Genomic DNA, 57,030 nt, shown 5'->3' on the forward strand with positions numbered 1-57,030 from the left:
GCGGGTATGAAGGCGGCGACGGAGATCGGTTCGGCGATGGTCGACACGGTCGTGCCGTTGCGCGCTTCCGACAAGGCCGCTCAGGCAGCGGCGGAAGTCGCGGTCGCAAGCGACGCACTGGCGAAGCCTGCCGCGATGAAAAAGCCCGAGATTGCCGACAATCTCAAGGCGATAGCGGGCGTCGGCCCGAAGCTCGAGAAGGTCTTGAACGGCCTCGGCATCTGGAGCTACGCACAGATTGCGGAGTTCACCGAGGCCGAGATCCGCTGGCTAGACGAGGAACTTGGCTTCAGAGGCCGGATCGCGCGGGACGAATGGTTGAAGCAGGCGGCCCGGCTGGCCGGCAAGGCCTGACCGAGCATGCGGATCGAGGCGCGTACCGAATCGCTGGAAGTTGCCGGCGCCGATCTTTCCGGATCGGTTTTTGACGATGTTGCCATGGCGCGCACAAAGGTATCGAACGCGGACCTCTCCATGCTGCTCGTCAGCAACGTCAATGCGCGCGGAGCGGTTTTTGAAGATGTCGATCTCTCGGGGGCTGTCTTTAGAAACACGAGGCTGGCAGACGTCGAGGTGACCGAGTCCTGCATTGCCGGGATGCGGATCAACGGCGTCCTTGTCACCGAACTCCTGAAAGCATACGAAGCGGCGCAATCCGCCGGGGGCGAATAATGGCTAAACTCAAGGTCGACGGCAAAGAGATCGAGGTACCCGACCACTTCACGCTGCTGCAGGCGGCGGAAGAGGCTGGTGCGGAGATTCCGCGTTTCTGTTTTCACGAGCGCCTGTCGATCGCCGGCAACTGCCGCATGTGCCTTGTCGAGGTTAAGGGCGGCCCGCCGAAGCCGGCTGCCTCCTGCGCCATGGGCGTGCGCGATCTGCGCCCCGGCCCGAACGGCGAGCCGCCGGAAGTCTTCACCAACACGCCGATGGTCAAGAAGGCCCGCGAGGGTGTGATGGAGTTCCTGCTCATCAACCATCCGCTCGATTGCCCTATCTGCGACCAGGGCGGCGAATGCGACCTGCAGGACCAGGCGATGGCCTTCGGCGTCGACGCCTCGCGCTACCACGAGAACAAGCGCGCGGTGGAGGACAAGTACATCGGCCCGCTGGTCAAAACCATCATGACGCGCTGCATCCACTGCACGCGCTGCGTGAGGTTCACGACGGAAGTGGCTGGAATTTCGGAGCTCGGGCTGATCGGCCGCGGCGAGGACGCCGAGATCACGACATATCTCGAGCAGGCGATGACCTCTGAGTTGCAGGGCAACGTCATCGATCTGTGCCCCGTCGGTGCGCTGACGTCGAAGCCCTATGCCTTCCAGGCGCGGCCCTGGGAGCTGACCAAGACCGAATCGATCGACGTCATGGACGCCGTGGGCTCCGCGATCCGCGTCGACACGCGCGGCCGCGAGGTCATGCGCATCCTTCCGCGCGTCAACGATGCCGTGAACGAGGAGTGGATCTCCGACAAGACGCGCTTCATCTGGGACGGCCTGCGCTCGCAGCGTCTGGACCGGCCCTACGTGCGGCGCGACGGCCGCCTGGTGCCCGCTTCGTGGAACGATGCATTCGCGGCGATCCGCGACCGGGTCTCGGCTGCATCACCCGACCGGATAGGTGCGATCGCCGGCGATCTGGCGACGGTCGAGGAGATGTACGCCCTGAAGCTCCTGATGGAGGCGCTAGGCTCCAAGAACATCGACTGCCGGCAGGACGGGGCGGCGCTCGATCCCGCGCTGGGCCGCTCGAGCTATCTTTTCAATCCGACCATCGAGGGCATCGAGAACGCCGACGCCCTGCTGGTCATCGGTGCCAATCCGCGCTTCGAGGCGCCGGTTCTCAACGCGCGCATTCGCAAGCGCTGGCGTGCCGGCAATTTCCCGATTGGCGTGATCGGCGACGTCGGGGACCTGCGCTACGACTACGAGATGCTCGGCGCCGGTGCCGACACGCTTAGGGAACTGTCCGACGACGGGATCGCGTTCCTCTCCGAGCTGAAGAAGGCCGAGCGTCCGATGATCTTGGTCGGGCAGGGGGCGCTGATGAACGGCGACGGCGCGGCGATCCTCGGGCTCGCGGCCAAGATCGCAGGCGATGTCGGGGCGGTATCTGATGGCTGGAACGGCTTCGCGGTGCTTCACACCGCGGCCTCGCGCGTCGGCGGGCTCGATCTCGGCTTCGTGCCGGGCGAGGGCGGCAAGACGGTCGCCGGTATGATAGGGGCGCTCGACGTCCTGTTCCTGTTGGGGGCAGACGAGATCGACATGAATGCGATCGGCGATGCCTTCACCGTCTATATCGGCAGCCACGGCGATGCCGGCGCGCATCGCGCCGACGTCATCCTGCCGGGCGCCACCTACACCGAGAAGTCCGGCACCTACGTCAACACCGAAGGCCGCGTGCAGATGACGACTCGCGCCGGCTTCGCACCGGGCGAGGCGAAGGAGGACTGGGCGATCCTGCGCGCGCTGTCGGACGTATTGGGCAAGAAACTGCCGTTCGATTCGCTTGCGCAGCTACGCGCCAAGCTCTATGCGGACCATCCGCATTTCGCCGAGATCGACGCGATCGCGGCCGGCGATCCGGCCGACATCGCGAAGATGGCAGGCAGCGGCGGACAGCCCGGAAAGGTGTCTTTCGTGTCCGCGGTCGACGACTTTTATCTGACCAACCCCATCGCACGCGCCTCCGCCGTCATGGCCGAGTGCTCCGCGCTCGCGCGGGACGGGTTCAGACAGGCGGCGGAATAGGGCAGGGCCGATGGAAGCTTTCTTCGATATCTACGTCCTGCCGGCGCTGATCATCCTTCTGAAGTCGGTCGTGCTTCTGGTGGCGCTGTTGATCTTCGTCGCATACATCCTTTATGCCGACCGCAAGATCTGGGCCGCCGTCCAGCGCCGGCGCGGCCCGAACGTCGTGGGCCCGTGGGGCCTCTTCCAGGCCTTTGCCGACCTCCTGAAGTTCGTCTTCAAGGAACCGGTGATCCCGTCCGGCGCCAACAAGGGCGTGTTCCTGCTGGCGCCACTGGTGACGGCGGTGCTCGCGATGACCGCGTGGGCCGTCATCCCGATTGCACCGGGCTGGGCGATTGCCGACATCAACGTCGGCATCCTCTTCGTCTTCGCCATTGCCTCGCTGGAAGTCTACGGCGTCATCATGGGCGGATGGGCGTCGAACTCGAAGTATCCGTTCCTCGGCGCGCTGCGCTCGGCCGCCCAGATGGTGTCCTACGAGGTCTCGATCGGCTTCGTCATCATCACCGTGCTGCTCTGCGTCGGGTCACTCAACCTGTCGGCGATCGTGCTGTCGCAGATCGACGGTGTCGGCACCATGATGGGGCTGCCGCCGACCTTCCTCGACTGGCACTGGCTGCCGCTGTTCCCGATGTTCATCATCTTCTTCATCTCGGCGCTGGCCGAGACAAACCGGCCGCCCTTCGATCTGGTCGAAGCCGAGTCGGAACTCGTCGCCGGTCACATGATCGAATACTCCTCGACGCCGTTCCTGCTGTTCTTCCTGGGCGAATATGTCGCGATCGTCCTGATGTGCGCGCTCACCACCGTACTTTTCCTGGGAGGATGGCTGCCGCCCTTCGATTTCGCGCCGTTCACCTGGGTGCCGGGCGCGGTCTGGTTCATCCTCAAGGTCTGCTTCGTGTTCTTCATGATCGCGCTGGTGAAGGCCTTCGTGCCGCGCTTCCGCTACGACCAGCTGATGCGGCTCGGCTGGAAGGTCTTCCTGCCGATCTCGCTGGCCATGGTCGTCATCACCGCCGCGTTCCTGAAATTCACGGGGCTGGTGGCGTGAGTGCCGCTTTGATCGGCGCCCTTGTCGGGCTCGTCATCGCCGCGGCGGACTATGTCCTGCTGCGCCTGTTGGCAACCCGCGTGGACCTGCCCGAGACCAAGCGCGTCCTTCGTATAACCGGCTTGAGCCAATTCGTGCTCCTGCCGCTCGTGGGCTGGTTCGTCGGCCCACTCTTTGCTGGAGAATGACAATGTCGGCGTTGGCCCAAGCCGCGAAATCTCTGCTGCTGAAGGAGTTCTTCGGCGCCGTCGTTCTGTCCATGCGGCAGTTCTTCGCGCCGAAATACACCATCAACTATCCGCACGAGAAAAACCCGCAGAGCCCGCGCTTCCGCGGCGAACACGCGCTGCGCCGTTATCCGAACGGCGAGGAGCGCTGCATCGCGTGCAAGCTGTGCGAAGCGATCTGCCCGGCGCAGGCGATCACCATCGAGGCCGGGCCGCGCCGCAACGACGGCACGCGGCGCACGGTGCGTTATGACATCGACATGGTGAAGTGCATCTATTGCGGCTTCTGCCAGGAGGCCTGCCCGGTCGACGCCATCGTCGAGGGCCCGAACTTCGAGTTCTCGACGGAGACCCGCGAGGAACTCTACTACGACAAGGACAGGCTGCTGGCGAACGGGGATCGCTGGGAGCGCGAGATCGCACGCAACATCGCACTGGATTCGCCCTACAGGTGATCCTTCCAACGATGGACGAGCGCGGCATGCTCGTCTAAGGACAACGCGGTTTCGGCCTTGGGGGCCGGGCCGCAGACAGGCGGCGCGAGAGCGGCGCCGCGCAACCGGGGGAACCCATGCTGCTGACAGGACTAGGGGCGATCTTCTTCTACGTGTTCGCCTTCATAGGGGTCGCGAGCGCCTTCATGGTGATTGCGGCGCGCAATCCCGTCCATTCCGTGCTCTATCTGATCCTGACGTTCTTCAACGCCGCGGGGCTTTTCCTCCTGACGGGCGCCGAGTTCCTGGCGATGATCCTGCTCGTCGTCTATGTCGGCGCTGTGGCGGTGCTTTTCCTCTTCGTCGTCATGATGCTGGACGTCGATTTCGCGGAGCTGAAGCAGGGCGCGCTGCAATACGCGCCGATCGGTGGGCTGGTCGGCCTCATCCTGGCGGCCGAACTGATCATCGTCGTCGGCGGCTACACCCTGACGCCGGAATTCGCGGGCGTGATAACAAGGCCGATTCCGCCGCTGGCGGTGCGCTCCAACACGGCAGCGCTCGGCGACCTCCTCTACACGGATTACATCTTCTTCTTCCAGATCGCGGGAATGATTCTGCTGGTGGCCATGGTCGGCGCGATCGTCCTGACGCTGCGCCACAAGGAAGGCGTGAGGCGTCAGTCGATCTCCGCCCAGGTGGCCCGCACCCCGGCGACCGCCATCGAGGTGGTGGAAGTCGAAACGGGCAAGGGAATCTGACAGGAAAACTCATGGAAGTCGGTATCGCGCATTTCCTGACCGTCTCGGCGATCCTGTTCACGCTCGGCGTGTTCGGGATCTTCCTGAACAGGAAGAACATCATCATCATCCTGATGTCGGTCGAGCTCATCCTGCTCGCCGTGAACATCAACTTCGTCGCCTTCTCCGCCGAGCTCGGCGACATGGTCGGCCAGGTGTTCGCGCTGTTCGTTCTGACGGTCGCGGCCGCAGAAGCCGCGATCGGGCTCGCCATCCTCGTCGTCTTCTTCCGCAACCGCGGCTCGATCGACGTCGAAGACGTCAACATGATGAAGGGCTGAGATGTACCACGCCATCGTCTTCCTTCCGCTTCTCGGCTTCCTGATCGCTGGGCTGTTCGGCAGTTCGCTCGGGGCCAAGGCGTGCGAATACATCACCTCCGGCTTCCTCGTGGTGGCGGCGGTCCTGTCCTGGATCGCCTTCATCACCTACGGGCTTGGCGAGGGCGAGGCCTTCACCGTACCGGTGCTGCGCTTCATCCAGGCGGGCGCGCTCGATGTCGATTGGGCGTTCCGCATCGACACGCTGACGGTCGTCATGCTGGTCGTCGTGAACACCGTCTCGGCGCTCGTGCACATCTATTCCATCGGCTACATGCATCACGACCCGAACCGGCCGCGATTCTTCGCCTACCTGTCGCTCTTCACCTTCGCCATGCTGATGCTGGTGACGTCGGACAACCTCGTCCAGATGTTCTTCGGCTGGGAGGGCGTGGGCCTGGCGTCCTACCTGCTGATCGGTTTCTGGTACAAGAAGCCTTCTGCCAATGCCGCGGCAATCAAGGCCTTCGTCGTCAACCGCGTCGGCGACTTCGGCTTCGCGCTCGGCATCTTCGGCGTTTTCGTGCTCTTCGGCTCCATCAATTTCAGCACCATCTTCGCCAACACGGCCTCCTTCATCCCGGTCGAGGGCGGTGCGGAAGCTGCCGAGCAGGGTGCGGCGGTGCTGAACTTCCTCGGCTACGAGCTGGAGCGGCACGCGGCGCTCACCGTCGTCTGCCTGCTGCTCTTCATGGGTGCCATGGGCAAGTCGGCGCAGGTTCCTCTGCACACCTGGCTGCCGGACGCGATGGAAGGCCCGACACCGGTCTCCGCGCTCATCCATGCCGCCACCATGGTCACCGCCGGCGTCTTCATGGTCGCGCGCCTCTCGCCCATCTTCGAACTGTCGCACACGGCACTTCTGTTCGTTACCGTGATCGGCGCCTTCACCGCCTTCTTCGCGGCAACGGTCGGCCTGGTACAGAACGACATCAAGCGCGTCATCGCCTACTCGACCTGTTCGCAGCTCGGCTACATGTTCGTGGCGATAGGCCTCGGCTTCTATTCGGCTGCGATCTTCCACCTGTTCACGCACGCCTTCTTCAAGGCGCTGCTGTTCCTGGGCTCGGGCTCGGTCATCCATTCCGTCTCGGACGAGCAGGACATGCGCCGCATGGGCGGCCTGCGGAAACTCATCCCCTACACCTACTGGATGATGATCATCGGAACGCTGGCGCTGACCGGCGTCGGCATTCCCGCGACGATCATCGGCACCGCCGGCTTCTTCTCCAAGGACGCTATCATCGAGGGATCCTTCGCCGCCCACAGCGCCGCCGCTCCCTTCGCCTTCACGCTGCTCGTCGTAGCGGCCATGTTCACCAGCTTTTATTCCTGGCGACTGATCTTCATGACCTTCCACGGCAAGCCGCGCGCCACCGCGGATGTCATGCACCACGTGCACGAATCGCCGATGGTCATGCTCGTGCCGCTGTTCATCCTTGCCGCAGGAGCGCTGTTCGCCGGCGTGATCTTCCACGACTTCTTCATCGGCGAGGCCTATGCGGAATTCTGGCGCGCCGCGCTGTTCACGCTCCCCGAGAACCACGTCCTGCACGACTTCCACTACGTGCCTCTGTGGGTGAAGCTCGCGCCCTTCGTCGCAATGCTCCTTGGGTTCGCCATCGCGTATCAGTTCTACATCCGCTCGCCGGAGACGCCGAAGCGGCTGGCGGCCCAGCACCGCGGCCTCTACGCCTTCCTCCTGAACAAGTGGTACTTCGACGAACTCTACGACTTCCTCTTCGTCAGGCCGGCGATGCGGGTCGGCCGCTTCCTGTGGAAGACCGGCGACGGCAGGATCATCGACGGATTCGGCCCTGATGGCGTCTCGGCGCGCGTCACCGACGTGACCGCCCGCGTCGTCAAGCTGCAGAGCGGCTATCTCTACCACTACGCATTCGCAATGCTCATCGGCGTGGCAGCGCTCGTGACATGGATGATGCTCGGGAGCTCGTTCTAGACCATGAGTGAATGGCCAATCCTTTCCACGGTCACCTTCCTGCCCCTGGTCGGCGCGTTCCTGATTCTGCTGATCAAGGACGAAGGACAGGCTGCGCGGCGCAACATCCGCAACGTCGCGCTGTTCACCACCGCGTTCACCTTCGTACTTTCGCTGTTCGTGTGGGCCGCGTTCGACTATTCGAATCCCGGCTTCCAGCTGGTCGAGAAGATGGAGTGGCTGGACTCCGGCATCTCCTACCACATGGGCGTCGACGGCATCTCCATGCTGTTCGTGATCCTGACGACCTTCCTGATGCCACTGTGCATCCTTGCTTCGTGGGTCTCGGTGGAGAAGCGTGTCAAGGAGTACATGATCGCGTTCCTGATCCTGGAAACGCTGATGATCGGCGTCTTCTGCGCGCTCGACATCGTGTTGTTCTATGTCTTCTTCGAAGCCGGCCTGATCCCGATGTTCATCATCATCGGCGTGTGGGGCGGCAAGCGGCGTGTCTATGCGAGCTTCAAGTTCTTCCTATACACGCTGCTGGGATCGGTACTGATGATGCTGGCTATCATGGCCATGTTCTGGCAGGCCGGCACGACCGACATCCCGACGCTTCTGGCGCATGACTTCCCGGCCAACATGCAGACCTGGCTGTGGCTCGCCTTCTTCGCCTCCTTCGCGGTGAAGATGCCGATGTGGCCGGTCCATACCTGGCTGCCGGACGCGCACGTGGAGGCGCCGACGGCGGGCTCGGTGATCCTGGCCGGTATCCTCCTGAAGATGGGCGGCTACGGTTTCCTGCGCTTCTCGCTACCGATGTTCCCGCTCGCCTCCGCCGACTTCGCGCCGTTGGTCTACACGCTCTCGGTCGTGGCCATCATCTACACCTCGCTGGTGGCGCTGATGCAGGAGGACATCAAGAAGCTGATCGCCTACTCATCCGTCGCGCATATGGGCTTCGTGACCATGGGCATCTTCACCATGAACGAGATCGGCATCCAGGGCGCGATCTTCCAGATGCTGTCGCACGGCTTGGTCTCCGGTGCACTGTTCCTGTGCGTCGGCGTCATTTACGACCGCATGCATACCCGCGAGATCGCCGCTTATGGCGGGCTTGTGAACAACATGCCCAAGTACGCCGTGGTCTTCCTGATATTCACCATGGCCAATGTCGGCCTGCCCGGCACGAGCGGCTTCGTGGGCGAGTTCCTGACCCTGATGGGCGCCTTCCAGGCCAACACCTGGGTGGCCTTCTTCGCCACCACCGGCGTCGTGCTCTCGGCGGCCTACGCGCTGTGGCTTTATCGCAGGGTGGTCTTTGGGGCGCTGACCAAGGACAGTCTCAAGGGGCTGCTGGACCTGTCGACGCGCGAGAAGGCGGTGATCTATCCGCTGGTGGTGCTGACGATCTTCTTCGGCGTCTATCCGGCGCCCATCCTCGACGCCACCGCGGCCTCCGTGGACGCGCTCGTCGGCCAAGTGACAGCCTCGATCGAAGCCGGGCGCGCGACCGCCGCGGCTGCTCTGGCGCAGTAAGGGTCCCTAGAGATGACGCCTGACCTTTCCATGAGCCTGACGCTCGCCGCACCGGAGCTGATCCTCGCGATCGGCGCGATGGCGCTCCTGATGATCGGCGTTTTTGGCGACGAGCGGTCCAACACGCTGGTCACGGGGCTGGCTGTCGCGATCCTGATCGGCGCAGGCGCGTGGATGCTGTTTTTCGGTGAGTATGGAGAAGGCTTTCAGGGCGCCTTCATCAACGACCCGTTCTCGCGTTTCATGAAGTTCCTGACGCTCGGCGGCTCGATCGTGACACTCGTCATGTCTGTCGGCTTCGCCAAGGCGGAGCGCTTCGACAAGTTCGAGTTCCCGGTTCTCATCATGCTGTCGACGCTCGGGATGCTCTTGATGGTCTCGGCGAACGACATGATCACGCTCTATCTCGGCCTCGAACTCCAGTCGCTGGCAGCGTACGTGATCGCCGCGATCAACCGCGACTCCGTGCGGTCCACCGAGGCGGGCCTGAAGTACTTCGTACTCGGCGCACTCTCCTCGGGCATGCTGCTCTACGGCATCAGCCTCGTCTACGGCTACACGGGCAACACGGGGTTCGACGCCATCACGCTGGCGCTTTCCGGCGGCGAGCGGCAGCTCGGCCTGGTCTTCGGCCTGGTCTTCGTCCTGGCCGGCCTGTCGTTCAAGATCTCCGCCGTGCCGTTCCACATGTGGACGCCAGACGTCTACGAGGGCGCGCCGACGCCGGTCACCGCCTTCTTCGCCGCCGCGCCCAAGATGGCGGCGATGGCGCTGATCGTGCGGGTCACCATGGGCGCCTTCGAGCCCATAGCCTTCGACTGGCAGCAGATCATCGTCTTCATCTCGGTCGCCTCCATGCTGCTCGGCGCCTTCGCGGCGATCGGCCAGCGTAACATAAAGCGCCTGATGGCCTATTCCTCGATCGGCCACATGGGCTTCGCGCTCGTTGGCTTGGCCGCGAATTCGTCGGCCGGTGTGCGCGGCATCGCGATCTACATGCTGATCTACCTGGTCATGACGCTCGGCACCTTCGCCTTCATCCTCGCCATGCGTCGGAAGGAAGGCAATGTGGAGCAGATCGACAGCTTGGCGGGGCTCTCCAGTACCAACCCGATGATGGCCACGATCCTGACCATCCTGATGTTCTCGCTCGCCGGCATTCCGCCGCTCGCCGGCTTCTGGGCCAAGTGGTACGTGTTCCTGGCCGCCATTGATGCCGAACTCTACGCGCTGGCGGTGATCGGCGTGCTCGCCTCGGTGGTCGGCGCGTTCTACTATCTGCGCATTATCAAGATCATGTGGTTCGACGAGCCGGTCGGCGGTTTCCAGCCGATGGCGGGCGAACTGCGGCTGGTGCTCGGCGCGTCGGGTGCCTTCGTGCTGTTCTACGTGCTGATCGGCGGGCCGATCGGAACGATGGCGGAAGCCGCTTCCCGGACCTTCTTCTGAGCCGATGGCGTTTGCGCTCGCGCCCACCGCTCAGCAGGACGGATATCGACTGGAAGCCTTCGAGACGATCGGTTCGACCAACGCCCATGCTCTGGAGCAGGCGAGGGCGGGCGATCCGGGACGGCTGTGGGTGGTCTCGCGTAGACAGGAGAGCGGCCGCGGTCGCCGTGGACGCGCCTGGGAGACGCCGGCGGGCAACCTCGCTGCGACCCTCCTCCTAGTGGATTGCTGCCCGCTGTCGCTGGCAGCGACCCTCGGCTTCGTCGCCGGTCTGGCGCTGTCGGACGCGCTGAAGGCCGTCGCGCCGGTGTTGATCGGCGCCGACGCAAGCGAAGACCGCAATTCGCGCACGAGTTTCCAGCTTAAATGGCCGAACGACGTTCTCGCCGACGGGTCGAAGCTTGCCGGCATCCTGCTGGAATCGGCCATGCTGTCGGAGCGACGCTTTGCCGTCGCAATCGGCATCGGCGTCAACGTCGTCGCTCATCCGACGGACGTTCCCTATCCGGCCACATCGCTTGCAGCACTTGGATCGGACGCGACGGCCGAGACGCTGTTTTTGGCCCTGTCCGACGCATGGATGCAGGCTGAACGGGCATGGAACGGCGGCCGGGGCCTCGAAAGCATCCGCCGCGCATGGCTGACACGTGCGGCCGGCCTCGGTTCGGAAGTGGCGGTGAAGGTCGAAGGAGAGGTCGTACGGGGCATATTCGAAACGATCGACGAGGATTGCCGGTTCGTCGTGCGTGACATACACGGCGGCACGAGGCGTATCGCGGCGGGTGACGTGCATTTCGGCGCGGTCGCTTCGGCGGCTGCGGTCTAGGCGAGGTAAAGGCATGGCTAAGAGCAACGGCGAGGAACTGGTCTTCGCGCCTCTCGGAGGCGTCGGCGAGATCGGTATGAACTTCGCCCTCTACGGCTTCGGCCGCCCCGAGGCGCGGCAATGGATCATCGTCGACTGCGGCGTGACCTTCCCCGGCCCGGATCTGCCGGGCGTCGACCTGGTGCTGCCCGACATCCGCTTCATCGTCGAGGAGAAGAAGAACCTTCGCGGGATGATCATCACGCACGCGCACGAGGACCACTATGGCGCGCTGCTGGAACTGTGGCCGCAGCTCGGCGTGCCGGTCTGGATGACGCCCTTCGCGGCCGGGCTGCTCGAAGCCAAGCGCGCTTCCGAACCGGGCTCCAAGCCGAAGATTCCGGTCGAGATCTACCAGCCCGGTGACCGTTTCTCCGTCGGCCCGTTCGACATCGAGGCCGTGGCGGTCACCCACTCGATCCCCGAGCCGGTTTCGCTGGCGATGACCACGCCGCTCGGGACGATCATCCACACCGGCGACTGGAAGATCGATCCCGCGCCGGAGATTGGCCCGATGACCGACGAGGCGCGCTTCCGTGCGTTGGGCGATGCCGGGGTCGTGGCGCTGATCTGCGATTCCACCAATGCAATGCGCGAGGGCGAATCGCCGTCTGAACAGGCAGTGGGGCAGGGCTTGCGCCAGGTGATCGAGGCCGCACCCGGCCGGGTCGCCGTCACGACCTTCTCCTCGAATGTCGGGCGTATTCGCTCGGTGGTGGAAGCCGCGCGGGACGCCGGCCGCCAAGTCCTCGTGCTCGGCCGCTCGCTCAAGCGCGTGATCGATGTCGCTACCGAGCTCGGCTACCTGGAGGGCCTCCCGCCGTTCATCTCGGAGGAGGAGTACGGCTACATCCCGCGCGAGAACCTCGTCGTGCTGTGCACCGGCAGCCAGGGCGAGCCGCGCGCCGCGCTGGCGAAGCTCGCCCGCGACGAGATGAAGAACCTTGCGCTGACTGCCGGCGACACGGTCGTGTTTTCCTCGCGCACCATTCCCGGAAATGAGAAGGCTATCCTGGAGATCAAGAACGGCCTGATCGAACAGGGCATCCGCATCATCGAGGACGGCGAGGCGCTGGTTCACGTATCGGGCCACCCGCGACGCAGCGAGCTGAAGAAGATGTACGAATGGGTGCGGCCGCAGGTTCTGGTGCCGGTGCACGGCGAGGCCGCGCATCTGGTGGCGCACGGTTCGCTGGGCGCGATGTCCGGCATTCCCCACGTGGTGCAGGCGCGCAACGGCGACGTCGTGAAGCTGGCGCCCGGCGAGGCCGGCGTCGTCGACCAGGTGCCCTATGGCCGCATCTTCAAGGACGGCCTGATCGTCGGCGGCGAGGACGCGGTCGGCGTGCGCGAGAGGCGCAAGCTCTCCTATGTCGGCCATGTCGCGGTGAACGTGGTGCTGGACGAGAAGTACGAGATGGCCGGGGATCCCGACCTCGTGGCGATCGGCCTGCCGGAGGCGGACCGAAACGGCGAGAATTTCGAGGACCTGATGCTCGATGCGGCGATCGGCGCGGTTGAAAGCATACCGCGCGCCAGGCGAAAGGACCTGGACATGGTGCTGGAAGCGGTGCGGCGCTCGGTGCGCAATGCCGCGAACCAGGCCTGGGGCAAGAAACCCATGGTCACGGTCTTCGTCACGCGCTGAGGAACGCCGCCGCCGACCCGGAGGAAGAAGTATGCTCGGCCGTCTCAATCACGTCGCCATCGCCGTCCCCGATCTCGCCGCCGCGAGCGCCGTCTACCGCAACACGCTCGGCGCTACGGTGACCGATCCGCAGGCCCTGCCGGAGCACGGCGTCACGGTGGTTTTCATCGAGCTCGGCAATACCAAGGTCGAGCTTCTCGAACCCCTGGGGGAGGGCTCGCCAATCGCCGCCTTCCTGGCCAAGAACCCGTCCGGCGGCATGCACCACGTCTGCTACGAGGTCGCCGACATCGTCGAGGCGCGCGACCGCCTGAAAGCTTCGGGCGCGCGCGTGCTCGGGGACGGCGAGCCGAAGACCGGCGCACACGGCAAGCCGGTGCTGTTCCTGCATCCGAAGGATTTCGCCGGAACCCTCGTCGAGCTGGAACAGGTCTGATTCGTGACCTGGATCTCCTATCTCGCGCTCTTCTTCATCATCTGGTGGCTGGTGCTTTTCGCCACCCTTCCATTCGGCCTGCGCACCCAGGACGACGAAGGCGACGTGACGCTGGGCACCACCTCGAGCGCCCCGCGCGGGCCACATGTCCGCCGCGCGATGCTGCGAACGACCATCGTCGCGGTCGTCATCTGCGGGCTGCTCTGGTACGTGACGAACCAGCTCGGTTGGAGCTTCGACGACATCCCGATCTTCATGCCAGATTTCTACGGGCCGGCTTCGCGCGGCGGCTGAATTTCCGGTCACAACGGACTGATTGCCCAAAAAAAATGCAAGGCCGAAGCCTTGCAATTTGTAACGCGTCCGATCCGTTTCCGGTGTCCGGCGGCAGCGAGTAACCGCGCCTGGATCGCATCCTCCCAAGACTTTGACCGCGTAGGGAAAACGGATTGATTTTCCGTCTTCTCGTTTATGGCGGGGACACTAGACCAAGGGTCCCTGAAATGTCACGAGTTTTTTTGCTTGCCGAGCCTCAATGATGTGCTGCACTGCACAATGATAAGGCAGCCGATGTTTAATGTTATACCACTGAACTAAGTCGCTTGTGGCCGCCGGGTCGGGTTCCCTTGATGCCATGAAATGGCTATGAAGCGCGTGCAGTGAGACCGCTGCCGAACCCATCGATTCTGCGGCCTCTTCATCCCTTTCGACGGAAACCTTCATGCGGCTGTCGCGCTACTTCCTGCCCATCCTGAAAGAAAATCCCCGCGAGGCGGAGATCGTGTCGCATCGCCTCATGCTGCGGGCGGGCATGGTGCGTCAGCAGGCGGCCGGCAGCTTCTCCTGGCTACCACTCGGAAAGCGCGTGCTCGACAAGGTCTGCCGCATCATCCGCGAGGAGCAGGACAGGGCGGGAGCGCTGGAAATCATGATGCCGACGATCCAGTCGGCCGAACTGTGGCGCGAGAGCGGCCGCTACGATGCTTACGGCCCCGAGATGCTGCGGCTGCGGGACCGGCACGAGCGCGACATGTTGTACGGACCCACCAACGAAGAGATGGTGACCGACATCTTCCGCAGCTACGTGCGGTCCTACAAGGACCTTCCGCTCAATCTCTATCACATCCAGTGGAAGTTTCGCGACGAGGTTCGGCCGCGCTTCGGCGTCATGCGCTCGCGCGAGTTCCTGATGAAGGACGCCTATTCCTTCGATCTCGATTTCGAGGGCGCGAAGGCGGCTTACAACCGGATGTTCGTGTCGTACCTTCGCACATTCACCCGCATGGGCCTGCAGGCGATCCCCATGCGCGCCGATACCGGCCCCATCGGCGGTGATCTGAGCCACGAGTTCATCATCCTGGCCGAGACGGGCGAGAGCCAGGTCTACTGCCACCGCGACTTTCTTTCCCTTCCGGTCCCCGGCGCCGATACGAACTTCGGCGACGACGCCGAAATCGGCGGCATCGTGAAGGCCTGGACGACGCCCTACGCAGCGACCGACGAGATGCACGAGGAGGACGTCTGGTCCGGCATCGGCGAGAACGAGCGCCTGTCTGCGCGCGGCATCGAGGTCGGCCACATCTTCCACTTCGGCCAGAAGTATTCCAAGCCCATGGGCGCGAGCGTGACCGGGCCTGACGGCAAGGAACACTTCGTCTCCATGGGCTCCTACGGCATCGGCCCGAGCCGGCTTATCGCGGCGATCATCGAGGCGTTCCACGACGACAACGGCATCATCTGGCCTGAAAGCGTTGCGCCGTTCGATATGGCGCTGATCAACATGAAGCCGGGCGATGCCGAATGCGACCGCGTCTGTGAAGAGTTCTACGCGCAGCTCTCCGCGGCAGGCAAGGATGTGCTCTACGACGACACAGACCAGCGCGCCGGCGGCAAGTTCGCCACCGCCGACCTGATCGGCCTTCCCTGGCAGGTGATCGTCGGCCCGCGCGGCGTGGCGGCCGGCGAGGTGGAAATCAAGAACCGCAGGACTGGCGAACGCGAAACGATGGCGATCGCCGCGGCCGCGCAGAAGCTCGGCGCCAGCTGATGACGCAAACCGCCGCAACGCCGCGCGGGGCCGGCCCCTTCTCCGCCTTCGAGCGGATGGTGGCGTGGCGCTACCTTCGTTCGCGCCGCAAGGAGGCGTTCATCTCGGTGATCGCGTCGATTTCCTTCGTCGGCATCATGCTCGGCGTCGCGACGCTAATCATCGTCATGGCCGTCATGAACGGTTTCAGGGCCGAACTGCTGACCCGGATTCTAGGCATCAACGGGCACCTCATCCTGCAGCCCATGGATCGGCCGCTGGACGATTATGCTGAGGCAGCGGCGCGCCTCAATGGCGTCGAGGGCGTGCGGTACGCCATTCCGCTGGTCGAGGGGCAGGTGCTTGCTTCCGGTAATGTCGGCGGGGGCACCGGCGCTTTGGTTCGCGGTATCCGCGAGGAGGATCTGGACAGGATCGAACTGGTCGCCGGCAACATAAGGCAAGGCACGCTCGAGGGTTTCGAGGCGGGGGAGGGTGTTGCCGTCGGCGTGCGGATGGCCGAGACGCTCGGTCTGGCATTGGGCGACCTCGTCACGCTGACCTCTCCCGAGGGAGACGTGACACCTTTCGGCATGACCGCGCGGCAGAAGGCCTATCCGGTCACCGCCATCTTCCAGGTCGGCATGTCGGAATACGACGCCTCGATCATCTTCATGGCTCTGCCCGAGGCGCAGCTCTACTTCAACTCGGAAGGGGTGGCGCAGTCGATCGAGGTCTTCGTCGACGATCCGGACTCCATCGACGACCTCAAGCCCGTGATCGAGACGGCGGCGCAACGGCCGTTCTTCATGGTCGACTGGCGCCAGCGCAATCACACCTTCTTCTCCGCGCTCGAGGTGGAGCGCAACGTCATGTTCATGATCCTGACGCTGATCGTGCTCGTCGCGGCGCTCAACATCATCTCCGGCCTCTTCATGCTGGTGAAGGACAAAGGCCGCGACATCGCCATCCTGCGCACCATGGGGGCGACGCGTGGTTCGGTGCTTCGCATCTTCGTCATGACGGGCGCCGCGATCGGCGTCGTGGGGACGCTCGCCGGCGTTCTCCTGGGCGTCGTGGTCTGCCTCAACGTGGAATCGATCCGCCAGTTCTTCTCCTGGCTCTCCGGCACGACGCTGTTCAACCCGGAACTCTACTTCCTGAGCCAGTTGCCGGCCAAGATGGAAGTGAACGAAACGGTCTCGGTGGTTCTGATGGCGCTTGTGCTGTCGTTCCTCGCGACTCTGTTTCCGGCATGGCGCGCCGCGCGCCTCGATCCGGTGGAAGCCCTGAGGTACGAATGATGGCCGAGGACGCGGCACTCGCGCTGGTCGGCGTCAGCAGGCGCTACCACGAGGGGACGAAACCGCTCGTCATCCTGGACGAGGCCGACTTCACTCTGCGCCGCGGCGAGATGGTGGCGCTCGTAGCCCCCTCCGGCGCGGGAAAGTCAACGCTGCTGCACACCGCCGGCCTGCTCGAGCGCCCGGACGCTGGCGAGGTGATTGTCAACGGCAAGTCCTGCGGCAAACTCTCCGACGACGACCGCACCGCCATCCGCCGCAACGAGGTCGGCTTCGTCTACCAGTTCCACCATCTCCTGCCGGAGTTCTCGGCGCTGGAGAATGTCGTCATTCCGCAGCTCGTACGAGGGCTCTCGCAAAAGGAAGCCCAGGACCGGGCCATGCAGCTGCTCGACTACATGAAGATCGGACCGCGCGCCGAGCATCGTCCGGCGGAGCTGTCGGGCGGCGAACAGCAGCGCGTGGCGATCGCGCGCGCGGTGGCGAACGCGCCACTGGTCCTTCTCGCCGACGAGCCGACCGGCAACCTGGACCCGCACACGGCAGGCTACGTCTTCGATGCTATGGAAGCGCTGGTGCGACACTCAGGGCTCTCGGCCCTGATCGCAACCCACAATCACGACCTCGCCGCGCGCATGGATCGCCGCGTCACGCTCGCGGAAGGCAAGGTCGTCGACTTCTGACCCCTTGGCGCCTTTAACGCCTCATTAACCGGACTTGGCAGGAGGAGTCCGGAAGGATGACGCTTGCACTTGCAAAACGGAACAGAAAGAGAACATTATGGGGACATAAGCGAAACCGGGAGAACGAACATGACTGACATTATCCAGGACGTCGCCTCGCTCGTGTCTGTGAGCCTTTTCATCATCACCATGGCCATGTGGATCGGCGCTTACTGACGGCGCGGGCTCAGTCCCCGACGGCCACGCCCTCGCGGCGCGGATCGGCACCGCCTTCCAGGGTCCCGTCGGGCAGGAAGGCAACGCCGTGCAGGCCCGAGTTCAAGTCGGTGGTCCGCACCTCGTATCCAAGTGCTTCGAGATCGTCCGCCATCTCCGCCGCCGCTGTTCCGGCTTCGAGATCGTATCGCCCGAACCGGTTGGAGAAATGCGGCATCGCGAAAGCTTGGCTGATGTTCATGTTCCAGTCGATCAGGCCGATCAGCGCCTGGGCGACATAAGGAATGATGTTGCTGCCGCCGGGCGAGCCCAAGGCGAAGATCGGCTTCCCTTCGCGCAGGACGATGGTCGGCGACATGGAGGAGCGCGGGCGCTTGCCGGGCTCCACGCGGTTGGCGACCGCTTCGGAGTTCTGCTGTGGAACGAAGGAGAAATCGGTGAGCTGGTTGTTGAGCAGGAAGCCGCCCGTCATCAGCCGTGCGCCGAAACCGTTTTCGATCGAACTCGTCATCGACGCGAGGTTTCCCTCGGCGTCGACGATGACGAAATGCGAGGTGGAGGGGACTTCGAGCGAGACCCCGTCGAGGCGCAGCTCGGCCTTGTCCCATGGCGGGTCGCCGGCTTTCGCTGCCTCGGCGGGCAGGGCATCCGGGCGCTTCAGGAGCGCCGCGCGAGATTTCAGGTAGTCCGGGTTCAGCAATCCCTTCGGTATGTCGACGAAATCGCCGTCGGCCACGTATCGGCCACGGTCGGCGAAGGCGAGCCGGGTCGCGTCGCCGATGAGCCGCCAGCCTTGCGGATCCTCGGGGCCGAGCCCGGCAAGATCGAATTCCGACAGGATGCCGAGAATCTGCCCGATGGCCAGCGCGCCGGAGGAGGGCGGTCCCATGCCGCAGACGTCGACACCGCGATAGGACGCGCAGACGGCGTCACGCTCCTTGGCCTCGTAGTTTGCGAGGTCCTCGAGCGACAGCTTGCCGGGATTGTCGGGATGGCCCTGCACGGCAGCGACGATCTCCTCGGCGATCGGCCCCTCGTAAAAAGCATCCGCGCCCTCGGCGCCGATGGTGCGCAGGGTTGCGGCGTAGGTAGGGTTCCGCAGCACCGCGCCCTGCTGGAGGGGTGTGCCCGACGCGTCGAAAAAATAGGCGCGCGTCGATGTCTGAGCCGACAGCAGCGGCGCATCCTCGTCGACGAGTGCGGCCAGTCGCGGCGAGACCGTGAAGCCGGTCTCCGCCATGCGCGCCGCCGGCTCGAACAGTGCGGACCATTCTTTCGTGCCGTGCAGGTCGTGGATATTCTCCATCAGGCGCACCACGCCCGGCGTGCCGACTGAGCGACCGCCCACGACCGCATCGAAGAATTCCATCGGCTTGCCGTTGTCGCCGATGAAGAGTTCGGGCGTGGCCGCCATAGGCGCGGTTTCTCGTCCGTCGATCGTCGTCACCTTGCCCGTTCCCGCGTCGTACCAGACGAGGAAGGCCCCGCCGCCGATACCCGAGGACTGGGGCTCCACCAGTCCCAGCACGGTCTGCACCACGACCAGCGCATCGGCCGCGCTGCCGCCGTCGCGCAGCACTGCGAGACCCGCTTCCGCAGCCAGCGGATTGGCAGCGACGACGATGGACTGCCTTGCTCGGACCGACGTCTTCGCCTGCTGACCGGTCGCCGCCTCAGGCGCCAGCGCATCGGTGGCCTGCTGCGACAAGACCGGTTGCGACCACGCCAGGACGGCGATGGCCGAAAACGCGACGACCCTTGCGAGAACCTTCTTCATGGTCTGTCGCTCCTCTCGCCGGTGACCCTAGCGGACGATGCCGCCCCGAACACCTCCTCGAAGGCCTGCATGAGTGCGACATCGAGGTCGCCCATCGTGATCGGAAGGCCGAGGTCGACCAAGCTGGTGACGCCGTAGCCGGAGATGCCGCACGGCACGATGCCGGAAAAATGCGACAGGTCCGGCTCGACGTTGATCGCGATGCCGTGGAAACTGACCCACTTGCGCAGCCGGATGCCGATCGCAGCGATCTTGTCCTCGGCGGGGACGTCGGGGGCGAGCGGCGGCCGGTCGGGCCGGACCACCCAGACCCCGACGCGGTCCTCGCGCCGTTCGCCCCTGACGTTGAAGCGGGCGAGCGTGCGGATGATCCATTCCTCGAGCGCGCCGACGAGGACGCGCACGTCCTCGCGCCGGCGCTTCAGGTCGAGCATCACGTAGGCCACCCGCTGCCCGGGGCCATGATAGGTGTATTCGCCGCCGCGGCCCGCCTGGTGGACGGGAAAACGGTCGGGCTGGATGAGGTCGCTCGCCTTGGCGCTGGTGCCCGCCGTATAGAGCGGCGGATGCTCGACAAGCCAGACCAGCTCCCCAGCGCTGCTCTCACGGATCGCCGCCGCCCGCGCCTCCATGAAGGCCAGCGCCTCCGCGTATCCGGTCAGCCCGTCCTCCACCCGCCACTCGACCGGCGCGCTGCCGGGCCGGGGCCGGAAATCGAAGCCGAGATGGTTGCGCTGAAGCATGGGAGACGTCCTTCCGGACCACATATGGCGGCAAAGGGAGGAAAGGTCCAGCCGCCGCACTGACACCGTGCCATCCGGGCCGAAATCACACCGATTATTGCGATGGCTGCTCTTGTTTCCCGATAGGCGATTTGCTAAGTGCGCCGGGCCGGCAAGCTCCGGCTCCTACCACGTGCGGTCGTGGCGGAATTGGTAGACGCGCAGCGTTGAGGTCGCTGTGGGGCAACCCGTGGAAGTTCGAGTCTTCTCGACCGCACCATCATATCTGTGAGAATCGCTCGTCGCCGGCTTCCGGTCACCTCCCGCCGATTCGCGGGGGACCCGGGCCAATTTTCTAGACGGTTCAGGAAGTTGCGGCGGAACCCGTGGTTCCCATCTTCGTAGCAATCTCATCCAGTAGTTCTGCACCATCATTCCGCACATCGTTTGCCACGGCGTGGCAACGCGTGCGATCGATGGATTTTATCGGCTTGTTCCGTGTGTCTTGCTCTGATTTACTTCCTTGAAAATATTAAGCATCCAGCTACCGTATGTTAGGGATGAATAAAAAGATCACTGGGAGCGCAGAGCGCTGATCTGCTGTGAATTGCCGTATGCCATTGCGAGGCATTGTGGAGCGACGGGGTACGATTCGGGCCGAGGTGGGGGATGTAATGGTAAATGATCGTAGTCGCGGCATCTCGCCGGCAGCTTTCTTCGGCATCGTCCTAATGAGCATATGCTGCATTCTGCTGTTCGCGGATCGCTCGCGGGCCCAGGAAAACCGGCTCTTTTCCTATGCCGCGGGTGAGATGGCACCGGCTTTGACGGCCGATCAGGAGAGCCGCGCGGCGGCGATCAGCAGCGACGCGACGCAAACCGACCTCAAATACGTCGATGCCGAGAGCGCGGTACTTCGCGGCGATATCGTCGCTGTGCCGTTGGCCGAGGGCACGCTGGTGCTTGGTCTCACGCACCGGATCGAACGCGCTGCGGACGATTTCACCTGGATCGGGCAGGGCGATGGCGAGGGCGGACAGACGGTGCTCGTCGTGCGCGACGGCCAGATCACCGGTGTGATCTATGACGGGTTTGTTCAATACAGCCTCACGCCGCTTGGAGGGCGTCTGCACGCCCTTACGAAAATCGACCACAAGGCGTTTCCCCCGGACCATCCGCCCGGGCGGCTGCCGGTCTCGCCACGGGATTCCAGCAATCGGGCCGGCGATCCCAGCGGCACCGCAGCCGCGGTGCAGATCGACATCCTGGGCGCCTATACGCCTGAAGCACTTGCCGCCAACGCCAACATCAAGAACACGATCCAGCTCGGCGTGGACCTCGCCAACGCGGCCTACATCGCCAGCAATGCGGAGGTCAGTCTCAGGTTGGTTGGCACCGTGCAGGTGGCCGGCTACAGCGAGACGGGCAAGACCTACAACGACCTGCTTTACGATTTGACCGACGGCACCGGGGGCATGGCCGCGGTGCATGCGCAGCGCGAAACCCTGGGCGCCGATCTCGTGGCGTTACTCGTCAATCACACGGAGTACTGTGGCATTGCCTGGGTCAACTCGAGCGCCGCCTATGCCTTTTCCGTAACGACGCATACCTGCGTCAAAAGCCATACGCTCTCACATGAACTCGGCCACAATTTTGGCGCGCTGCACGATGTCGCCAACAGCGGATCCAACCCGCCCTACAATTACGGCTACGGGTACATCCATCCGCAGAACCTGTTCCGGACGATCCAGTCCTACGGCGCGCCCTGCGGCTACTGCACCCGGATCGGCAACTTCTCCAATCCCGACGTCACATATAACGGGCACGTGACCGGCACCGTGACTACGCACAACGTGGCGCGCGTGCATCGTGAAAGAAAAAGCACGGTCGCCGCGTTCAGGGCGGACAAGACGCCGGCCAAAGCGGTCATGACATCTCCGGCGCCGGGTTCCACGCTGGGGTCCTCGGCGACGTTTCAGTGGACCACGGGTACTGGCGTTACGCATTACTGGCTCTATGTCGGCTCCACCGGCGTGGGCTCGTACAACGTCTATCAGGGCAGCCAGGGAACCAATACGTCCCGGACGGTATCGACCCTCCCGTCCTCCGGCACCATCTACGTTCGGCTCCATTCGCTGATTGGCGGGGCGTGGCAGTTCAACGACTACACGTACAAGGCGAGCGGGTTCGCGAAGGCCGTCATGACGTCTCCGACGCCGGGTTCCGTCCTCGGTTCCGCGGTGACGTTCGAGTGGACGAAGGGCACGGGTGTTACCCAATACTGGCTCAATGTCGGCTCGACCGGCGCGGGTTCTTACAATGTCTATCAGGGCAGCCAGGGCACCAATACGTCTCGGGCGGTGTCGGCCCTCCCGGCCACGGGCACCATCTATGTGCGGCTCTATTCGCTGATTGGCGGGGCGTGGCAGTTCAACGACTATACCTATACCGCGGGTGTGGCCGCCAAGGCCGTCATGACCTCTCCGGCGCCGGGCTCGACGCTTAGTGCGTCGGCGACGTTCCAGTGGACGACCGGATCGGGTGTGTTGCAGTACTGGCTCAATGTCGGTTCCACCGGCGCGGGCTCGTACAACATCTATCAGGCCAGCCAGGGCACGAGTAAATCCAAGACGGTGACGGCTCTGCCGTCCTCGGGCACGATATACGTGCGCCTGTGGTCGCGGTTCTCCACTGGCTGGCAATACAACGACTACACCTATAAGGCCGCCAGTGCCGTCAAGGCCGTCATGACGTCACCGACGCCGGGCTCCACGCTCGGCTCCTCGGCGACGTTCACATGGACCGCCGGAAGTGGGGTGACGCAGTATTATCTCTATGTCGGTTCTACCGGCCCAGGTTCGAGCGACATCTATGACGACAGCCCGGGCACCGACAGGTCCACGACCGTGTCGGGTCTGCCTTCCACGGGCACGATCTACGTGCGCCTGTGGTCGCTGTTCTCATCCGGCTACCGGTGGAACGACTACACCTACAAGGCCGGGGGTACCGCGAAGGCGGTCATGACGTCCCCGACGCCGGGCTCGACTCTCGGTTCCTCGGCGACGTTCGTGTGGAGTGCCGGGAGCGGGGTGTCTCAGTATTGGCTCTATGTCGGCTCGACCGGCGCAGGCTCGGCGAACATCTACCAAGCCAGCCAGGGCACGAGTAAATCCAGGACCGTGTCGGGTCTGCCCTCCACGGGTACGATCTACGTGCGCCTGTGGTCGCTGTTTAGCGGCACGGGCTGGCAATACAACGACTACGCCTACAAGGCCGGCGGCACTTCGAAGGCTGTCATGACGTCTCCGACGCCGGGCTCCACGCTTGGTGCCTCTGCGACGTTCGTGTGGAGCCCCGGCATCAATGTGACACAGTACTACCTCTATGTCGGATCGACCGGAGCCGGTTCGTACAACATCTACCAGGCCAGCCAGGGCACCAGCAAGACCAGGACCGTGACGGGTCTGCCGTCCACGGGCACGATCTACGTGCGGCTGTGGTCGCTGATTTCCGGTGCCTGGCAGTTCAACGACTACACCTACAAGGCTGGCGGCGCGGCGAAGGCCGTCATGACGTCCCCGACCCCGGGCTCGACGCTCGGTTCTTCGGCGACGTTCGTGTGGACCGCCGGTACCGGCGTTTCGCAGTACTATCTCTACGTCGGTTCCACCAGCGCTGGGTCGTACAACATCTACCAAGCCAGCCAGGGGACCAGCAAAACCAGGACCGTGACGGGACTGCCCTCCACGGGCACGATCTACGTGCGGCTGTGGTCGCTGATTTCCGGTGCCTGGCAGTACAACGACTACACCTACAAAGCCGGCGGCACTGCGAAGGCCGTCATGACGTCTCCGACGCCGGGATCCACCCTCGGCTCGTCGGCGACGTTCCAGTGGACGACTGGTAGCGGCGTTACCTCGTACTACCTGTATGTCGGCTCGACCGGCGCCGGGTCGTACAACATCTACAATGCCAACCAGGGCACCGGCACTTCCCGGACCGTGGCTAAACTACCCACGAGCGGCACGATCTACGTGCGGCTGTGGTCGCTGATCGGCGGAAGCTATCAGTACAACGACTACACCTACCAGGCCGGCACTGGCGCCTCCGCGACAATTGGCTTGGTAGGCGAACTGACTCCGCAGAGCGTTTTCGATTGAGAACGACAGACCGCGATTGGTCGGCCGCCAAGCTAGTGGACGCGCCTATCACACGGCACGCGCGCACTCCCTGTCCACTGGTTCCTAGAAGGCTGTTGAAGAAGTCAGTCGCACTCGCAACAGACGCCTAAATCGTCAAGTTCCCGTGCGCGTCCGCGTCGGGAGAGACTTCGATGCGCAGAAGTGGTCTGCTTTGGCTGATCGGAATTCCGCTTCCGATCATCATCCTTTGGCTGCTCGGATATGTTTAGCCGATCCTGACCGTCTTCGGTTCCGCTTCGGGAACTGTGCGCCATCTGCGCGGTTGTGCCCGCAGCAACACAGGAGACGAAGCGATGGCCGGCCAACATCCCGAGAAGGACGATCCAGAGACCCGGACGGACGAGACGCGGAAGCTGCCGGACTCCGAGGTGGAACGCGAGGCCTTGCGCCTGGCGGAGACGACCGATGTCTCCCAGAACCAGGCGAAGGAACTGATCCGCAAGCACGGCAAAAACAGTGCCGAAGCCGAGAAGGAAGCCCGCAACTTCAAAGCCGAGGGCTGACGCAGCGATATTGCCGGTTCGGACGGATCGGCCGGGTATCAGGCCTGGTAGAAGATGTGCCGTCCCACTTTGGACAGACGACGCATCTTCGGGGCCCAGTATGGGCTGACGTAATCGGCGTGGTAGTGCGTTGCCGACTTTATTCCGGCGATCAGGTCGCGTCCGTCCAGCACGTTGGAGCCCACTTCCTTGGCGCGCGTCCATGCCCTGGTGTCCCGCGGCACGTCCGGCTTCCCGTCGCAGGCGAAGGAGAACTGGCAGGCGTTCCGCTTCTCCCGGTTCTGGTACACGACTTCGCAGATCGTGTCGGGATAGGCCTGCGCCTCGACGCGGTTGAGGATGACCTGGGCGACGGCAGCCTGCCCGGATTTGGGTTCCCCCCGCGCCTCGAAGTAGATGGCAGTTGCGAGGCACTTCTTTTCCTCGTCGGGAATGGTGGTGGTCTTCGCTTGTCCCATCTGCACCGACAGCACGAGGAAGGGCAGGGCTAGGGCGACGCGGAAAGGGGAACGGGACGGGCCGGAAGCTGGGCGCACGAGTTTTCTGAGCAATGGAGGAACCATTTCCTGTTTCTGTCGTTTCGGATGGTTGCACCGGCCAGGTGCGGCGCGGGCGCTTAAGACAGCTTGAAATTGGAAGCGAAGAGACGTTCGCGCGGCGTTCAGCGGGAATTTCTGCGGCGGAATCGGGGCAGCAACAAACCTTCCGTTGCGGCACAACGCCTTCTATTGCGGGCCTGCGCGGCGGTTTCATGCGCTTTCCAAGGGACGAGGCCACACCACGGCCCAGGGGAGTGCCAAGCCTCGCGGCGACGCTTTCTTTAGGCTTTGAGTTCACGTAAGCGGCGCGCTAGACCGGGGCACATCTAACGATCCAGCGGGCAATCGGGGAGTTTACGATTTGGCGGAGGTTGAGGAAGAAGCGACCGCCGGCGAGGAAACTCAGCAGGAAGGCGCCGACATCTACAACGAGGAGGGCGTCGTCCGGGCCTCCTTCCTCGCGCATATCGGCGCGACCATCGCGGACCGCGACACGATCACGCTCAAGCGGGACGTGGCCGACCTCCACCAGTCCGAACTCGGCGACCTTCTCGAAGCCCTGATGCCCGATCAGCGCCGGGCGCTGGTCGACCTCATGGGCGCCGATTTCGATTTCGGAGCGTTGACCGAGATCGACGAGGCGATCCGCATGGAGATCGTCGACAGCCTGCCCAACGAACAGATCGCACAGGCCGTCCAGGAACTCGATTCGGACGACGCGGTCTACATTCTGGAGGATCTCGACGAGGAGGACCAGGAAGAGATCCTGGCACAGCTCCCGTTCACCGAACGCATCCGGCTGCGCCGTTCGCTCGACTATCCCGAAGAAACGGCCGGCCGGCGCATGCAGACGGAATTCGTCGCCGTGCCGCCGTTCTGGACCATCGGCCAGACGATCGACTACATGCGCGAGGACCAGAACCTCCCGGACAATTTCTACCAGATCTTCGTCATCGACCCGACCTTCAAGTTGCTCGGCGCCGTGGACCTCGACCGCATCCTGCGCACCAAGCGCGCTGTGAAGATCGAGGAGGTGATGCACGAGACGCGCCACGCGATCCCCGCGACCATGGACCAGGAGGAGGCGGCGCGGGAATTCGAGCAGTACGATCTCCTGTCCGCCGCCGTCGTGGACGAGAACGACCGTCTCGTCGGCGTTCTCACCATCGACGACGTCGTCGACGTGATCCAGCAGGAGGCCGAGGAGGATCTCCTGCGCATGGGCGGCGTCGGCGACGAGGAACTTTCCGATACGATCCTCGCAACGTCCCGCTCGCGCACGCCTTGGCTGATGGTGAACCTTGCGACCGCCATTCTCGCATCGCTGGTTATCGGCCTGTTCGACGCCACGATCGAGCAGATGGTCGCTCTCGCCGTCCTGATGCCAATCGTCGCTTCCATGGGGGGAAATGCCGCCACCCAGACGATGACGGTGACGGTCCGCGCCCTCGCCACGCGGGACATCGACATCTACAATGCGGGCCGCATCATTCGCCGCGAAACGGTGGTGGGCATCCTCAACGGCGTCATCTTCGCCGTGGTGATCGGCGTTGTCGCGGGTGGGTGGTTCGAGAGTTTCGGGCTCGGCGGCGTGATCGCGACGGCGATGATCATCAACATGCTGGCCGCCGCGCTCGCAGGAATCCTCATTCCGCTGCTCCTCGACCGGCTCGGTGCCGATCCGGCGATCGCTTCATCGGTTTTCGTCACGACGGTGACGGACGTCGTGGGCTTCTTCGCCTTTCTTGGGCTGGCTAGCCTCTGGTTCGGACTCGGCTGACCGCAACCCGGAGCGGCCGCTCAGGCGAAGGTCTCGAACGTACCTGCATTCGGGCAGAACACGGGCGCGTTCTCGCGCGCCGTTCCCGCTTCGAGTTCGTGGGCGCAGCGGCCTTTCGCGGCGCAGCGCGAGCAAAGGATCGCAAGGTCGCGTAAGACGCCCGGCACCTCGGCTTCGAGCCGCTGTTCGTGGATCCCGTAGGCGGCCATCATCCGGTGCATCAGCCCGTCGGCGCCCGACCCGTGTTCGATGACGTCCCGAAGGTCCGCGACGGAAAGTCCCACTTCCGCGGCTATCTCGGATGCCAGCTCGGGGTCCAGCGAATTGATCTCCCGCAGGCCGGTGATGGCGTCCCGGTGGCGTCGCCATCTCTCGGCGATGCCCTCCACGATGTATCTTACCCCGTTCATGGTTCCCTCCGTTTCTCAGCCAAGTCTAGGAGCCCGAGCGGGGTCTTCCTTGACCAGGATCAAGTGCTGGGGCGGCGAGAATTGACTTTTACGTAAATGCCATGACAATCCCAAGGAGCAGTGAATCGTCAGGTCAGGAAGTGCGCATGCGGGAATACTACACGATCACCGAACTGACCCGCGAGTTCGACATTTCCACCCGCACCTTGCGCTTCTACGAGGACGAAGGGCTGATCCACCCCGTCCGGCGTGGCCGCACGCGGCTCTTCCGTCCGTCCGACCGCCATCTCGTCCGGCAGATCATGCGGGGCAAGCGGCTGGGATTTTCGATCAACGAGATCCGTGAAATCATCCAGATGTATCGCGAGCCGCCGGGCGAGGTCGGCCAGCTCAAGCTGATGATCAAGCGCATCGAAGAGAAACGCGGCGATCTGCGGCAGAAGCGGCGGGACCTCGAGGAAACGCTGGCCGAGCTCGACCACGCGGAGGAATCCTGCGTCGAGCGTCTGGTCGAACTCGGCGTCACGACCTGAGGTCCGAGCTCAGATCCAGCGACGGACCTTCTTGCGATAGTCGCGATATCTCTTGCCGAACCTCAGGTCCAGATGCCGTTCTTCGCGCTCAATCGCGAGTTTCTGCGTCAGGAAGGCGGCGACAACACCCAGGACGATGAACCAGACGCTGCCTGCGAGCAGGCCGACACCGATCATCAGGAGCGTGTTGGCGAGATAGATCGGGTTGCGCGAGAACGAGAAGGGCCCGTTCGTGACGAGATGATCGGAGCCGCGATGCGGCATGATGGTCGTCTTCGCCTTGGACAGCGTGCGCATCGCCGAGACGTCGATGGCGACCACGCCGAAGATGGATACGATGCCGATCGCGAACAGCAGATCGGACATCGGGCTCGGCACCCAGGGCAGGGGAACCTGCCACATCAGGATGATTGCCGCGGCAATGGCCGCGAGATAGATCATCGGCGGCCATGGCAGCCGGTTGGGCCGGGTCTCTGCTTCGCTCACTGACTTCCTCCCTCGTCGAGCCTCTGCATCGTGTCCACGGTGCAAATGTCGGCCATCTCCGTCAGCCGTCCTCGCGTCGTTCCATTCTGGTCTGACGAGAACACCGCGTCGAGCATGTTTTCACGTTCGACCGCATCGAGCACGCATACGCAGTAGAACGAACAGAATTCCTCGCTCCGTTCGGCGGAACAGGTCGCCTCGCAGGCCTGCCGGAACTGCACCTGCGGCGTCTCCCGCGCGGGCGGGAAAACCTGCGCGAAGAGGAAGACGCAGCCGATGAGCACCGGCTGGTGCAGAAGATAGAAGGCCAGGCTGTGCCTGCCGGCGAAGTCGAGGAGACCGGTCCAGCGCGGAAACTCCAGCCGCGCCAGGCGATCGAGAATGCCTGCCTGCCGCGCGGCGCCCGCAACCGCGATCCCGCACAGCACCGCGCCGAACCAGGGAAACAGCGGAACGTAGTCGTTCGATCGCGGCCGGTATTCCGATAGTCCGGTCCACCACCAGAGCGGGGCATCCAGCGCCGGGGTCGCGAACCAGAACGGCAAGGCGATCACGGCGACCGCGATGACGAGGACAAGCGGCCACGGCAGGCCGACGAACAGGAGCCCGAGCAGGCTCGCGAGCGCGATCTGGTGGAGAATCCCGAAGAAGATGAAGTTGTCCGGCGTCGCGATCCAGGTGACCAGCGTGATCGCCGCCGCCGCACCCGCGACGAGCAGGAGGCGCCGCCAGAATCCGGTCCAGCGCACCCCGTTCGCATGCGCGAGGAAAAGGCTAACCCCGACGAGAAACAGGAACGACGACGCGATCGACCGGGCGAAGAACTTCCAGCCCCCCACGGCCGTCATCCCCGGTTCGGCGTAGCCGAAGAACTCCAGATCCCAGGCGAAATGGTAGACGGCCATCGCGATGAGGGCCAGCCCGCGGGCGAGATCGATCGCCTGGATGCGACGGGCGGGGGCGGGTTGATGCATGGGAATGGCGATATCCGAAAGACAAGCTAGGGTCGGTCACGCGCGACCGAATGGCGGCCGGCGAACGTTGGCAGACGCCTCGAAACGCTACGGCGGGCTACATCCGGAGCAGCGAGCGGCACGGCGCCGGACTGTGATTGACACATGCACGGCCCTTCGAAAAGATGCCGTCGCTGACGAAGCGGTTTGGCGCCGGCGCTTCGATGCGAGGAGAGCAGATGAGCGTGACCATTCCCGACATCGGGCCCGATCCGATCGCTGTCCCGCGTGTCTACACGCTGCACTGGGTGAACATCATCGGGATCGGCTTCTACCATCTCGTCGCCGCTCTCGCCTTTCTGCCGTACTTTTTCTCGTGGACCGGCGTGATCCTTGTCTTCGTCGGGATGCAACTGTTCGGCACGGTCGGCATCAACGTGTTCTATCACCGCTATCTCACTCACAAGGGATTCCAGTGCCCGAAATGGCTGGAATACACGATGGCGGTCATGGCGGTCTGCTCTTTCCAGGATACGCCGGCGCACTGGGTCGCCGTGCATCGCCGGCATCACGAATTCGCCGATGACGAACCCGATCCGCATACGCCGGTGCGCAGCTTCCTGTGGGCGCATGTCGGCTGGATCCTGGTGAAGTCGCCCGACATGTCACGCTACGAGATCTACTCGCGCTACGCCAAGGACGTTCTGCGCGACCCGTTCTACAAACTCCTCGAAAAGCGGTCCGTCTATCTCGGCATCATCGTCGCGCACTGGTTCGTCTTCTTCCTCGGCGGCTTCGGCGCGACCCTGCTTGCCGGCGGCACCGGTGCGCAAGCGCTGCAGTTCGGTCTCAGCATCCTGGTCTGGGGTGTTTTCGTGCGGACGGTCTTCAACTGGCACAACACATGGGCGGTCAATTCCGTGAGCCACTTGTGGGGCTACCGGAACTACGAGACCGGGGAGCACAGCCGCAACAACATCGTCCTTGGGCTGACCGCGATGGGCGAAGGCTGGCACAACAACCATCATGCCGACCCGCGCTCGGCGCGCCACGGACACCGCCCGTGGGAGATCGACGGAACCTATCTGATCATCCGGCTGTTCGCCCTGTGCGGGTTAGCCTGGAAGATCCGTGAACCACAGGTTCCCGGCATGGCCGGCTTGCCCGAATAGTCCTCGTCAAATCAGGAAATACGGGATCATGATCCATACAATCGACGCCAACGGCGCCTCCATCCCCGCCATCGGGCTCGGAACCTGGACGCTTCGAGGAGCCGAATGTACCGGTCTGGTCGAGCATGCGCTGGACGTCGGCTACCGGCATCTCGACACTGCTGCGAGCTATGAAAACGAAACCGAAATCGGAGCCGCGGTCCGTGCCTCCGGGCTCGCGCGATCCGAACTCTTCGTCACGACCAAGGTCTGGTACACCGACATCGCGCCCGGCGACTTCGAGCGCTCGGCGGAGGCAAGCCTCAAGCGCCTCGGCCTCGACCATGTCGATCTTCTCCTGATCCACTGGCCGAGCAAGACGATTCCGCTGGAGGGTCCGATCCAGTCGCTGAACGGGGCGCTGGAGAGGGGTTATACGAAGAACATCGGCGTTTCCAACTTCCCGACCGACCTTCTCACAAGAGCGATCGAGCTCTCGGAGCACGATCTCGCCTGCAATCAGGTCGAGTATCATCCGATGCTTTCGCAGGACAAGGTCCACGCCTTGTGCCGGAAGGCCGGCATGGCGATGGTTTCCTATTGTCCGCTCCATCGCGGCGGCGGACTGTTCGAGGAACCCGCCGTGCGTTCCGCGGCGCAGAACCATGGACGCACACCCGCCCAGATCGTGCTCCGCTGGCATGTGCAGCAGGAGGGTGTCGCCGCCATCCCGCGGACGACCAAGAAGGAGCGGCTGGCCGAGAACATCGCCATCTTCGACTTCGCCCTTTCCGAAGAGGAAATGAGGGCGATCTCCGCGCTGCGATCGGCAAGCAGCCGCATCTGCGACTACGCCTTTTCCCCCGACTGGGATCGCGCCTGACGCCTTTTTCCGCGCGACGTTCGCTGCTTCGCTTTTGCGACGCTGGAGCGTCGGTTTCCTGCTAACGGCCGATCGCGCGGCGCTGCAACTGTCGCTTCGGAATTCTCCGGCAGGCAGGAATGGCGACTCAGGTCCGGCACCCGATCTGGCTACCAGCGGTGCGCGCGCCGGGCGCGAGCACCTTTGCCATCCTCTATGCGCTGGAATCCTTCGCGCGCGCCTCGGTTTCGAGCGTCATCCCGATCCAGATCTACGAGGTGCTGCGCGACAAGCAGGCGGTGTCGCTCGTCTATACCGGGGTAGCTCTGGCCGGAATATCGGTTACGCTGTTCATGCCGTTGCTGATCGCGCGGTTCGCCCGCCGGTGGGTCTACACGGCCGGCGTGGTCGCCCTCGTCCTGGGTGCTCTGCTGTTCCTGACCCAGTCGCTTCCCACCCAGATGCTTGGCATGCTGTGCCGGGTGATGGGCGCCAGCGCGCTCTCGATCACGCTCAACCTCTACATCATGGAGCACATCCGCAAGACGAAGTTCATCGAGGCCGAATCGATGCGTCTCGCCTGGTCGACCTTCGCCTGGACGGGCGGGCCGGCGCTCGGCGTCTTCCTCTACACGCGATACGGCATCGTGGCCGCGCATGGGGTGGTGATCCTGTTTTCGGTGATCCTGCTTTGCCTGTTCTGGTACTTCAGGCTCGGCGACAATCCCTTGATCCGGCCGGGCAAGATCCGGCCCGCCAATCCGCTCGCCAACATCGGACGCTTCGTCAGCCAGCCGCGTCTGAGGCTGGCATGGCTTATCGCCTTCGGACGCTCCTGCTTCTGGACGACCTTCTTCGTCTACGGCCCGATCCTCATGGTGTCCTCCGGCCAAGGCGAGATGGCCGGCGGGCTGCTCGTCTCGGGCGGAAATGCGCTGCTGTTCTCGGCGCTGATCTGGGGCTGGGCCGGCAAGCGATTCGGCGCGCGCAACACGATGGCCTTTGCCTTTGCCGCGACCGGCACGATGCTGCTTGGAGCGGGCTATGTCGGCGAGGCCGCTCCGGTAACCGCTGCGGTGTTCCTGCTGGCGGCGGCATTCTTCTGCATCGCGCTCGACGCGCTCGGCTCGACCGCCTACATGCGCAGCGTGCATGCCTGGGAGCGGCCGCAGATGACGGCGGTCTACCGCACCTATCTCGACCTCTCGGAACTCCTCCCGCCGCTGGTTTATTCGGTGGCGCTGGCCTTCTTCGGCCTCGGTTCCGTCTTCGCCACCCTCGGCATCTTCGTCCTTCTGTGCGGCGTGGTCACCTTCGTCTACCTGCCGCGGCGCATGTGAGGGTCATTTCGGGCAGCCTCGTTCGCCTTCGACCTGCACGATGCTGCCGACGTTCTGCCTTTCGATGAGCGAGAGCTTCACCTGCGCCTGGTCGGATACCCAGCAGCCGGCGTTGTCGAAATAGGATTGCGCTCGCTTCGTCCTGAAGCAGTAGCCGTTTTCGGCAAAGATCGAATTGCGCACGTACCACAGGTTCTCGCAGGAAAGTTGCCGCAGGTTGGCCTTCGTGAACTGGTTCACGTCGGTGCACCCAACTCCTTCATAGCAGCCAGCAGTGGCTCCACCGGTCAGCGCGAGGCCCGTCAGGATGGCGAGAAAGAGACGCATGAAGTTCTCCCGAGTTTGCGGTCTCATAGCGTTCAGCGGCTCTGCGCGCGCACCCAGTCGTGAAACCGTGCGATCTCGTATTCCTCCGGCATCAGCACGCCGCGTTGGTGGCGATTGGAGGCGAGGCCCCGCTGGTTCACCTCGCAGATGGCCGCATCCTGCCCGAGCACCAGGCGGCCGAAGGATACGATGTTGTCCAGTTCCTCGGCGGTCGGGGGCAGGGTGTCGGGCGTGAAGAACCATTCCGCCGTCAGTTCCGTCTGCGTCGGCGACAGAGGCCTCAGGCTGACCGCGCGGACGTAGTCGACATGGCCGACGACGAAGAGCGAGGGCAGGTGGGTCACGTATGTCTGGCCCGCTGCGCGCTCGCGGTCGCCGAGACCCTGAAAGGCGCGGCCATGCGCGCTGCCGTCGCTCGACCAGGTTTCCGCGCCGTTTCGCAGCGTGCCGGAGAATTCCGGCGCGGGATCGTCCGCGTGTGCCGCCCAGTCCGGGTCGTCGTGCCGGTCCATCAGACCGCGTCCGTAGATCGGGACGAGCGCCGAAAGCTCGGGATGGACGCCCGGGCAGTGCAGGCACTCGTTGTAGTTTTCCCAGAAGATTTTCCAGTTGCAGTTCATCGTCTTGCGGAAGACGTGCGCGCTGGTCATCGTGTCGAGCGGCCAGTCCGCTAGCACCCGCGGATCGACATCGAAACTTCCGTCCAGCGAAGCGCCCGGTTCCGCGCCGAGGTTGACGAAGACGAAGCCGCGCCATTCGGCGACGGCCACGCGGTAGAGCGGATGGTCGCCCTTCTCGAAACCGGCGGGACAGGACTTGGAAGGCACGCGCACCAGATCGCCGTTCAGCGAATAGGACCAGGCGTGATAGGGGCACACGATCAGCCGCGACTTCAGCCGCCCGCTGTCCTCCGATTTCAGCGCCGAACCGCGATGCCGGCAGGTGTTGTGAAAGGCGCGCAGGTCTCCGTCCTCGCCGCGCAGCAGGAGGATTTCCTGGTCGCCGAGCCGGAACAGCCGGAAATCGCGCGGCTCGGCCAACTCGCTCGACCGGCAGGCGTAGACCCAGTTCCGATACCAGATATCCCTGAGGTCGCGGTCATATTCCTCGGTGCCGTAATAGGCCCGGCTGTCGAGCGTCGGCCGGCTCTCGGCAAGGCCGTTCCAGGAAGGCTCGGCAGAGGGATGGACGTTCATCGAGACCTCCATGGAATTGCTCCCGCGAGTTTACGAAAGCGGAGGCACGGCGTCGATAGCTGCCTTTCAGCAAACGCTTTGCCGAATACCCACCCGGACGTGTGTCGCCGCCGATGTTTGAATCCGATCCAGAATCAGTCTCCTCGGCGACTCTTGCGCCGGCTGACGAATCAGCGAAGGATGAGGGCTGCCGAAGGCAGGGACGGTCGGTAGCCGGAGCAGGGCTCGTGAACCGTGGACCGTCTCGCCCGAGCGGGCCGGAAATGTTCGAGGACGGGCAAGCGAAGAGCTGAAGCCCGGAGCCGAACATGCATCAAGGTCGAGAACATCCGCACAGTTGGCGCTTCATGCGCCGCGCGAGCCGCCAGGCAAAGCCCCTCGCGCTTCTTCGAACAATGGCCCTTGCCGCGTTTGCCTCGGGTATCTTCGGCGGCGCCCACGCCCATGACGCCCCGTCGGGCTGGAACTATCCCTTCGCCTGTTGCTCGGGGTTCGACTGTCGCCCGGTCGAAGCGAGGGTGATCAGCGAAAGGCCGGAAGGCTACGTGATCGCCTCGACCGGAGAAGTGGTCGCCTACAGCGACCGGAGGGTGCGGAACTCGCCGGACGGCGAGTTCCACTGGTGCTCTGTCGCCGGCAGGAACGACGGCAGGACCATCTGCCTGTTCGTCCCGCCGCGGGCCTTCTGAAAACCGCTAGCGTCCGACCACCGTCTGACGCTGTTCGCCGAGGCCGTCGATGCCGAGGTGCATGGTGTCGCCGACCTTGAGGAATATCGGCGGCTTCTTGCCGAGGCCGACGCCGGGCGGGGTGCCCGTGGTGATGACGTCGCCGGGTTCCAGCACCATGAACTCGGAGAGATAGGATATGATCTCTGCGACCGGGAAGATCATCGTCGAAGTGGTGCCGGTCTGCATGCGCTCGCCGTTCACATCGAGGAACATGGAAAGGTTCTGCGGGTCGGCAACCTCGTCGGCTGTGACCAGCCAGGGGCCCAGTGGGCCGAAGGTCGGCGCGCTCTTGCCCTTGATCCACTGGCCGCCGCGCTCGGCCTGGTAGGCGCGCTCGGAGACGTCGTTGCAGAGCGCGTACCCGAACACCTTCGACAGTGCCTCCTCCTCGGTGACGTAGTCGCAGCGTTCGCCGATTACGATGGCGAGTTCGACCTCCCAGTCGAGCTTCTGCGAGCCCTTCGGCATCAGGATGTCGTCGTTCGGGCCGCACAGGCAACTCGGCGCCTTCGAGAACACGATCGGCTCGTTGGGGATCGCGGCGCCGGTTTCGGCGGCGTGGTCGGCGTAGTTGAGGCCGATCGCGATGAAGTGCCCGATGCGCTTCACCGGCGAGCCGATGCGCGCGCCTTCCGGCGCCTTCGGGAGCGACGCGGGATCTACCGCCGAAAGCTTTTCCTTCAGCGCGGGCGACAGCGTCTCGGGCCCATAGTCGTCGATGACGCCCGAGGCATCGCGCAAAACGCCGTCGGCGTCGACCAGTCCGGGTTTTTCGTTGCCCGGTTCACCAAAACGCACCAGTTTCACTTTTCTGTCCCTCCCGATGAATGCAGCGGATGAAGCGGATCGACGGCTCAAAAGGCGCTGTTGAACAGCCCGCCGTCGAGAACGAGGTTCTGCCCGGTGATGTACCCCGAATTCTGCGAACACAGGAACGCGCAGGCCTGGCCGAACTCCTCGGGCCGGCCGAGCCGGCCAGCAGGGATTTCGTTCGCCGTGCGCTCGGCCTGTTCGGTCTCGCTGACTCCGGATTTCTCAGCCGCGAAGACGATGGTCTTGCGGATGCGGTCGGTATCGAACTTGCCGGGCAGGACGTTGTTGATGGTGACGTTCTTGCCGGCGACCGTGCGCGCCACGCCGGCGAGGAAGGCCGTCAGGCCGGCCCGCGCGCCGGACGAGAGATCGAGGCCTGGGATCGGCTGGTAGACCGACAGCGAGGTGATGTTGACGATCCGGCCGAAGCCACGCTCGGCCATGCCGTCGATGACCGCCTGGATCAGCTCGATCGGGGTAACCATGTTCTGGGCGACGCCTTCCAGCATCGCCGCGCGGTCGAGCTGGCGGAAATCCTTCAGCGGAGGACCGCCATTGTTGTTGACGAGGATGTCGGGCGCGGGACAGGCGGTGAGCAGCGCCTTCTGGCCTTCCGGCGTCGAAACGTCCGCCGCGACCTCCTCGACCGTCACGCCAAACCGCTCGCGGATCTCCGCCGCGGTCCGGGCGAGCACCTCGGTGTTGCGGCCGTTGACCACGACGTCGCATCCGGCCTCCGCGAGCGCCATGGCGCAGGCGCGTCCGAGCCCCTTGCTCGACGCGCACACGATCGCCCTGCGTCCCCTGATGCCGAGATCCATCGCCGTTCCTCCCACCCGTTTCCGCGAAACGGTCTAGCGGGCGGAGTGGGAATCCACAACCGTCATAAGCCTGTGACATGAATCGTGTCTTGCCTTCCTCCAAGAGAAAGGCCGGGGCGATCCGATGAAAGACGAGCCGATCCGCAATTTCCGCACGCTCTTCATATCGGACGTGCATCTCGGCTCGAAGCCCGCCAAGGCCGAGTTCCTGATCGATTTCCTGCGCTTTCACGAAGCGCAGAAGATATTTCTCGTTGGCGACATCGTCGACGGCTGGCGGCTGCGCCGCTCCTGGCACTGGCCGCAGGCCCACAACGACGTCGTCCAGAAGCTGCTGCGCAAGGCGCGCAAGGGTGCGGAGATCGTCTACATCGCCGGCAACCACGACGAGTTCCTGCGCGGCTTCCAGGGCGTGCATTTCGGCGGCATCGTCGTCGCGGATCGCGTGGTGCACGAGACCGCCGACGGGCGGCGCTTTCTCGTGATTCACGGCGACCAGTTCGACAGCGTCGTCCACAACGTGCGCTGGCTCGCTTATCTGGGCGACAAGGCCTACGACGCCGCGATCGTGGTCAACCGGGCGATCGGTCTATTCCGGCGCGCGTTCGGCATGCCCTATTGGTCGTTCTCGTCGTGGGCGAAGGTCAAGGTGAAGCGTGCCGTAAACTTCATCGGCTCGTTCCAGAACGTCGTGGCGGAAGAGGCGCGGCGGTCTGGCGTAGACGGCATCATCTGCGGCCACATTCACCACGCCACGATCGAGACCATCTCCGGCGTCGAATACATCAACACCGGCGACTGGGTGGAAAGCTGCACGGCGGTGGCCGAGCGCCTGGACGGCACGTTTGAGATCCTGACCTGGGCGAAGGTCGTCCATGCCGAGCCGGAGCCTGCTTCCGAGCCCGTCCTCGGGCTGGTTCGCGACAGGGCGGTGGAAGCGGCTTAGCCCGGCCGGGACTGATGGCGGCCTGACGGCCAAGTCCGATCGGACACCGGCGTTTCACGATGCCGGCTTTGGTGGTATCGGGGGCCTATTGCTCGGGACCCGCATGGCGCGCCTCCCGAAGTCGCCGGAATTCCGCTTTCGCATGTCCCTTCCTCCGCTGACGCCCGAACAATCGGTCAAGCCGCCGCATTTCGAGGCGCGCATGTCGCTGCTGTTCGCCGCGATCTTCGTGCCGATGGGATTCCACCTTCCGTACTTTCCGCTGTGGTTGGAGGAGCGCGGCTTCGATGCGGCGCAGGTGGGACTGATCCTGTCGGCGCCCATCTTCGTGCGCCTCATGGCGGTGCCGGCGATCACCGCATTCGCCGACCGCGCGCCCGACCGTGCCTATGTGCTGATCGCGCTCGCAGCTGCCGCCCTGGTGGCCTCGCTCGGCTATTTCCTGCCGGTAGGTCCGGTATTCGTACTGTCGATCTCGTTGATCCTCTCTGTCGTGTGGTCGCCGCATTCTCCGCTTGCCGATTCGCTCGCACTTTCGGGCGTGCGCCGCTACGGGTCCGATTATTCCCGCCTGCGCATCTGGGGCACGGCCTCCTTCCTGGCGGCCAATCTCGCGGGCGGCGCGGTGCTGGCGCGCTTTGACGCCGGCGTCTTCCCGTGGCTCTTCAGCGGCGGTCTCGCCGGGATCGTCGTGGCCGCGCTCTTCGCGCCCCGGCTGGGTCGTCCGCGGCGGCCGTCGCAACTCCCCACCGATCTGCCGGATGCCCGGCGCGTACTCTCCGATCCGTATTTCCTGACCATCGCTTTCGGTTGCGGCTCTGTCATCGCCAGTCACGGCTTCTTCTACGCTTTCGGTTCGATCTACTGGAAATCCCTGGGGATCGCGTCCGACACCGTCGGGTTCCTGTGGGCGTTGATGGTGCTCGCGGAGATGTTCCTATTTTTCGTCTTCCGCCGGCTCTTTTCGGGGTTCGGCGTGCCTGCGATCCTCGCCGTCTGCGCCGGTGCCGCGGTGGTCAGATGGGTGGCGATGCCTCTGGTGTGGCCGCTCGGTCTCGGCCTTGCCGGGTTCGGCGTCGTGCAGGCCCTCCACGCGTTCTCGACCGGCCTGACGATGCTGGGGCTCCAGAAGATGATCGCCGAGACGATACCCGAGGAGCGTACCGGAGCCGCGCAAGGCATTGCGTTCGCAGCCAACAGCGGCGGCATGGCCGTGGTCACCCTCGCGTCGGGACCGCTCTATGCATATGCCGGCGCCGTCGGCTTCCTGGCGATGGCGGCGCTCTCGTCGGTCGGGCTTGTCTTGGCTTTGGCCGCTTACCGGCTAACCCCAGAGGGCGGGCGAGGGCGGTGACACCAGCGAACCGGAATAGGAAAGCGCGGGCGAGCGGTCGCGCGCGAGAAGCAGCGGCCCGTCGAGATCGACGTAGTCCGCGTCCTGCGCCAGGAGCACGGCAGGCGCCATCGACAGGGACGTGCCGACCATGCAGCCCACCATGATACCGAAGCCGGCCTGTCGCGCCCGGTCGCGCAGCTGCATGGCGGCGGTCAGGCCGCCGGTCTTGTCCAGCTTGATGTTGACGAAATCGTAGAGCCCGGTGAGTTCCGGGATGCTGTCGGCGGTATGCACACTCTCGTCAGCGCAGATCGGCACAGGATGGGGGATGTCGCGCAAAATCGCGTCCTTTCCGGCCGGGAGCGGCTGCTCGACCAGCGCGATGTGGAACTGCGCGGCGGCCATGAGATTCTCGCGGATATTGTCCTCGGTCCAGCCCTCGTTCGCATCCAGGATAATGCGGCTGTTCGGCGCCGCACTTGCGACCGCGTGGATGCGGGCGGCGTCGTTCGCCGCGCCGACCTTGACCTTGAGCAGCGGGCGTTCGGCTGCCGCGCGGGCTTGGCCCGCCATCTCTTCGGGATCGCCGAGGGAGATCGTGTAGGCAGTGACCACCGGCCGCGGCAGCACCCGGCACACGCGCATGTGCGCATTGTGGCCCAGGCTTTTTGCTTCCAGGTCCCACAGCGCGCAGTCGACGGCGTTGCGGGCTGCGCCCGGGCGCATGGCCGACAGGAGTTCCTCGCGCGACAGGCCGCGTTCGATGTCGCCGCGCACCGCCTCGACCGCGTCGAGCACGTTCGCCACCGTCTCGCCGTAGCGCCCGTAGGGAACGCACTCGCCGCGTCCGGAATGATCGCCCTGGCGGATCGTGCAAATGACGACTTCCGCCTCGGTCTTGGAACCGCGCGAGATTCTAAAGCTTCCCGCTATCGGGAACCGTTCGGTTTCGAGCTGCAGAGAATTAGTCATGGTACTTCCGATGCCGGAACTGTTGCGACGCATCCGACAAATCGACACGACCGCATCCAAGGGTTAATAGTCCTTCCCATGTTGGACAAGCACCAGGCAGACGAAAGTCCGCAAGATCGATCCGAACCGCCCCGCCGGCCGACCGTCGAACGACGCGCGGAAGGCGGGCAGCTCAGCGTTTCGCTGGGCGGCCCGTGGCTCACGCGCACGGTGGCAAGCGTCGAGCCCGAATTGCGCGAGCTGGAAGGGGAGACTGGCGCCAAGTCGCTCGTCATCGACCTGTCCTCCGTGACCCGGATGGACACGGCCGGCGCTTGGGTCATCAAGCGGCTGGCGGCGGCGCACGAGAAAGCCGGGCACGACGTCGAGATTCGCGAGGCCGGACCTACGGAGACGATCCTGCTCGCCGCCGTCGACGACGCGATCCAGCAGGACATCCCACCGGAGGAGACCCGTCGGTTTGGACCGGTCGCGATGCTCGAGGGAATCGGGCGCGTCGTTGTCCAGGGCGGCGAGGAATTCCTGATGGCGATGCACATTCTCGGCGCCACGGTCCGCGGCTCCCAGATGAAGCGCGGACGCGGGCACGGCGTGAACATAGCCGCCATCGCCACCCAGATCGACCGGATGGGCATCGGTGCCATCCCGGTTGTCCTGTTGATGTCGACTATCGTCGGCGCCATCGTGGCGCAGCAGGGCGCCTTCCAGTTGCGCTATTTCGGTGCAGAGATCTTCGTCGTCGACCTGGTCGGCATCCTCGTCTTGCGCGAGATGGGCGTGCTCCTGACCGCGATCATGATCGCCGGTCGCACCGGCAGCGCCATCACCGCCGAGATCGGCTCGATGAAGATGCGCGAGGAAGTCGACGCCCTCACCGTGATCGGTCTAAACCCCATCGGGGTGCTTGTCTTTCCGCGGCTTGTCGCGCTCGTCATCGTCCTGCCGTGCCTCACGGTGGCGTCGAACGTCGCTGCGATCATCGGCGCCATGGGCGTGGGCTGGGTCTATTCCGGCATCACGCCGGAGGCCTTCTTCGACCGCATGAGTGCGGCGGTCGATTATACGAGTGTTCTGTCGGGCCTCATCAAAGCCCCATTCATGGCTTTGATCATCGGCATCATCGGATCGGTCGAGGGCATGAAGGTTGGCGGTAGCGCGGAATCCCTCGGACGACACGTTACCGCTTCGGTCGTGAAGTCCATCTTCGTCGTCATCGTCGTGGACGGGTTCTTCGCAATCTTCTACGCGGCGATCGATTTCTAGTTCCCGGGCAGTGGCGGCAATGGCAACCAGCATGGACACAGGCGCGCCTGACGGCACGGACCACGACATCGTCCTTTCGGTACGCGGCGTCAAAGTAGCCTTCGGAGAGCAGGTAGTGCTCGACGGACTGGACCTCGACGTCTATCGCGGCGAGATCCTCGGCTTCGTCGGCGCGTCGGGAGCCGGCAAGTCGGTGCTGCTGCGCACGGTCCTCGGGCTGAACAAGAAGCAGGCCGGGACGATACGCCTCTTCGGCGTCGACCTCGACAACGTCACCGATCAGGAGCGGGTCAGCCTCGACATGCGCATGGGCATGCTGTTCCAGCACGGAGCGCTGTTTTCCGGCCTCACCGTCATCGAGAACATCCAGGTTCCGATGCGCGAATATCTCGACCTGCCGAAGCCACTGATGAACGAACTGGCGCGCCTGAAGATCGAGCTCGTCGGACTGCCGGCGAATGCGGCGTCGAAGTATCCCTCGCAGCTGTCTGGCGGCATGATCAAGCGCGCGGCACTCGCCCGTGCGCTTTCGCTCGATCCCGCCATCGTCTTCCTCGACGAACCGACCTCCGGCCTCGACCCGATCGGCGCGGCTGAGTTCGACGAACTCGTCGCCAAGCTGCGCGACACGATGGGCCTCACCGTCTACATGGTGACCCACGACCTCGACAGCCTGTTCTCGGTCTGCGACCGCGTCGCGGTGCTGGGCCAGAAGCGGGTCCTTGTCGAAGGGCCGGTGAGCTATATGCTCACAGTCGAGGAACCGTGGGTCAAATCCTACTTCCGGGGCAAGAGAGCGCGGCAGATCGATCCGGCCGCCCATACGAAGAATCACACGGCCGGAGCGGCAAGCTGATGGATACCAAAGCCAACTACGTCTCGGTCGGCCTCTTCACGCTGGTGCTGGTCTCCGCCCTGTTCGCGATGATCTACTGGAGCTTCGGCATCAACTCGAGCGGCGACACGACGTTGCTGCGGGTGCGCATCCCGGGATCTGCCGCCGGCCTCGGCCGCGGCAGCGCGGTGCTGTTCAACGGCATCAAGGTCGGCGACGTGCGCCGCGTGTACATCGACGTCAACAACCCGACCGTCGCGATCGCCGACACCGAGGTAGACCGCCTGACGCCGATCACCGCGTCCACCCGCGCCGACATCGGTCTGGCGGGCCTGACCGGCCAGGCGAGCATCGAGCTGAAGGGCGGCAATCCGGACGAGCCGAACCTGCTCGTCACCGCCGAGGCGGAGAACACCATCCCCGAGATCGAGGCCAACCCGTCCGCGGTCACCAACCTTCTGCAGACCGCGCAGGATATCTTCAAGCGCGCGGACTCCGTGCTCAACACTCTCGAAGGCTTCACCACGGACGTGCGCGGCCCCATGACCAGCACGGCCCAGAACATCGAGGTGTTCTCGCAGGCTCTGAGCCGCAACGCCGAAGGCGTCGACAAATTCCTCGCCAACTTCGGAGAACTCTCCGAGACGATCGGCAACGTCTCGGGGCGACTCGATTCGACGCTCGCTGCTGCCGAGAACCTGTTGAATTCCGTCGACCGCGACAAGGTGGGCGAGATCGTCACCAATCTCGAAACCTTCACCGGACGCCTCCAGACCGCCTCGGCCGATCTCGAAGGCATCATGCAGAACGTCGACCAGACCATGGTCTCGGTGAGGGGGCTGGCAGAGAACGCCGGCGGGGTCGTCGAGAAGGCGAGCGGCATCCTCGACGATGTGCAGGCGGGGGTGCAGACCGCAGCCGGTTCGATCGAGCGCCTTTCGACCAGCGCGGCGGGAACCCTGACGCGCGCCGACGACGTGCTCACCTCAGCAAAGACTGGCATCGATACCGCCGTCGCATCGGTGGAGCGCCTCTCCACCGACGCCTCGAACACGCTGAAAGGCGTTGACGAAGTCCTCGTGACGGCCCGCTCGGGCGTCGATACGGCGGTCACGTCGTTCAATCGCCTGTCGACCGATGCATCGAGCACGCTCGGCAAGGTGAACGGTCTTCTCGATACCGCCCAGTCGAGCATCGATACTGCGGCGGGTTCCGTCGAGCAGGTGGCGCGGGATGCCTCCAATTCTCTAACCAGGGTCGACGAAATCCTGGCGGGCGTCGATCCGGCCAAGGTGGACAACGTGTTGACCGCATTCGAGGGCGCCGCCACCAACGCGCGCTCCGCGACCCAGGACATCGCCGCCCTGGCGCAGAAGTTCAGCGAACGCTCCGGAGACATCGAGCAGATCATCGCCAACACGCGCGGCATCACCGACAATCTCGGCAATGCCTCAGCGCGCGTCGGCGGGGTGATCGACAAGGCCGATTCGCTGCTCGCCGGTATCGACTCGCAGGCCGTCAGCACGGCCGTGACCGACTTCCAGGGCGCGGCGGCGAGCGCGCGCAAGGCTGCGAACGACGTTGCGGCGCTGACCGAGCGGTTCTCGACGCGCGGCGACGACATCGAGCAGATCATTACCGCCGCGCGCGGCATGGCCGACAATCTGAACCAGGCCTCCACCCGCGTCGACGGCGTGCTGGCCAAGGTGGACGCGCTGCTCCAAAGCGTCGATGCCGCGAAAGTGAACAATGCGCTGACGAGCTTCGAGACGGCGGCCGGCGATGCCCAGCGCGCCGCAAACGACGTCGCCGAATTCACCGACCGCTTCACCGCGCGCTCCGACGACGTCGACGCCATCGTCACCGACGCCAAGGTGATTGCCGAGAACCTGCGCCAGGCGTCTACGCGCGTGGAAGGCGTCCTCGTGCAGGCCGAGCAACTGCTCGGCTCGGGCGAGGCTGAGGGCCTGATGGCCGACGCGGGCGCGACATTGCAGTCCTTCCGCCAGGTCGCCGACACGCTGAATTCCAGGCTGGGAACCATTCTGGACGGGCTCGGGCGATTCAGCGGCCAGGGATTGCGCGACGTCGAGTCGCTCGTCCGCGACAGTCGCCGCTCGATCAACCGCATCGAAGAGACGATCACCGAATTCGAGCGCAACCCGCAGCGCATCATCACGGGTGGCGACGGGGCCGTGCGGCAGTACGACGGCAGGGTGCGGCGTTGACATCGAAGGTTCGCACGGCCAAGACACAGTGAAAGCGTTCGCGGCGGTTGCCGTCGCGAGACGTCGGGGACATCAGAGTGAAGAGCAGTCGGTTCGTTGGAGTATTGGTGGGCGTGGCGGCACTTGCGTCCGGTTGCGCGGCATTGCCGGGCGGCGGTCCCGATCCGCTCGACACCTACGAACTGACGACGCCTGACCTGTCGGTCTCGGGACCCGCCAATCCCCGCACGCAGATCCTCATTGCCGAGCCGAACGCGCTCAAGTCGCTCGACGGCCAGGACATCGTCGTCAAGCCCGCGCCTGCCTCGATCCAGTTTCTGAAAGGCGCGCAATGGGGTGACCGGCTTCCGAAGCTGGTGCAGGCGCGGCTCGCGGAGGCGTTCCAGCGCTCCGACAAGTTCGCCGGCGTCGGCAGGCCCGGCGACGGCCTGGCCATCGACTACCAGATCGTCGTCGAGATTCGCTCCTTCGAGGTTCGCGTCCAGCCGGGCGAACGCGCCTATGTCGAGTTTTTCGTGCGCATCCTGAACGACCGCAACGGCGTCGTGCGCGCGGCGCGAAGCTTCGATGCCGCGGTTCCGGTGACCGGAACCGGCAACGACGCCCGCGTCGCCGCGATGGACGCAGCGTTCGGCTCGGTCGCCTCGGCCGTCGTGGAATGGGCCGTCGGCGTCATCTGATAGCATCGACGGCCACGATCGACCGTCCGCCCCGCGTGGTTTTCCTATGACGTGTCGTTCGGCTTCCATCCGCGGCCGCTAAAGCGGCAGGTAGAGCCCGGCGCGGCGTGACCACACGCCAGAACGCGCCGCTCGGGCTGCCTTTCGAACAGGTCCCGGAGGGGCAACAGCGTGCACAGAGCAGCGGCCAGCGCATAGAAGCGCGCGGCGAGGCTGAGCGCGTCGTCGGGGTCCTTGCCGTCCAGTGCGATCACCTCGAGTTCCGAGAGCGGCAAGCCCGCCGCCTCGATGACGAAACTCTCCGCAACCTTCTCCGCGTAAAGCAAGAGGCACAGCACGAACCAGCGGACGGGCGCTGACCTCGTGGCCGCCTGCTCGGCCATGGCGGCGAACGAGACGAGCAGCGCGATTATGCGCCGAAGCATCCTCTCGTCGCCCATGGCCGCATGCACGTGCATCCCGCATCCCTTCGCTCACCGGCGGGTATTGTGCCGCGGGTGGTGGGGGCGTGGACGGAACCTGGCGTGAATTGGTGGAAGACGTTGATATGGTTGGGGATGGAGTTCGGCCTTGTCCACTCAATCGATCTTCCCAACCGGAACCGACCCCGAGTTGAGCGCGCGTCCTTTGTTTTTCGTCATCCCAGGGTCTGCGACTCCGCTACGCTCCGGCTCCGCCCTGGGATGACGAAGGAGGGGGTGCGTCCGCGGACCGTCGGCGGTGATTGGTGGCACAGGACTCCGCGACCCACCGCGCCGACTGGAATGGATGCTGTATCCAGCGCCGCTCCTCCGTTTCGTCATCCTTGGCCGACCGCAGCGCAGCGAAGGGAGAGCCCAGGATCCAGGCCTGAGTGGCGGTGAAGGATGAAGTGGTGGGAGGACGGTTTCCTGCGTCGTCTCAGACGGCCGCGATTCTCAGGCATGGATCTAAGGGTCTGCGCCTCCGCTACGCTCCGGCTTCGCCCTGGGATGACGAAGGTCGAGGTTGCGTCCGCGAACCGTCGGCGGCGGTTAGGGGAACAGGACTTCGCGACCCACCGCGCCGACTGGAACCGGTGCTCTATCGAGCGCCGCTACCTCTGCTTCGTCATCCTCGGCCGACCGGAGCGCAGCGCAGGGAGCGTCGAGAATCCATGCCTGAGAGGCGGCGCCGCGTGGGATGGCGGAGGACGAGTGGGGCCTGCACCGTCTCACGCTGTCGAAACGCTCCAGGGTCTGCGCCTCCGCTACGCTCCGGCTCCACCCTGGGATGACGAAGGTCGGAGGGCTGTCTCCAAACATGCAGGTGACGAAGGTGGGGCTGTGGATTCGAAAACGGCGCTGCCTCGGGGCAGCGCCGCTTCTTTTCGAGGTGGCCGGGGTTCGCGCCGACTTCGGGCTCGCGTCTGCTACCGCAGGCGGCCGCTGGCGTGGGCGAGCATCGTGTAGACCTTGCCGGTGTCGGAGGTCAGGTAGGTCTGCGTGACCATGTTGTCGCGATCGTTGCGCGAGACGTCCTGCAGCAGCTTCTCGAAATCCTCGCAGTAGCGGTCGACGGCGGAGCGAAACTCTCCGTCGATCTGGTACTTTCTGCGGATCTCGTCGAAGGTCTGCTGGCCCTTCAGCGTGTAGAGCCGGCGCGTGAAGACGTTGCGCTCGCCGCGCCGGTAGCGCTGCCACAGTTCGATCGAAGCCTCGTGGTCGATCGCACGGGCGATGTCGACCGACAGCGAGTTGAGCGATTCCACCACGTGGAGGGGCGAGCGCTCGGCGGGAGCCGGCGCGGGCGCGGGCGCCTCCTCGTCGCGCGAAGCCCGGCGCAGAAGGTTCTGCACCCAGCCGTCCTGCTGCCCGCCATCGCGGTCCACGGGAGCGGGTTCGCTCACGCGGTCGTGCTCCAGCGTTCCGCGAAGCACCGGCTCGGCGACCCGCGTGTCCGCCTCCGGCGCGCGGCGCGGGGCGGGGGCGGGGCGTGCCGGCTGCTGCTGGACGGCCGGGGCCGGCTGCGGCGCCTGCTGCTGTCGCACAGGCGCGGGGGCCGGCGCGGAATCCCTGACGTCGTACATGCGGCCGGACTTGGCGACGATGTCGGCCAGTTCCTTCAGCGCGGCGATCTGCTCGCCGACGGCGCGGCGGATCGCACCGGTCGATTCGCGGGCTTCCTCCGGCAGTTCCAGCACGCCGCGCTTCAGCTCCGTGCGCGTCTCCTCGAGCTCCGAACGGATCTCGTTGGCGGTGCGCCGGATCTCGTCGGTGGCACCCGAGAAGCGCTCCGTGGCGGCCTCGACGACTTCGGCGATGGCGTCGCGGATGTGCTGCGTGGACGAGAGCGTGCGGCCCTCGACCTTCTCGATCGCCTTGCCGACGATGCCCTCGAAGGACCGCATCACGCGCTCGATGTCTTCGGACTTCTTGACCAGGCCAACGGCGAGTTCCTCGAGCGCCGACTGGCGCTCCTCCATCGTGGAGGAGAGGCTCGCTTCCGCCGAGCCGAGCATCTCGCGCGCCTGCGACAGGAGCCGGCCGTGGTCGTCGAAGCGGCTGGCGATCGCCGCCACTTCCTTGAGTGCCTGCGACGACACGTCGGCCAGACGGGTGGCGTTGGTGTCGAGGAGCCGCGCGGAGGAGGAGATGGTCTGCGAGGCCTTCTCCGTCGTGGCCGAGAACGCTTCCGTCGAGCCGGTGAGCTGTTCGTCGATGGCGCTGAGGTTGCGTGTGGCGGAACCGACGAGATCGCTGAGCTTCGCGTTGGACTGCGTCAGCCGGTCCAGGATCTCGTTGATGTTGCCCGACAGGCTCTCGCGGGCGCCCTCCATGGCCGACAGCGTCTCGGCCGTGCGGCTGGCGATGGCGTTGACCAGCGCGGCGTTCTCCGAGCGCAGCCGTTCCGTCGCCTTGTGGGTGGCAGCTTCGAGGCTCTTCTGGAGTTCGCCGCCGCTCTCGGCGAAGCTGTCGATAAGCGGCCGGGCCTTTTCGTCCAGGACCTTGCCCATCTCGAGCGCACGGCTGGCCAGCATCTCGTTGAGCTCGCGGGTACGGGCATCGAGCGTCGCGGCTGCCTCGGACGTGCTCTGGCCGATGTGCTGGTTCACCGCCGAGAAGGTCTCGGCGATCACGTTGGCACGCGACACGAGCTGCGTCTCGGTGTTGGCAACCTGCTCGACCAGCTTCTGGCCGATGCGCTCGGAGCTTGCGGCGAGCCGCTGCTCCGCTTCGCTGATCTGGCCGCTGACCCGCACCGTGACGGCGTCGGCGCTGTCGCCGAGGCGCTTCTCGACGTTGGACAGAGCCGCGTCGATCTGTGCGGTGCGCGCCTCGAGTTCCTCGGAGGTCTGGCGCGTGCGCGCCGCGATCCGGCGGTCGGCACCGTCGAACGTGTCGGCGATGACGCCGGAACGCTCCACCAGCGAGTGGGTGGTGTTTTCCACCCGCTCGACAAGGCGTTCGCCCGCTTCGTCGAACGCGCCGGCGATGCCCGAGGAGCGCTGCAGCAGAGCTTCCGCCGTGCGGTCCGCCCGCTCGACGAGACGGTCGCCAGCCTCGTCGAAGGTACCGGCGATGGTCGACGAGCGTTCGAGCAGCGTTTCCGCCGTCCGGTCCGCGCGTTCGATCATCCGCTTCTCCGCCTGCTCGTAGGCGCCGGCGATGCCCTTGGAATGTTCGAGCAGCGACTGCGTCGTCGTTTCGGCGCGCACGTAGATGCGGCGCTCGGCGTCGTCGAAGGCGGCGGAGATTCCCTTGGCGCGTTCTTCCAGCGTCTGGGCGGTGCTGTCGGCGCGGGCGAGCATGCGCTGTTCGGACTGTTCGAACCCGCCGATGATGCCGCGGGAACGCTCTTCGAGCGTCTGGGCCGTCTCTTCCAGGCGCGCGGCCAGCCGCTGGTCCGCCTCGTCGAACGTGCCGGCGACGCCGCGTGCGCGATCCTCCATGGCCCGCAGCGTCGCTTCGAGGCGAGCGGCCAGCTGCCGGTCGGCCTCGTCGAAGCTGCCGGCCACGCCGGTCGCACGCTCCTCGATGGTGCGGACCGTCTCGCCCAGGCGGGCAATGAGCCTCTGGTCCGCATCGTCGAACGTGTCGGTGATGCCGCGCGCCCGTTCCTCGATGGCGCGGGCCGTCTCCTGGAGCCGTTCGAGAAGCCTCTGGTCGGCCTCGTCGAAGGTACCCGCGATGCCGCGGGCGCGTTCCTCCAGCGTCCGGGCGGTCTGCTCGGCACGGGCGATCAGCGTGCGGTCGGCTTCGTCGAAGGTGCCGGCGATGTCGCGCGAGCGCTCGTCGAGCGTGCGGGCGGTCTCTTCGACCCTGGCGAGAAGCTTCTGGTCGGCATCGTCGAACGCCGTCGCTATGCCGCGCGAGCGCTCTTCAAGCGCGCGGGCAGTGGCCTCGGCCCGGGCGAGCAGCTTGCGGTCGGCCTCGTCGAAGGTCTCCGCCATGCCGCCCGAGCGCTCCTCCAGAGCGCGGGCGGTGGCCTCGGCGCGTGCCAGCAGCATCTCGTCGGCATCGGAGAACCGCTTGGCAATGTCGTCGGCGCGCGAGGAGAGCATGATGGCCGTCTGATCGGCGCGTTCGGCGAGCTTCCGGTCGGTCTGCTCGAACACGTCGGCCAGTTCGGCGGCGCGCTGCGAGATCTTCTCGCCCGAAACGTCGACACGTTCTCCGAGCCGGCGTTCGGCTTCGTCGAAGGCGGAGGCGAAGTCCCCGGCGCGGGCGGCCAGCGTGTTGGCCGTCAGGTCGATCCGGTGCGCGATCTTCTCGTCGGCATCGGTGAAGACGCGGCCGGCCTCGTTGGTGAGGGTCGAGGTGATCTCGACGACCTTGTCGCGCAGCGAACCCGCCACGACGATGGCGCTGTTCTCGATCGCGGCACGCACGTTCTCGATGCCCACGCCGAGCGCGCGCTGCATGGTGTCCGTCCGTTCCTCGATGACGCCGGTCTGGCGGCGGAATGCCTCCTCGATCTTCTCGACGTCGCCCGCCAGCGCGGAGGTGATCTCGCCGCGGCTCGACGACAGCAGTTCCAGATGCGCCTGGAGGGCGGCATCCACCGCCGCCCGCGTGTCGGCGAGCTTCCCGAGATCCTGCTCCAGCGCGCGCGTCATGATGTTGCGGCCTTCGGCGAGCTTGGAGACATGCGTGGTGACCGAGCCGTCGATCGCCTGGCTCGCCTCGGCGATCTTGCGCAGGTCTTCGTCCAGCGTGGTCGAGAGCTCGTGACGGCGGTTCGCCAGATTGTCGAGATGCTCCTTTACCACCGAATCGATGAGGGCGCGCGTGTCGGCGAGCTTGGAGAGATCCTCGTCCAGAGCCTCGGTAAGGACGTGCCTGCCGTCGGCGAGACGAGCGACCTGCTCGGCGACCGCCTGGTCGATGAGGTCGCGGGTCTCCGACAGGCGAACGAGGTCCGCCTCCATCGCCAGGGTGAGCTGGTCCCGGCCTTCCGAAAGGCGTGCGAGCTGCTCCGAGACGATGGTCTCGATGCCGGTCCGCGCCTGCTCGATCTGCTGCATGTCGGTGTCGAGCGCCTGGGAGAGGGTGCTGCGGCCTTCCGCCAGCCTGGCGACGTGACCGGTGACCACCTCGTCGATCTCCGACTTCGCGCCGGCCAGGCGGCCGAGATCGTCGTCGAGAGCCTGCTTGAAGAGCTTGCGCCCTTCGGAGAGCTTGGAGATGTGGCCGACGACGAGGCCGTCGATTTCGGCGCGCGATTCGTCGAGCCGCTGCAGATCCTCCTGGATCGCGCCGGTCAGCATCGAGCGGGCATTCGCCAGTTTCTCGGAATGATCGGCGAGTGCCTGGCCGACGTTCTCCAGATCGCCCTGGAGGGCCTGCGTGAGGACGCTCCGTCCTTCCGACAGGATGCCGAGCTGGCTGGCGACGGCGGCCTCGATTTTGACGAGGTCATCCTGCAGCGATTCGGTCAGCGAATTGCGGCGCTGCGCCACGCTTTCCAGGTGAGAGGCGGTCGCGGCGTCGATCTGGGCGAGGTCCGCCTGCAAGGCTTGCGTCAGCGCATCCCGCTGCTGGGCGATGCTTCCGAGCTGGGAAGCAGCGGTCGTGTCGATGCGCGCGAGGTCGGTTTGCAGCGCCTCGGTCAGCGTCGCCCGATGCTGGGCGATGTTGTCCATGTGGGCGCCCGCCGCGCTTTCGATCTGGGCGAGATCCGATTGCAGGACCTCGGCCAGCGAATCGCGACGCTGGGCGATGTTGTCCAGATGCGAGGCCGCCGTGTTGTCGATGCGAGCGAGGTCCGCCTTCAGGGCTTCGGTCAGCGCGTCGCGGCGCTGGGCGAACGATTCCAGATGCGTGGCCACCGCGGCATCGATCTCCGCCCGCGTTTCGCCGAGGCGCGAGAGGTCGGAGTCGAGCGCCTCCGTGAGGCTGCGCCTTCCATCGCCGATCCTGTCGAGGTGGGCCGTGACGACGCCGTCCACGTTCGCCAGATCGCTTTCGAGTGCATTCGTGAGCGACGCGCGGCTCTCGGCGAGCTTGCCGAGATGGCTGACGACTACGTCGTCGATTTCGGCACGGGTCTGGGCGAGGTGACCGAGATCCTCGTCGAGCGCCTTGCGGAACAGTTTGCGGCCTTCGGCGAGCTTGCCGATGTGACCGGCAACCACCGCGTCGATTTCGGCGCGCGCATCGCCAAGGCCCTCGAGGTCCTGGTTGAGCGCGGCCGTCAGGTCGCTGCGGCCCTGCGCCAGGCGTTCCAGATTGGCAGCGAAGGCGTTCTCGACGTTCTCGATCTCGCCATGCAGCGCTTCCGTGAGGCTGCTGCGGCGTTCGGCAAGCTTGCCGAGGCTCGCGGCGACCGCGCCGTCGATTCCTTCGATCTCGCCGTGGAGAGCCTGGATGAATTCCTGGCGGCCGCCGCTGATCTTGTCGAGCTGTCCGGCGAATGCGGTATCGACGGCCGAGAGATCTCCCTCCAGCGCGCGGGTGAGGCTGCTTCGGCCTTCCGACAGTCGCTCGAGATAGCCGGATACAACGCCTTCCAGGTCGGAGCGGGCATCCTCGAGGTGCCGCAGATCGGCATCCAGCATGTCCGTCATGCGTCCGCGACCGGCTTCGAGACGGTCGTTGAATTCCGACGCGCGTGCCTCGAGCATGGCTGACGTGGACTGGACGAGCGCGTTCATGTCGGCGTCGACCTTGGTGCGGCTGTCGTCGGCCGCATGGGCGATGTCTTCGCTGCCCTTGCGGAAAGCGTCCGCGATGTCGCGGGTGCGCTCCGCGAGCGCCTCGTTGATCTGACGGGAACGGGCCTCCAGAGCGGCATTGAGCTTCTCGGCGCCGGTGTCCAGCGCCTGGGCGCGGGTCTCGAACTCGCCGATGAGCGAGCGGCCGCGCTCGGCCAGCGTGCGCTCGATCTCCTGGAGGCGCTGGTCGAATTCCTGGGTCAGCGTATCGGTGGCGCCACCGAGCAGCGAGGCCATGCCGCTGGTGCGGCTGTCCAGCATCTGCGACAGCGACCGGGTCGCGGCTTCCGTGCTTTCGGCGAGTGTGGCGATGCGGGTGTCGAGCAGGCTCGCGAAGGCTTCGCCGGATGTGCTGAGGCGGCCGGTGATGTTCTCCATCCGCTCGTCGATGGCGCCGTATATGGAGTTGCCGCTCTCGTTGAAGCGCTCGACCAGTGCCTCGCCGGCATTGGTGATGGTGTAGGTCAGCTTGCTAGATGCGCCGGAGACGGTCTCCTGGATCAGGTCGGTCGCCGAGTTCAGTTCCTCGCGGATCTGTTCGTGCGCACCGGCGATGGAGGCGCGGACGCGTTCGGCGTGGCTGATAACCGCTTCGCGTTCAGTGCCGAGGCCGTCGACGAGCGTGCGGATGCGCCGCTCGTTCTCCGAATAGGCGCGTTCGAGCTCATTGACCTCGGTATGGACGAGCGTCTCGAGTTCGACGGCGCGCGCAAGCGTGCGCTCGATGCCTTCGCCCATGGCATTCACCTCGCGGCGAACGGCCTGGCTGATGGTCATGACGCGGTCCTGGGCGACCGACTCCGGCTCCGCGAGGCGGTAGGCGAGCGCGGTCATCGACTGTGCAGCGAGACGCATCTCCTGCGCACGGCGAACCAGCAGGGCGAAGGCCCAGAAGAGGATGAGCGGCAGGATCGCACCGACCGCGATGCCGAGCGCCCCCGGCGTGGCCAGCAGCCCGTCGATGGAACGGACGTCCCAGATGGCGGGGGCGTAGAGCTGGTTGGCAAGCGTCAAGGCGCCGGCGATCCACAGGACCGAGATCACAGCGACCGTCCAGTAGACCGCGCTCGATCCCCGGCGGTTGAGGTTGGCGAGGACGGCGGTCAGGTCCTTCTGGCGGTCGTCATTGGCGGGGGTGAAGGGCGCGGCGGGACGTGCCGGTCCGCTCTCGGCGGCAGCGGGGCGGAAGTTCGCCTCTTCGGCGGGACGCGCGGGACCGGCGGCCGGGCGAGGGGCGGCCTTCTTCTCGACCGGCGCCTCTTTCACCGCTGTCTCGGCTGCGGCGACGGCGGCTTCGCCACGGCCTTCGCGCGCCAGTTCGTCAGCGGCCAGGGAGATCTGCGCTTCCAGCTCCTCCATGGAGGCCGTCAGGTCGATCTCTTCGTCGGCGAAATTGATATCGAGGGCTTCCTCGAGCTCCCTTTCGACGTCGTTCTCGATGTTCCTGGTCGTGGTCGGTTTGCGAGCCATGCCGTTTCAACCCTGTACTTTTTCTACGCCCGGACCCGCTGATGTCCGATGCACTGCAGCCCGATCGCATGACGCAATCTGGCCCCCGTATCGTAGTGGCACAGGGGGTCAAAGGAAACACGGAAGTCGCGACATGCGTAAAAGTTTAAACACAAGGTTAACAGCGATTGATCCCGTGCACCAAATTTCCGCCACAGTCGCACGGTGTGCGTTAACCGCATATCCACCCGGCGGATTTATGGTCTCCGTCGAGCCGGTGCCGCGTACGAGCCCGGACATAAGGAAGTGCAGGCGGATTTATGAACATGGCGTTGCCGAGTGTTGAAGCCGTAGCGTTTTCGCGGCCAGGTGGGGAAAGCTGCGGACATTCGCGCAACAGACCCGTGGATCTCAATCACCTCTCGCGGCAGACGATGGGCGACCGGGCGCTCGAGCAGGAGGTACTGTCCATGTTCCTCCAGCAGGCCAAGCACGTTCGCGAGAAGATTTGTGCCGCTCCGGAGGCCGAGCGGCTGTCGCTCGCGCATGGCCTGAAGGGCGCGGCGCGCGGCATCGGAGCGTTCCGGGTTGCCGACATAGCCGGGGAAGTCGAGAGCGATCCGACGAGCGAGAAGCATCTGCGCAGGCTCGCGGCCGCGATCGAGGACGTGCGCGATTTCGTCGCTGCGATCAACCGCTAGCCCTTTTTCCTCGCATTCGGGTCGCATGGCCTAAAGGACGCGCCGCCTCGGCGGTTGACTTGCAGGACGGACACGATAAGTCCGCTTGTCTGTAGCGCCCGGGGCCAGCCGAATGACCAAGATCACCTACATTGCGCATGACGGTTCGAAATTCGAGGTTGAAGCCGAGAACGGCTCGACCGTGATGGAGAACGCGATCCGCAACGCGGTTCCGGGCATCGAGGCGGAATGCGGCGGCGCCTGCGCCTGCGCGACCTGCCACGTCTATGTCGACGAGGCGTGGAGCGCGGCGGTCGGCGAACCCGAGGCGATGGAAGAGGACATGCTCGACTTCGCCTACGACGTGCGCCCCACCTCGCGGCTTTCCTGCCAGATCAGGGTGAGCGACGAACTCGACGGTCTCGTCGTGCAGGTTCCCGAACGCCAGGCTTGACGCGGCGCCACCGCCGCGTGGACATTGCGCTCCCGGCGGCGTTCCGATCCGCCATTTCGCCCCGCGGCTCGCGCAAGGTGCGGCAGGCGCCATCGTCCCGGAGGTTCGCAGCATGACGAAGAAGACCGACGTGATCATCATCGGGGCGGGCCCGGTCGGGCTCTTCGCCGTCTTCGAACTCGGTCTCCTCGATCTCAAATGCCACCTGATCGACATTCTCGACCGGCCGGGCGGCCAGTGCGCCGAGCTCTACCCTGAAAAGCCGATATACGACATTCCGGCCTGGCCCTCGATTTCGGCGCAGGGGCTCGTCGACAAGCTCATGGAGCAGATCGCTCCCTTCCATCCCGAGTTCACCTTCAACAGGATGGTGTCCTCGCTGGAGAAGCTGGAGGACGGCGGATACCGGGTCACGACGGACGAAGGCGAAACGATCGAGGCCAGGGTGATCGTGATCGCGGCAGGCGGCGGATCCTTCCAGCCGAAGCGGCCACCGATACCCGGCATCGAGGCGTACGAGGGCAAGAGCGTCTTTTATTCCGTCCGCCATATGGAGGATTTCCGTGGCCACGACCTGCTCGTCGTCGGCGGCGGCGATTCGGCGCTGGACTGGACCCTGAACCTCCAGCCAATCGCCAACAGCCTGACGCTCGTCCATCGGCGGCCAGAATTCCGCGCCGCGCCCGACAGCGTCAACAAGATGTACGCCCTGCACGAGCGCAAGGAACTCGGCTTCGAGGTCGGGCAGGTGACGGCACTGAACGGCTCGGACGGTCAGTTGGAATCGGCGGTCGTGAAGGGGCCGGAGGGACCGGTCGAGATCAAGTGCACGCGGCTGCTTCCGTTCTTCGGGTTGACGATGAAGCTCGGTCCGATCGCGGAATGGGGCCTGAACCTGCACGAAAACCTCATCCCCGTGGATACGGAGAAATTCGAGACCTCCATCCCCGGCGTCTTCGCCATCGGCGACATCAACTGGTATCCCGGCAAGCTGAAGCTGATCCTGTCCGGTTTCCACGAGGCGGCCCTGATGGCGCAGGCGGCGAAGCGGATCGTCAATCCGGGCGAGCGGATCATTTTTCAGTACACGACGTCGTCGACGAACCTGCAGAAGAAGCTCGGCGTCGCCTGATCGCCGCCGCTTGGCCTGTCTGCCTCAGTTCTGCAGGTTGCCGGCGCGGATGCGCTGCATCCGGTACTTGAGAAGCCGCATCATGCGGTTTTCGAAGTTGATGGTCTCGATCCGGTCGAAGCGATCCTGGGCGCTATCGTGCTCGGCCAGCACCCGCGCGCTCACCGTCGCCGCAGCCGCCTTGATCTGCTCGCAGTCATCGCGACGGCCGAGCCGGCCAAGTTCGCTCTCCAGCTTGCGGGCATGTCGCTTGGCGATCTGCACGTGAGATTCCTCATGCCGGCGGATGTCGGAATTGAGCGTGTCCCAGATCAGCCGCGTGTCTTCGTCGGCTCTGCGGCGTTGCCCCCAGTTGGGCAGGATGATCTTTGCCTTCACCGTGACGACGGCTTTTTCGATGCGGCACCAGTCCGGCGTGCTGGCAAAGGTGTAGCGCGTCGAAAACTGCATCTGAGTGGCACCGGGGTGGCGCTGGCCGGTCGATTTCACCTTCGGTCCGCGCCGCGAGAGCTCCTTGTCGATCTCCTCCAGCGTGCTGCCGCCGATGGAGAAATAGGAGTATGTGCGCGAAATGGTTTGCGCCTGCGCCGCGGTCAGGGCGGCGAGCAGGCAGAGAAATGTGAAAAGAGTCATTCTCTTCATGGCGCATCCCCGTTAAGCCCAGCATGCGTCACGGCCGGCGAACCTGCAACCGGATTCACGGTTGGGGAAGCACTGGCGCGATGCCGCGGGAAAACGTGCTGAACGAGAAATGATCGACTGCTTCAGACCTCGCCGCTGGCTCCTGGCCCACGGGCGCGAACTCGTGCTGGGGCCGAAGGCCGTGGTCATGGGCATCCTCAACGTGACGCCCGACAGCTTTTCCGACGGGGGTCGCTTCCGCTCGGCCACAAGGGCGATCGAGCAGGCCGCCGCAATGACAACGCAGGGCGCGGCGATCATCGACGTCGGCGGAGAATCGACGCGACCCGGCAGCGCCGCGGTCAGCGCCGCCGAGGAACAGGCCCGGGTCCTGCCGGTGATCGAGGCACTGGCG

At 65.0% G+C, this 57,030-nt stretch carries 50 protein-coding genes and 1 tRNA gene (2 of these 51 running past the window's edge); 37 read left to right on the forward strand and 14 right to left on the reverse strand.

From position 1 onward, the window contains the following. From BSQ44_RS12480 to BSQ44_RS12565, 18 genes are all read left to right on the forward strand, one after another. A protein-coding gene (locus BSQ44_RS12480; protein ID WP_072604586.1) for a hypothetical protein crosses the window boundary here: on the forward strand, positions 1-354 show its 3' end. 384 nt of this gene lie to the left of the window's left edge; 354 of the gene's 738 nt are visible here — the last part of the coding sequence; its start codon lies beyond the left edge, outside the window; the stop codon is at positions 352-354. A gap of 6 nt (positions 355-360) precedes the next feature. Next, positions 361-672, forward strand: coding sequence for a pentapeptide repeat-containing protein (locus BSQ44_RS12485; protein ID WP_072604588.1), 312 nt, complete (start codon positions 361-363; stop codon positions 670-672). Continuing rightward, positions 672-2,753 (forward strand): NADH-quinone oxidoreductase subunit NuoG, encoded by a 2,082-nt coding sequence (gene nuoG / locus BSQ44_RS12490; RefSeq protein WP_072604590.1) that lies wholly within the window; start codon positions 672-674, stop codon positions 2,751-2,753. The genes BSQ44_RS12485 and nuoG overlap by 1 nt, the downstream gene beginning before the upstream one ends. Positions 2,754-2,763: 10 nt before the next feature. Further along, the gene (gene nuoH, locus BSQ44_RS12495) at positions 2,764-3,810 is read left to right on the forward strand and encodes an NADH-quinone oxidoreductase subunit NuoH (protein ID WP_072604592.1); all 1,047 of its coding nucleotides are present in this window, start codon (positions 2,764-2,766) and stop codon (positions 3,808-3,810) included. After that, positions 3,807-3,998, forward strand: coding sequence for an NADH dehydrogenase (locus tag BSQ44_RS12500; protein ID WP_072604594.1), 192 nt, complete (start codon positions 3,807-3,809; stop codon positions 3,996-3,998). The genes nuoH and BSQ44_RS12500 overlap by 4 nt, the downstream gene beginning before the upstream one ends. Positions 3,999-4,000: 2 nt before the next feature. Further along, positions 4,001-4,492 (forward strand): NADH-quinone oxidoreductase subunit NuoI, encoded by a 492-nt coding sequence (nuoI, locus tag BSQ44_RS12505; RefSeq protein WP_072604596.1) that lies wholly within the window; start codon positions 4,001-4,003, stop codon positions 4,490-4,492. A gap of 119 nt (positions 4,493-4,611) precedes the next feature. Continuing rightward, positions 4,612-5,232 carry an NADH-quinone oxidoreductase subunit J gene (locus BSQ44_RS12510; RefSeq protein WP_072608031.1) on the forward strand — a complete coding sequence of 207 codons (621 nt, stop codon included), beginning with the start codon at positions 4,612-4,614 and terminating at the stop codon, positions 5,230-5,232. An 11-nt stretch (positions 5,233-5,243) separates the two neighbouring features. After that, on the forward strand, positions 5,244-5,552 hold the full coding sequence (gene nuoK / locus BSQ44_RS12515) for an NADH-quinone oxidoreductase subunit NuoK (RefSeq protein ID WP_072604599.1): 309 nt from the start codon (positions 5,244-5,246) through the stop codon (positions 5,550-5,552). Position 5,553: 1 nt separating this feature from the next. Next, entirely contained in the window at positions 5,554-7,551 is a 1,998-nt protein-coding gene (gene nuoL, locus BSQ44_RS12520; RefSeq protein ID WP_072604601.1) for an NADH-quinone oxidoreductase subunit L, read from the forward strand. Positions 7,552-7,554: 3 nt separating this feature from the next. Then, positions 7,555-9,072, forward strand: coding sequence for an NADH-quinone oxidoreductase subunit M (locus BSQ44_RS12525; RefSeq protein WP_072604604.1), 1,518 nt, complete (start codon positions 7,555-7,557; stop codon positions 9,070-9,072). A gap of 12 nt (positions 9,073-9,084) precedes the next feature. After that, the gene (gene nuoN / locus BSQ44_RS12530) at positions 9,085-10,521 is read left to right on the forward strand and encodes an NADH-quinone oxidoreductase subunit NuoN (protein WP_072604606.1); all 1,437 of its coding nucleotides are present in this window, start codon (positions 9,085-9,087) and stop codon (positions 10,519-10,521) included. 4 nt (positions 10,522-10,525) lie between these two features. Then, the gene (locus BSQ44_RS12535) at positions 10,526-11,347 is read left to right on the forward strand and encodes a biotin--[acetyl-CoA-carboxylase] ligase (RefSeq protein WP_072604609.1); all 822 of its coding nucleotides are present in this window, start codon (positions 10,526-10,528) and stop codon (positions 11,345-11,347) included. 13 nt (positions 11,348-11,360) lie between these two features. Then, complete coding sequence (locus tag BSQ44_RS12540; RefSeq protein WP_072604611.1) at positions 11,361-13,034, forward strand: ribonuclease J; 1,674 nt, start codon at positions 11,361-11,363, stop codon at positions 13,032-13,034. Positions 13,035-13,065: 31 nt separating this feature from the next. After that, the gene (mce, locus tag BSQ44_RS12545; protein WP_072604613.1) at positions 13,066-13,470 is read left to right on the forward strand and encodes a methylmalonyl-CoA epimerase; all 405 of its coding nucleotides are present in this window, start codon (positions 13,066-13,068) and stop codon (positions 13,468-13,470) included. 3 nt (positions 13,471-13,473) lie between these two features. Next, positions 13,474-13,764: a DUF1467 family protein gene (locus BSQ44_RS12550; RefSeq protein WP_072604615.1), complete on the forward strand. Its 291-nt coding sequence runs from the start codon at positions 13,474-13,476 to the stop codon at positions 13,762-13,764. Between the two features lie 427 nt (positions 13,765-14,191). Beyond that, on the forward strand, positions 14,192-15,517 hold the full coding sequence (gene proS / locus BSQ44_RS12555) for a proline--tRNA ligase (protein ID WP_072604618.1): 1,326 nt from the start codon (positions 14,192-14,194) through the stop codon (positions 15,515-15,517). After that, positions 15,517-16,800, forward strand: coding sequence for a lipoprotein-releasing ABC transporter permease subunit (locus BSQ44_RS12560; protein WP_072604620.1), 1,284 nt, complete (start codon positions 15,517-15,519; stop codon positions 16,798-16,800). Before proS ends, BSQ44_RS12560 begins: the two co-directional genes overlap by 1 nt. Next, positions 16,800-17,483: an ABC transporter ATP-binding protein gene (locus BSQ44_RS12565; RefSeq protein ID WP_072608032.1), complete on the forward strand. Its 684-nt coding sequence runs from the start codon at positions 16,800-16,802 to the stop codon at positions 17,481-17,483. Before BSQ44_RS12560 ends, BSQ44_RS12565 begins: the two co-directional genes overlap by 1 nt. A gap of 226 nt (positions 17,484-17,709) precedes the next feature. On the opposite strand, the gene ggt is transcribed toward BSQ44_RS12565, so the two are convergent. Next, positions 17,710-19,476, reverse strand: coding sequence for a gamma-glutamyltransferase (ggt, locus tag BSQ44_RS12570; RefSeq protein ID WP_072604623.1), 1,767 nt, complete (start codon positions 19,474-19,476; stop codon positions 17,710-17,712). Continuing rightward, positions 19,473-20,219: a lipoyl(octanoyl) transferase LipB gene (gene lipB, locus BSQ44_RS12575; RefSeq protein ID WP_072604625.1), complete on the reverse strand. Its 747-nt coding sequence runs from the start codon at positions 20,217-20,219 to the stop codon at positions 19,473-19,475. Before lipB ends, ggt begins: the two co-directional genes overlap by 4 nt. 174 nt (positions 20,220-20,393) lie before the next feature. Here lipB and BSQ44_RS12580 point away from each other — a divergent pair. The 3 genes from BSQ44_RS12580 (at position 20,394) to BSQ44_RS12590 (ending at position 24,903) form a co-directional block, all read left to right on the forward strand. Beyond that, positions 20,394-20,478 (forward strand) — tRNA-Leu (locus tag BSQ44_RS12580). Positions 20,479-20,872: 394 nt separating this feature from the next. Further along, positions 20,873-24,358: a reprolysin-like metallopeptidase gene (locus tag BSQ44_RS12585; protein ID WP_072604627.1), complete on the forward strand. Its 3,486-nt coding sequence runs from the start codon at positions 20,873-20,875 to the stop codon at positions 24,356-24,358. A 335-nt stretch (positions 24,359-24,693) separates the two neighbouring features. Continuing rightward, a complete protein-coding gene (locus BSQ44_RS12590) occupies positions 24,694-24,903 on the forward strand; it encodes a hypothetical protein (protein WP_072604629.1) in 210 nt (69 codons plus the stop codon). Positions 24,904-24,941: 38 nt separating this feature from the next. Here BSQ44_RS12590 and BSQ44_RS12595 read toward each other — a convergent pair whose 3' ends face one another. Beyond that, the gene (locus tag BSQ44_RS12595) at positions 24,942-25,454 is read right to left on the reverse strand and encodes a cell wall hydrolase (protein WP_072604631.1); all 513 of its coding nucleotides are present in this window, start codon (positions 25,452-25,454) and stop codon (positions 24,942-24,944) included. Positions 25,455-25,803: 349 nt separating this feature from the next. Here BSQ44_RS12595 and mgtE point away from each other — a divergent pair, with 349 nt between their 5' ends. Continuing rightward, positions 25,804-27,222 (forward strand): magnesium transporter, encoded by a 1,419-nt coding sequence (gene mgtE, locus BSQ44_RS12600; protein ID WP_072604634.1) that lies wholly within the window; start codon positions 25,804-25,806, stop codon positions 27,220-27,222. A gap of 20 nt (positions 27,223-27,242) precedes the next feature. Here mgtE and BSQ44_RS12605 read toward each other — a convergent pair whose 3' ends face one another. Beyond that, on the reverse strand, positions 27,243-27,632 hold the full coding sequence (locus BSQ44_RS12605) for a DUF6455 family protein (RefSeq protein ID WP_072604636.1): 390 nt from the start codon (positions 27,630-27,632) through the stop codon (positions 27,243-27,245). A gap of 146 nt (positions 27,633-27,778) precedes the next feature. Between BSQ44_RS12605 and BSQ44_RS12610 the strand changes: the two genes are divergently transcribed. After that, on the forward strand, positions 27,779-28,165 hold the full coding sequence (locus BSQ44_RS12610; protein WP_072604639.1) for a MerR family transcriptional regulator: 387 nt from the start codon (positions 27,779-27,781) through the stop codon (positions 28,163-28,165). Positions 28,166-28,174: 9 nt separating this feature from the next. Here BSQ44_RS12610 and BSQ44_RS12615 read toward each other — a convergent pair whose 3' ends face one another. Both BSQ44_RS12615 and BSQ44_RS12620 read right to left on the reverse strand, forming a co-directional pair. Then, positions 28,175-28,651, reverse strand: coding sequence for a methyltransferase family protein (locus BSQ44_RS12615; protein WP_072604641.1), 477 nt, complete (start codon positions 28,649-28,651; stop codon positions 28,175-28,177). Continuing rightward, positions 28,648-29,625, reverse strand: coding sequence for an acetyltransferase domain-containing protein (locus BSQ44_RS12620; RefSeq protein WP_072604643.1), 978 nt, complete (start codon positions 29,623-29,625; stop codon positions 28,648-28,650). The genes BSQ44_RS12615 and BSQ44_RS12620 overlap by 4 nt, the downstream gene beginning before the upstream one ends. A gap of 218 nt (positions 29,626-29,843) precedes the next feature. Between BSQ44_RS12620 and BSQ44_RS12625 the strand changes: the two genes are divergently transcribed. The 3 genes from BSQ44_RS12625 (at position 29,844) to BSQ44_RS12635 (ending at position 32,957) form a co-directional block, all read left to right on the forward strand. Further along, complete coding sequence (locus BSQ44_RS12625; protein WP_235633392.1) at positions 29,844-30,776, forward strand: acyl-CoA desaturase; 933 nt, start codon at positions 29,844-29,846, stop codon at positions 30,774-30,776. 28 nt (positions 30,777-30,804) lie between these two features. After that, positions 30,805-31,638 (forward strand): aldo/keto reductase, encoded by an 834-nt coding sequence (locus BSQ44_RS12630; RefSeq protein ID WP_072604648.1) that lies wholly within the window; start codon positions 30,805-30,807, stop codon positions 31,636-31,638. A gap of 119 nt (positions 31,639-31,757) precedes the next feature. After that, a complete protein-coding gene (locus BSQ44_RS12635; protein WP_072604650.1) occupies positions 31,758-32,957 on the forward strand; it encodes an MFS transporter in 1,200 nt (399 codons plus the stop codon). A 3-nt stretch (positions 32,958-32,960) separates the two neighbouring features. Here the strand turns inward: BSQ44_RS12635 and BSQ44_RS12640 are convergent, their stop codons facing one another. Then, positions 32,961-33,284: a YARHG domain-containing protein gene (locus tag BSQ44_RS12640; RefSeq protein WP_157894591.1), complete on the reverse strand. Its 324-nt coding sequence runs from the start codon at positions 33,282-33,284 to the stop codon at positions 32,961-32,963. A 32-nt stretch (positions 33,285-33,316) separates the two neighbouring features. Beyond that, entirely contained in the window at positions 33,317-34,480 is a 1,164-nt protein-coding gene (locus BSQ44_RS12645; RefSeq protein WP_072608034.1) for an aromatic ring-hydroxylating oxygenase subunit alpha, read from the reverse strand. A 395-nt stretch (positions 34,481-34,875) separates the two neighbouring features. Between BSQ44_RS12645 and BSQ44_RS12650 the strand changes: the two genes are divergently transcribed. Then, complete coding sequence (locus tag BSQ44_RS12650; protein ID WP_072604652.1) at positions 34,876-35,169, forward strand: hypothetical protein; 294 nt, start codon at positions 34,876-34,878, stop codon at positions 35,167-35,169. Between the two features lie 6 nt (positions 35,170-35,175). On the opposite strand, the gene BSQ44_RS12655 is transcribed toward BSQ44_RS12650, so the two are convergent. Both BSQ44_RS12655 and BSQ44_RS12660 read right to left on the reverse strand, forming a co-directional pair. After that, positions 35,176-36,018: a fumarylacetoacetate hydrolase family protein gene (locus BSQ44_RS12655; protein ID WP_072604654.1), complete on the reverse strand. Its 843-nt coding sequence runs from the start codon at positions 36,016-36,018 to the stop codon at positions 35,176-35,178. A 47-nt stretch (positions 36,019-36,065) separates the two neighbouring features. Further along, positions 36,066-36,845 carry an SDR family oxidoreductase gene (locus BSQ44_RS12660; protein ID WP_072604656.1) on the reverse strand — a complete coding sequence of 260 codons (780 nt, stop codon included), beginning with the start codon at positions 36,843-36,845 and terminating at the stop codon, positions 36,066-36,068. Between the two features lie 124 nt (positions 36,846-36,969). Here BSQ44_RS12660 and BSQ44_RS12665 point away from each other — a divergent pair, with 124 nt between their 5' ends. Both BSQ44_RS12665 and BSQ44_RS12670 read left to right on the forward strand, forming a co-directional pair. Continuing rightward, positions 36,970-37,791, forward strand: a complete 822-nt coding sequence (locus BSQ44_RS12665; protein WP_072604658.1) for a UDP-2,3-diacylglucosamine diphosphatase — start codon at positions 36,970-36,972, stop codon at positions 37,789-37,791. Positions 37,792-37,933: 142 nt separating this feature from the next. After that, positions 37,934-39,145 (forward strand): MFS transporter, encoded by a 1,212-nt coding sequence (locus BSQ44_RS12670; protein ID WP_072608035.1) that lies wholly within the window; start codon positions 37,934-37,936, stop codon positions 39,143-39,145. On the opposite strand, the gene dgcA is transcribed toward BSQ44_RS12670, so the two are convergent. Continuing rightward, entirely contained in the window at positions 39,116-40,099 is a 984-nt protein-coding gene (gene dgcA / locus BSQ44_RS12675; RefSeq protein ID WP_072604660.1) for an N-acetyl-D-Glu racemase DgcA, read from the reverse strand. The two genes, BSQ44_RS12670 and dgcA, sit on opposite strands and share 30 nt — an antisense overlap. A gap of 78 nt (positions 40,100-40,177) precedes the next feature. Here dgcA and BSQ44_RS12680 point away from each other — a divergent pair, with 78 nt between their 5' ends. The 4 genes from BSQ44_RS12680 to BSQ44_RS12695 all read left to right on the forward strand — a co-directional run bounded on the left by BSQ44_RS12680 (position 40,178) and on the right by BSQ44_RS12695 (position 45,105). Continuing rightward, on the forward strand, positions 40,178-41,362 hold the full coding sequence (locus tag BSQ44_RS12680) for an ABC transporter permease (protein ID WP_072604663.1): 1,185 nt from the start codon (positions 40,178-40,180) through the stop codon (positions 41,360-41,362). A 19-nt stretch (positions 41,363-41,381) separates the two neighbouring features. Then, positions 41,382-42,218: an ABC transporter ATP-binding protein gene (locus tag BSQ44_RS12685; protein ID WP_072604665.1), complete on the forward strand. Its 837-nt coding sequence runs from the start codon at positions 41,382-41,384 to the stop codon at positions 42,216-42,218. Beyond that, positions 42,218-44,425 (forward strand): MlaD family protein, encoded by a 2,208-nt coding sequence (locus BSQ44_RS12690; protein WP_072604668.1) that lies wholly within the window; start codon positions 42,218-42,220, stop codon positions 44,423-44,425. Before BSQ44_RS12685 ends, BSQ44_RS12690 begins: the two co-directional genes overlap by 1 nt. Positions 44,426-44,538: 113 nt before the next feature. Further along, a complete protein-coding gene (locus BSQ44_RS12695) occupies positions 44,539-45,105 on the forward strand; it encodes an ABC-type transport auxiliary lipoprotein family protein (protein WP_235633393.1) in 567 nt (188 codons plus the stop codon). Positions 45,106-45,149: 44 nt separating this feature from the next. Here BSQ44_RS12695 and BSQ44_RS12700 read toward each other — a convergent pair whose 3' ends face one another. Together BSQ44_RS12700 and BSQ44_RS12705 are read right to left on the reverse strand one after the other, a co-directional pair. Further along, positions 45,150-45,563 carry a hypothetical protein gene (locus BSQ44_RS12700; RefSeq protein WP_072604673.1) on the reverse strand — a complete coding sequence of 138 codons (414 nt, stop codon included), beginning with the start codon at positions 45,561-45,563 and terminating at the stop codon, positions 45,150-45,152. Positions 45,564-46,495: 932 nt separating this feature from the next. Further along, the gene (locus tag BSQ44_RS12705; protein ID WP_072604676.1) at positions 46,496-53,749 is read right to left on the reverse strand and encodes an apolipoprotein A-IV repeat region-like domain-containing protein; all 7,254 of its coding nucleotides are present in this window, start codon (positions 53,747-53,749) and stop codon (positions 46,496-46,498) included. A gap of 383 nt (positions 53,750-54,132) precedes the next feature. On the opposite strand from BSQ44_RS12705, the gene BSQ44_RS12710 reads away from it, so the two are divergent. The 3 genes from BSQ44_RS12710 to BSQ44_RS12720 all read left to right on the forward strand — a co-directional run bounded on the left by BSQ44_RS12710 (position 54,133) and on the right by BSQ44_RS12720 (position 55,994). Then, entirely contained in the window at positions 54,133-54,429 is a 297-nt protein-coding gene (locus BSQ44_RS12710) for an Hpt domain-containing protein (RefSeq protein ID WP_235633231.1), read from the forward strand. 112 nt (positions 54,430-54,541) lie between these two features. Then, entirely contained in the window at positions 54,542-54,862 is a 321-nt protein-coding gene (locus BSQ44_RS12715; protein WP_072604678.1) for a 2Fe-2S iron-sulfur cluster-binding protein, read from the forward strand. A 112-nt stretch (positions 54,863-54,974) separates the two neighbouring features. After that, positions 54,975-55,994 carry an NAD(P)/FAD-dependent oxidoreductase gene (locus BSQ44_RS12720; RefSeq protein ID WP_072604680.1) on the forward strand — a complete coding sequence of 340 codons (1,020 nt, stop codon included), beginning with the start codon at positions 54,975-54,977 and terminating at the stop codon, positions 55,992-55,994. 24 nt (positions 55,995-56,018) lie between these two features. On the opposite strand, the gene BSQ44_RS12725 is transcribed toward BSQ44_RS12720, so the two are convergent. Then, positions 56,019-56,636, reverse strand: a complete 618-nt coding sequence (locus BSQ44_RS12725) for a DUF922 domain-containing Zn-dependent protease (protein WP_072604683.1) — start codon at positions 56,634-56,636, stop codon at positions 56,019-56,021. Positions 56,637-56,745: 109 nt separating this feature from the next. On the opposite strand from BSQ44_RS12725, the gene folP reads away from it, so the two are divergent. Beyond that, positions 56,746-57,030 carry the start of a dihydropteroate synthase gene (gene folP / locus BSQ44_RS12730; RefSeq protein WP_072604685.1) on the forward strand. Its footprint extends 570 nt past the window's final position, so 285 of the gene's 855 nt are visible here — the first part of the coding sequence; it begins with the start codon at positions 56,746-56,748; its stop codon lies beyond the right edge, outside the window.

This window comes from Aquibium oceanicum, from assembly GCF_001889605.1.
GTDB lineage: Bacteria > Pseudomonadota > Alphaproteobacteria > Rhizobiales > Rhizobiaceae > Aquibium > Aquibium oceanicum.

What these genes read in the sequence shown, in the direction of transcription:
- BSQ44_RS12485 (WP_072604588.1), top strand. Translation starts at nt 361, where the DNA reads ATGCGGATCGAGGCGCGTACCGAATCGCTGGAAGTTGCCGGCGCCGAT.
- nuoG (WP_072604590.1), top strand. Translation starts at nt 672, where the DNA reads ATGGCTAAACTCAAGGTCGACGGCAAAGAGATCGAGGTACCCGACCAC.
- nuoH (WP_072604592.1), top strand. Translation starts at nt 2,764, where the DNA reads ATGGAAGCTTTCTTCGATATCTACGTCCTGCCGGCGCTGATCATCCTT.
- nuoI (WP_072604596.1), top strand. Translation starts at nt 4,001, where the DNA reads ATGTCGGCGTTGGCCCAAGCCGCGAAATCTCTGCTGCTGAAGGAGTTC.
- nuoK (WP_072604599.1), top strand. Translation starts at nt 5,244, where the DNA reads ATGGAAGTCGGTATCGCGCATTTCCTGACCGTCTCGGCGATCCTGTTC.
- nuoL (WP_072604601.1), top strand. Translation starts at nt 5,554, where the DNA reads ATGTACCACGCCATCGTCTTCCTTCCGCTTCTCGGCTTCCTGATCGCT.
- BSQ44_RS12525 (WP_072604604.1), top strand. Translation starts at nt 7,555, where the DNA reads ATGAGTGAATGGCCAATCCTTTCCACGGTCACCTTCCTGCCCCTGGTC.
- nuoN (WP_072604606.1), top strand. Translation starts at nt 9,085, where the DNA reads ATGACGCCTGACCTTTCCATGAGCCTGACGCTCGCCGCACCGGAGCTG.
- BSQ44_RS12535 (WP_072604609.1), top strand. Translation starts at nt 10,526, where the DNA reads ATGGCGTTTGCGCTCGCGCCCACCGCTCAGCAGGACGGATATCGACTG.
- BSQ44_RS12540 (WP_072604611.1), top strand. Translation starts at nt 11,361, where the DNA reads ATGGCTAAGAGCAACGGCGAGGAACTGGTCTTCGCGCCTCTCGGAGGC.
- mce (WP_072604613.1), top strand. Translation starts at nt 13,066, where the DNA reads ATGCTCGGCCGTCTCAATCACGTCGCCATCGCCGTCCCCGATCTCGCC.
- proS (WP_072604618.1), top strand. Translation starts at nt 14,192, where the DNA reads ATGCGGCTGTCGCGCTACTTCCTGCCCATCCTGAAAGAAAATCCCCGC.
- BSQ44_RS12560 (WP_072604620.1), top strand. Translation starts at nt 15,517, where the DNA reads ATGACGCAAACCGCCGCAACGCCGCGCGGGGCCGGCCCCTTCTCCGCC.
- BSQ44_RS12565 (WP_072608032.1), top strand. Translation starts at nt 16,800, where the DNA reads ATGGCCGAGGACGCGGCACTCGCGCTGGTCGGCGTCAGCAGGCGCTAC.
- ggt (WP_072604623.1), bottom strand. Translation starts at nt 19,476, where the DNA reads ATGAAGAAGGTTCTCGCAAGGGTCGTCGCGTTTTCGGCCATCGCCGTC.
- lipB (WP_072604625.1), bottom strand. Translation starts at nt 20,219, where the DNA reads ATGCTTCAGCGCAACCATCTCGGCTTCGATTTCCGGCCCCGGCCCGGC.
- BSQ44_RS12585 (WP_072604627.1), top strand. Translation starts at nt 20,873, where the DNA reads ATGGTAAATGATCGTAGTCGCGGCATCTCGCCGGCAGCTTTCTTCGGC.
- BSQ44_RS12590 (WP_072604629.1), top strand. Translation starts at nt 24,694, where the DNA reads ATGGCCGGCCAACATCCCGAGAAGGACGATCCAGAGACCCGGACGGAC.
- BSQ44_RS12605 (WP_072604636.1), bottom strand. Translation starts at nt 27,632, where the DNA reads ATGAACGGGGTAAGATACATCGTGGAGGGCATCGCCGAGAGATGGCGA.
- BSQ44_RS12610 (WP_072604639.1), top strand. Translation starts at nt 27,779, where the DNA reads ATGCGGGAATACTACACGATCACCGAACTGACCCGCGAGTTCGACATT.
- BSQ44_RS12620 (WP_072604643.1), bottom strand. Translation starts at nt 29,625, where the DNA reads ATGCATCAACCCGCCCCCGCCCGTCGCATCCAGGCGATCGATCTCGCC.
- BSQ44_RS12625 (WP_235633392.1), top strand. Translation starts at nt 29,844, where the DNA reads ATGAGCGTGACCATTCCCGACATCGGGCCCGATCCGATCGCTGTCCCG.
- BSQ44_RS12630 (WP_072604648.1), top strand. Translation starts at nt 30,805, where the DNA reads ATGATCCATACAATCGACGCCAACGGCGCCTCCATCCCCGCCATCGGG.
- BSQ44_RS12635 (WP_072604650.1), top strand. Translation starts at nt 31,758, where the DNA reads ATGGCGACTCAGGTCCGGCACCCGATCTGGCTACCAGCGGTGCGCGCG.
- BSQ44_RS12640 (WP_157894591.1), bottom strand. Translation starts at nt 33,284, where the DNA reads ATGCGTCTCTTTCTCGCCATCCTGACGGGCCTCGCGCTGACCGGTGGA.
- BSQ44_RS12645 (WP_072608034.1), bottom strand. Translation starts at nt 34,480, where the DNA reads ATGAACGTCCATCCCTCTGCCGAGCCTTCCTGGAACGGCCTTGCCGAG.
- BSQ44_RS12650 (WP_072604652.1), top strand. Translation starts at nt 34,876, where the DNA reads ATGGCCCTTGCCGCGTTTGCCTCGGGTATCTTCGGCGGCGCCCACGCC.
- BSQ44_RS12660 (WP_072604656.1), bottom strand. Translation starts at nt 36,845, where the DNA reads ATGGATCTCGGCATCAGGGGACGCAGGGCGATCGTGTGCGCGTCGAGC.
- BSQ44_RS12665 (WP_072604658.1), top strand. Translation starts at nt 36,970, where the DNA reads ATGAAAGACGAGCCGATCCGCAATTTCCGCACGCTCTTCATATCGGAC.
- BSQ44_RS12670 (WP_072608035.1), top strand. Translation starts at nt 37,934, where the DNA reads ATGTCCCTTCCTCCGCTGACGCCCGAACAATCGGTCAAGCCGCCGCAT.
- dgcA (WP_072604660.1), bottom strand. Translation starts at nt 40,099, where the DNA reads ATGACTAATTCTCTGCAGCTCGAAACCGAACGGTTCCCGATAGCGGGA.
- BSQ44_RS12680 (WP_072604663.1), top strand. Translation starts at nt 40,178, where the DNA reads ATGTTGGACAAGCACCAGGCAGACGAAAGTCCGCAAGATCGATCCGAA.
- BSQ44_RS12685 (WP_072604665.1), top strand. Translation starts at nt 41,382, where the DNA reads ATGGCAACCAGCATGGACACAGGCGCGCCTGACGGCACGGACCACGAC.
- BSQ44_RS12690 (WP_072604668.1), top strand. Translation starts at nt 42,218, where the DNA reads ATGGATACCAAAGCCAACTACGTCTCGGTCGGCCTCTTCACGCTGGTG.
- BSQ44_RS12700 (WP_072604673.1), bottom strand. Translation starts at nt 45,563, where the DNA reads ATGCACGTGCATGCGGCCATGGGCGACGAGAGGATGCTTCGGCGCATA.
- BSQ44_RS12705 (WP_072604676.1), bottom strand. Translation starts at nt 53,749, where the DNA reads ATGGCTCGCAAACCGACCACGACCAGGAACATCGAGAACGACGTCGAA.
- BSQ44_RS12715 (WP_072604678.1), top strand. Translation starts at nt 54,542, where the DNA reads ATGACCAAGATCACCTACATTGCGCATGACGGTTCGAAATTCGAGGTT.
- BSQ44_RS12720 (WP_072604680.1), top strand. Translation starts at nt 54,975, where the DNA reads ATGACGAAGAAGACCGACGTGATCATCATCGGGGCGGGCCCGGTCGGG.
- BSQ44_RS12725 (WP_072604683.1), bottom strand. Translation starts at nt 56,636, where the DNA reads ATGAAGAGAATGACTCTTTTCACATTTCTCTGCCTGCTCGCCGCCCTG.